The 56,538-nt window shown below is 73.6% G+C and carries 51 protein-coding genes and 3 pseudogenes (2 of these 54 running past the window's edge); 25 read left to right on the top strand and 29 right to left on the bottom strand.

Annotated features, from left to right (window positions below; genetic code table 11):
* The 5 genes from cobN to cobI all read left to right on the top strand — a co-directional run.
* Positions 1–1,122, top strand: partial view of a cobaltochelatase subunit CobN gene (cobN, locus tag ACIRFH_RS16340; RefSeq protein WP_403520982.1) — the final stretch only. 2,529 nt of this gene lie to the left of the window's left edge; only the last 1,122 of its 3,651 coding nucleotides appear in the window; the start codon falls outside the window, past its left edge; it ends in the stop codon at positions 1,120–1,122.
* Positions 1,123–1,291: 169 nt separating this feature from the next.
* Positions 1,292–3,301 (top strand): putative cobaltochelatase, encoded by a 2,010-nt coding sequence (locus ACIRFH_RS16335; protein ID WP_403520980.1) that lies wholly within the window; start codon positions 1,292–1,294, stop codon positions 3,299–3,301.
* Positions 3,301–3,900, top strand: a complete 600-nt coding sequence (gene cobO / locus ACIRFH_RS16330) for a cob(I)yrinic acid a,c-diamide adenosyltransferase (protein WP_403520978.1) — start codon at positions 3,301–3,303, stop codon at positions 3,898–3,900. Before ACIRFH_RS16335 ends, cobO begins: the two co-directional genes overlap by 1 nt.
* Entirely contained in the window at positions 3,897–5,357 is a 1,461-nt protein-coding gene (locus tag ACIRFH_RS16325) for a cobyrinate a,c-diamide synthase (RefSeq protein WP_403520976.1), read from the top strand. Before cobO ends, ACIRFH_RS16325 begins: the two co-directional genes overlap by 4 nt.
* On the top strand, positions 5,354–6,085 hold the full coding sequence (gene cobI / locus ACIRFH_RS16320) for a precorrin-2 C(20)-methyltransferase (RefSeq protein WP_403520974.1): 732 nt from the start codon (positions 5,354–5,356) through the stop codon (positions 6,083–6,085). The genes ACIRFH_RS16325 and cobI overlap by 4 nt, the downstream gene beginning before the upstream one ends.
* Positions 6,086–6,105: 20 nt before the next feature.
* Here cobI and ACIRFH_RS16315 read toward each other — a convergent pair whose 3' ends face one another.
* Complete coding sequence (locus tag ACIRFH_RS16315; RefSeq protein ID WP_403520972.1) at positions 6,106–6,834, bottom strand: ZIP family metal transporter; 729 nt, start codon at positions 6,832–6,834, stop codon at positions 6,106–6,108.
* An 86-nt stretch (positions 6,835–6,920) separates the two neighbouring features.
* On the opposite strand from ACIRFH_RS16315, the gene cobM reads away from it, so the two are divergent.
* Genes cobM through cobC form a run of 6 tightly spaced genes read left to right on the top strand, consistent with a single transcriptional unit; the run spans position 6,921 to position 13,259 of the window.
* Positions 6,921–7,763 carry a precorrin-4 C(11)-methyltransferase gene (cobM, locus tag ACIRFH_RS16310; RefSeq protein WP_403520970.1) on the top strand — a complete coding sequence of 281 codons (843 nt, stop codon included), beginning with the start codon at positions 6,921–6,923 and terminating at the stop codon, positions 7,761–7,763.
* A complete protein-coding gene (gene cbiE, locus ACIRFH_RS16305; RefSeq protein WP_403520967.1) occupies positions 7,760–9,004 on the top strand; it encodes a precorrin-6y C5,15-methyltransferase (decarboxylating) subunit CbiE in 1,245 nt (414 codons plus the stop codon). The genes cobM and cbiE overlap by 4 nt, the downstream gene beginning before the upstream one ends.
* A complete protein-coding gene (gene cobJ / locus ACIRFH_RS16300; protein WP_403520965.1) occupies positions 9,001–10,692 on the top strand; it encodes a precorrin-3B C(17)-methyltransferase in 1,692 nt (563 codons plus the stop codon). The genes cbiE and cobJ overlap by 4 nt, the downstream gene beginning before the upstream one ends.
* Complete coding sequence (locus ACIRFH_RS16295) at positions 10,689–11,276, top strand: precorrin-8X methylmutase (RefSeq protein WP_403520964.1); 588 nt, start codon at positions 10,689–10,691, stop codon at positions 11,274–11,276. Before cobJ ends, ACIRFH_RS16295 begins: the two co-directional genes overlap by 4 nt.
* The gene (locus tag ACIRFH_RS16290) at positions 11,273–12,190 is read left to right on the top strand and encodes a sirohydrochlorin chelatase (RefSeq protein ID WP_403520962.1); all 918 of its coding nucleotides are present in this window, start codon (positions 11,273–11,275) and stop codon (positions 12,188–12,190) included. The genes ACIRFH_RS16295 and ACIRFH_RS16290 overlap by 4 nt, the downstream gene beginning before the upstream one ends.
* Entirely contained in the window at positions 12,180–13,259 is a 1,080-nt protein-coding gene (cobC, locus tag ACIRFH_RS16285; RefSeq protein WP_403520960.1) for an Rv2231c family pyridoxal phosphate-dependent protein CobC, read from the top strand. Before ACIRFH_RS16290 ends, cobC begins: the two co-directional genes overlap by 11 nt.
* A gap of 324 nt (positions 13,260–13,583) precedes the next feature.
* Here the strand turns inward: cobC and ACIRFH_RS16280 are convergent, their stop codons facing one another.
* From ACIRFH_RS16280 to ACIRFH_RS16270, 3 genes are all read right to left on the bottom strand, one after another.
* Positions 13,584–14,501, bottom strand: coding sequence for an SCO1860 family LAETG-anchored protein (locus ACIRFH_RS16280; RefSeq protein ID WP_403520958.1), 918 nt, complete (start codon positions 14,499–14,501; stop codon positions 13,584–13,586).
* A gap of 186 nt (positions 14,502–14,687) precedes the next feature.
* A complete protein-coding gene (locus tag ACIRFH_RS16275; RefSeq protein WP_403520956.1) occupies positions 14,688–15,785 on the bottom strand; it encodes an amidohydrolase family protein in 1,098 nt (365 codons plus the stop codon).
* Between the two features lie 46 nt (positions 15,786–15,831).
* On the bottom strand, positions 15,832–16,341 hold the full coding sequence (locus ACIRFH_RS16270; protein WP_403520955.1) for a hypothetical protein: 510 nt from the start codon (positions 16,339–16,341) through the stop codon (positions 15,832–15,834).
* A gap of 169 nt (positions 16,342–16,510) precedes the next feature.
* Between ACIRFH_RS16270 and ACIRFH_RS16265 the strand changes: the two genes are divergently transcribed.
* From ACIRFH_RS16265 to thpD, 5 genes are all read left to right on the top strand, one after another.
* Positions 16,511–17,641 carry a pyridoxal-phosphate-dependent aminotransferase family protein gene (locus tag ACIRFH_RS16265; protein WP_403521114.1) on the top strand — a complete coding sequence of 377 codons (1,131 nt, stop codon included), beginning with the start codon at positions 16,511–16,513 and terminating at the stop codon, positions 17,639–17,641.
* Positions 17,642–17,967: 326 nt separating this feature from the next.
* Positions 17,968–18,486: a diaminobutyrate acetyltransferase gene (gene ectA / locus ACIRFH_RS16260; protein ID WP_403520953.1), complete on the top strand. Its 519-nt coding sequence runs from the start codon at positions 17,968–17,970 to the stop codon at positions 18,484–18,486.
* A 111-nt stretch (positions 18,487–18,597) separates the two neighbouring features.
* Complete coding sequence (ectB, locus tag ACIRFH_RS16255) at positions 18,598–19,869, top strand: diaminobutyrate--2-oxoglutarate transaminase (RefSeq protein ID WP_403520951.1); 1,272 nt, start codon at positions 18,598–18,600, stop codon at positions 19,867–19,869.
* A gap of 89 nt (positions 19,870–19,958) precedes the next feature.
* Positions 19,959–20,357, top strand: a complete 399-nt coding sequence (locus ACIRFH_RS16250) for an ectoine synthase (protein ID WP_398929417.1) — start codon at positions 19,959–19,961, stop codon at positions 20,355–20,357.
* 7 nt (positions 20,358–20,364) lie between these two features.
* On the top strand, positions 20,365–21,264 hold the full coding sequence (gene thpD, locus ACIRFH_RS16245; protein ID WP_403520949.1) for an ectoine hydroxylase: 900 nt from the start codon (positions 20,365–20,367) through the stop codon (positions 21,262–21,264).
* Between the two features lie 249 nt (positions 21,265–21,513).
* Here the strand turns inward: thpD and ACIRFH_RS16240 are convergent, their stop codons facing one another.
* The 5 genes and pseudogenes from ACIRFH_RS16240 to ACIRFH_RS16220 form a co-directional block, all read right to left on the bottom strand.
* Positions 21,514–22,599, bottom strand: coding sequence for an aminotransferase class V-fold PLP-dependent enzyme (locus ACIRFH_RS16240; protein WP_403520947.1), 1,086 nt, complete (start codon positions 22,597–22,599; stop codon positions 21,514–21,516).
* 60 nt (positions 22,600–22,659) lie between these two features.
* On the bottom strand, positions 22,660–23,379 hold the full coding sequence (locus tag ACIRFH_RS16235; protein WP_403520945.1) for a DsbA family oxidoreductase: 720 nt from the start codon (positions 23,377–23,379) through the stop codon (positions 22,660–22,662).
* Between the two features lie 78 nt (positions 23,380–23,457).
* Positions 23,458–23,962: pseudogene (locus tag ACIRFH_RS16230) on the bottom strand (GNAT family N-acetyltransferase).
* Between the two features lie 37 nt (positions 23,963–23,999).
* Positions 24,000–24,608, bottom strand: coding sequence for a DUF1349 domain-containing protein (locus tag ACIRFH_RS16225; RefSeq protein ID WP_403520943.1), 609 nt, complete (start codon positions 24,606–24,608; stop codon positions 24,000–24,002).
* Between the two features lie 68 nt (positions 24,609–24,676).
* The gene (locus ACIRFH_RS16220) at positions 24,677–25,213 is read right to left on the bottom strand and encodes a hypothetical protein (RefSeq protein ID WP_403521112.1); all 537 of its coding nucleotides are present in this window, start codon (positions 25,211–25,213) and stop codon (positions 24,677–24,679) included.
* 423 nt (positions 25,214–25,636) lie between these two features.
* On the opposite strand from ACIRFH_RS16220, the gene ACIRFH_RS16215 reads away from it, so the two are divergent.
* Both ACIRFH_RS16215 and ACIRFH_RS16210 read left to right on the top strand, forming a co-directional pair.
* Positions 25,637–27,361, top strand: a complete 1,725-nt coding sequence (locus tag ACIRFH_RS16215; protein ID WP_403520941.1) for a sensor histidine kinase — start codon at positions 25,637–25,639, stop codon at positions 27,359–27,361.
* Between the two features lie 92 nt (positions 27,362–27,453).
* Positions 27,454–28,113 (top strand): response regulator, encoded by a 660-nt coding sequence (locus tag ACIRFH_RS16210; RefSeq protein ID WP_403520939.1) that lies wholly within the window; start codon positions 27,454–27,456, stop codon positions 28,111–28,113.
* A gap of 3 nt (positions 28,114–28,116) precedes the next feature.
* Here the strand turns inward: ACIRFH_RS16210 and ACIRFH_RS16205 are convergent, their stop codons facing one another.
* Entirely contained in the window at positions 28,117–29,646 is a 1,530-nt protein-coding gene (locus ACIRFH_RS16205; RefSeq protein WP_403520937.1) for an aldehyde dehydrogenase (NADP(+)), read from the bottom strand.
* Positions 29,647–29,765: 119 nt separating this feature from the next.
* Between ACIRFH_RS16205 and ACIRFH_RS16200 the strand changes: the two genes are divergently transcribed.
* From ACIRFH_RS16200 to ACIRFH_RS16170, 7 genes and pseudogenes are all read left to right on the top strand, one after another.
* Positions 29,766–30,539 (top strand): IclR family transcriptional regulator, encoded by a 774-nt coding sequence (locus ACIRFH_RS16200; protein WP_033283195.1) that lies wholly within the window; start codon positions 29,766–29,768, stop codon positions 30,537–30,539.
* A 26-nt stretch (positions 30,540–30,565) separates the two neighbouring features.
* Complete coding sequence (locus ACIRFH_RS16195) at positions 30,566–31,036, top strand: GNAT family N-acetyltransferase (protein ID WP_403520934.1); 471 nt, start codon at positions 30,566–30,568, stop codon at positions 31,034–31,036.
* A 118-nt stretch (positions 31,037–31,154) separates the two neighbouring features.
* Positions 31,155–31,491 (top strand): annotated as a pseudogene (locus tag ACIRFH_RS16190) (response regulator transcription factor); the annotation flags it as partial.
* Between the two features lie 65 nt (positions 31,492–31,556).
* Positions 31,557–33,014, top strand: a complete 1,458-nt coding sequence (locus tag ACIRFH_RS16185) for a peptidoglycan D,D-transpeptidase FtsI family protein (protein ID WP_403520932.1) — start codon at positions 31,557–31,559, stop codon at positions 33,012–33,014.
* A 376-nt stretch (positions 33,015–33,390) separates the two neighbouring features.
* Positions 33,391–33,957 carry a SigE family RNA polymerase sigma factor gene (locus tag ACIRFH_RS16180; RefSeq protein ID WP_403520930.1) on the top strand — a complete coding sequence of 189 codons (567 nt, stop codon included), beginning with the start codon at positions 33,391–33,393 and terminating at the stop codon, positions 33,955–33,957.
* Positions 33,954–34,841 carry a hypothetical protein gene (locus ACIRFH_RS16175; RefSeq protein ID WP_403520928.1) on the top strand — a complete coding sequence of 296 codons (888 nt, stop codon included), beginning with the start codon at positions 33,954–33,956 and terminating at the stop codon, positions 34,839–34,841. The genes ACIRFH_RS16180 and ACIRFH_RS16175 overlap by 4 nt, the downstream gene beginning before the upstream one ends.
* An 85-nt stretch (positions 34,842–34,926) precedes the next feature.
* Positions 34,927–35,760, top strand: coding sequence for a pectate lyase (locus ACIRFH_RS16170; protein WP_403520925.1), 834 nt, complete (start codon positions 34,927–34,929; stop codon positions 35,758–35,760).
* 127 nt (positions 35,761–35,887) lie between these two features.
* Here the strand turns inward: ACIRFH_RS16170 and ACIRFH_RS16165 are convergent, their stop codons facing one another.
* From ACIRFH_RS16165 to ACIRFH_RS16075, 19 genes and pseudogenes are all read right to left on the bottom strand, one after another.
* Positions 35,888–36,958, bottom strand: a complete 1,071-nt coding sequence (locus ACIRFH_RS16165; protein ID WP_403520923.1) for a dienelactone hydrolase family protein — start codon at positions 36,956–36,958, stop codon at positions 35,888–35,890.
* Positions 36,942–38,069, bottom strand: a complete 1,128-nt coding sequence (locus ACIRFH_RS16160; RefSeq protein WP_403520920.1) for a pectinesterase family protein — start codon at positions 38,067–38,069, stop codon at positions 36,942–36,944. Before ACIRFH_RS16160 ends, ACIRFH_RS16165 begins: the two co-directional genes overlap by 17 nt.
* A 76-nt stretch (positions 38,070–38,145) precedes the next feature.
* Complete coding sequence (locus ACIRFH_RS16155; RefSeq protein WP_403520918.1) at positions 38,146–39,474, bottom strand: polysaccharide lyase family 1 protein; 1,329 nt, start codon at positions 39,472–39,474, stop codon at positions 38,146–38,148.
* Positions 39,475–39,506: 32 nt separating this feature from the next.
* Positions 39,507–40,304: a rhamnogalacturonan acetylesterase gene (locus ACIRFH_RS16150; RefSeq protein WP_403520917.1), complete on the bottom strand. Its 798-nt coding sequence runs from the start codon at positions 40,302–40,304 to the stop codon at positions 39,507–39,509.
* A gap of 151 nt (positions 40,305–40,455) precedes the next feature.
* Positions 40,456–41,820, bottom strand: coding sequence for an ABC transporter substrate-binding protein (locus ACIRFH_RS16145; protein WP_403520915.1), 1,365 nt, complete (start codon positions 41,818–41,820; stop codon positions 40,456–40,458).
* An 86-nt stretch (positions 41,821–41,906) separates the two neighbouring features.
* Positions 41,907–42,959: pseudogene (locus ACIRFH_RS16140) on the bottom strand (polysaccharide lyase family 1 protein); the annotation flags it as partial.
* 33 nt (positions 42,960–42,992) lie between these two features.
* Positions 42,993–44,510 (bottom strand): family 43 glycosylhydrolase, encoded by a 1,518-nt coding sequence (locus tag ACIRFH_RS16135; protein ID WP_403520913.1) that lies wholly within the window; start codon positions 44,508–44,510, stop codon positions 42,993–42,995.
* On the bottom strand, positions 44,507–45,352 hold the full coding sequence (locus ACIRFH_RS16130) for a PmoA family protein (RefSeq protein WP_403520911.1): 846 nt from the start codon (positions 45,350–45,352) through the stop codon (positions 44,507–44,509). The genes ACIRFH_RS16135 and ACIRFH_RS16130 overlap by 4 nt, the downstream gene beginning before the upstream one ends.
* A complete protein-coding gene (locus ACIRFH_RS16125; protein WP_403520909.1) occupies positions 45,349–46,509 on the bottom strand; it encodes a Gfo/Idh/MocA family protein in 1,161 nt (386 codons plus the stop codon). The genes ACIRFH_RS16130 and ACIRFH_RS16125 overlap by 4 nt, the downstream gene beginning before the upstream one ends.
* Positions 46,506–47,801, bottom strand: coding sequence for a polysaccharide lyase family 1 protein (locus ACIRFH_RS16120; protein ID WP_403520907.1), 1,296 nt, complete (start codon positions 47,799–47,801; stop codon positions 46,506–46,508). Before ACIRFH_RS16120 ends, ACIRFH_RS16125 begins: the two co-directional genes overlap by 4 nt.
* On the bottom strand, positions 47,798–48,694 hold the full coding sequence (locus tag ACIRFH_RS16115; protein ID WP_403520905.1) for a carbohydrate ABC transporter permease: 897 nt from the start codon (positions 48,692–48,694) through the stop codon (positions 47,798–47,800). Before ACIRFH_RS16115 ends, ACIRFH_RS16120 begins: the two co-directional genes overlap by 4 nt.
* Positions 48,691–49,626 (bottom strand): carbohydrate ABC transporter permease, encoded by a 936-nt coding sequence (locus ACIRFH_RS16110; protein WP_403520903.1) that lies wholly within the window; start codon positions 49,624–49,626, stop codon positions 48,691–48,693. The genes ACIRFH_RS16115 and ACIRFH_RS16110 overlap by 4 nt, the downstream gene beginning before the upstream one ends.
* A gap of 121 nt (positions 49,627–49,747) precedes the next feature.
* Positions 49,748–51,481: an L-arabinonate dehydratase gene (gene araD, locus ACIRFH_RS16105; protein WP_403520901.1), complete on the bottom strand. Its 1,734-nt coding sequence runs from the start codon at positions 51,479–51,481 to the stop codon at positions 49,748–49,750.
* Positions 51,478–52,386, bottom strand: coding sequence for a dihydrodipicolinate synthase family protein (locus ACIRFH_RS16100; protein WP_403520899.1), 909 nt, complete (start codon positions 52,384–52,386; stop codon positions 51,478–51,480). The genes araD and ACIRFH_RS16100 overlap by 4 nt, the downstream gene beginning before the upstream one ends.
* Entirely contained in the window at positions 52,383–53,051 is a 669-nt protein-coding gene (locus tag ACIRFH_RS16095; RefSeq protein ID WP_403520897.1) for a GntR family transcriptional regulator, read from the bottom strand. The genes ACIRFH_RS16100 and ACIRFH_RS16095 overlap by 4 nt, the downstream gene beginning before the upstream one ends.
* 120 nt (positions 53,052–53,171) lie before the next feature.
* Positions 53,172–53,924, bottom strand: a complete 753-nt coding sequence (locus ACIRFH_RS16090) for an MBL fold metallo-hydrolase (protein WP_403520895.1) — start codon at positions 53,922–53,924, stop codon at positions 53,172–53,174.
* Between the two features lie 405 nt (positions 53,925–54,329).
* The gene (locus ACIRFH_RS16085) at positions 54,330–54,965 is read right to left on the bottom strand and encodes a TIGR03086 family metal-binding protein (RefSeq protein ID WP_403521110.1); all 636 of its coding nucleotides are present in this window, start codon (positions 54,963–54,965) and stop codon (positions 54,330–54,332) included.
* 270 nt (positions 54,966–55,235) lie between these two features.
* The gene (locus tag ACIRFH_RS16080) at positions 55,236–56,405 is read right to left on the bottom strand and encodes a hypothetical protein (RefSeq protein ID WP_403520893.1); all 1,170 of its coding nucleotides are present in this window, start codon (positions 56,403–56,405) and stop codon (positions 55,236–55,238) included.
* Positions 56,402–56,538, bottom strand: the 3' end of a protein-coding gene (locus ACIRFH_RS16075; protein ID WP_403520891.1) for a 5-dehydro-4-deoxyglucarate dehydratase. It continues 841 nt past the right edge of the window; 137 of the gene's 978 nt are visible here — the last part of the coding sequence; its start codon lies off the right edge, out of view — the gene reads right to left on this strand; it ends in the stop codon at positions 56,402–56,404. Before ACIRFH_RS16075 ends, ACIRFH_RS16080 begins: the two co-directional genes overlap by 4 nt.

Below are 56,538 nucleotides of genomic sequence, written 5' to 3'. Positions count from 1 at the left end.
CAGTCGCTGGCGGACTCGCTGGTGCAGCGGTATCTGCAGGACACGGGCGAGTACCCGAAGTCCGTCGGCCTGACGGTGTGGGGCACCTCCGCGATGCGCACCCAGGGCGACGACATCGCCGAGATCCTGGCGCTGCTGGGCTGCCGTCCGGTGTGGGACGACGCGTCGCGGCGGGTGACAGGCTTCGAGGTGGTGCCGCTGGAGGAGCTGGGACGGCCGCGCGTCGATGTGACGGTGCGGATCTCCGGGTTCTTCCGGGACGCGTTCCCGCACGTCGTCGGGCTGATCGACGACGCGGTGCGGGCGGTGGCGGAGCTGGACGAGCCGGCCTCGCAGAACTTCGTGAAGGCGCATGCCGACGAGGACACCGCCGAGCACGGCGACCGGCGGCGGGCCACCGCACGCATCTTCGGTTCCAAGCCGGGCGCGTACGGGGCGGGTCTGCTGCCGCTGATCGACGCGCGGAACTGGCGCAGCGACGCGGACCTCGCCGAGGTGTACGCGGTGTGGGGCGGCTACGCCTACGGGCGCGGGCTCGACGGGCGTGCGGCGCGCGGCGACATGGAGACGGCGTTCCGGCGGATCGCGGTGGCGGCGAAGAACGTCGACACGCGTGAGCACGACCTCGTCGACGCCGACGACTACTTCCAGTACCACGGCGGGATGGTCGCCATGGTGCGGCACCTGACGGGGGCGAGTCCGGAGGCGTACGTCGGGGACTCGGCCGTGCCGGACCAGGTGAGAACAAGGACCCTGGGTGAGGAAACCCACCGCGTTTTCCGCGCCCGGGTGGTCAATCCGCGCTGGATGAGCGCCATGAGAAGGCACGGCTACAAGGGTGCTTTTGAGATGGCGGCAACCGTCGACTACCTCTTCGGCTACGACGCCACGGCCGGGGTCGTGGACGACTGGATGTACGAGAAATTGTCGGCGGAGTACGTGTTCTCACCTGAGAACCATGAGTTCATGCGGCAGTCCAACCCGTGGGCGTTGCGTGGCATTACGGAACGCCTGCTGGAAGCGGCAGACCGTGGCCTGTGGGCGGAGCCGGACCAGGAGACCCTGGACCGGCTCCGGCAGACCTACCTCGACCTTGAGGGAGACCTGGAGGGAGACGAGTGATCTCCCTGGACACCCCCGCGTCGGCGGGGAGCAGGCCGCGATGCGGCGTCACGGCTACAACGGCGCCGGACCACCCCCGCGTCGGCGGGGAGCACGTACCCACGATGGCAGCGCGCCCCACGACGTTCGTGCCGTTGCGTCTCAACTCATCCGAAGGAGTGATCGCCGCGTGAGCACCACCTATCCGTTCAGTGCCGTCGTCGGTCAGGACTCCCTGCGACTCGCGCTGCTGCTGAACGCCGTGTCCCCGGCGGTCGGCGGCGTGCTGGTACGCGGGGAGAAGGGCACCGCCAAGTCCACCGCCGTGCGTGCGCTGTCGGCACTGATGCCGGAGGTGGACGTCGTCTCCGGGTGCCGTTTCTCCTGCGACCCGGGCTCCCCCGACCCGGCCTGCCCGGACGGGCCGCACGAGCCAGGCGGCGGCACGACGCGGGCGGCGCGGATGGTCGAACTGCCCGTCGGGGCCTCCGAGGACCGACTCGTCGGCGCCCTCGACATCGAGCGGGCGCTCTCCGAGGGCGTGAAGGCCTTCGAGCCCGGCCTGCTGGCCGACGCGCACCGCGGGATTCTCTACGTCGACGAGGTCAACCTGCTCCACGACCACCTCGTGGACCTGCTGCTGGACGCCGCCGCGATGGGCGCGTCCTATGTCGAGCGTGAGGGCGTGTCCGTGCGGCACGCCTCGAAGTTCCTGCTCGTCGGCACCATGAATCCCGAAGAGGGCGAGCTGCGTCCGCAGTTGCTCGACCGCTTCGGTCTCACCGTCGAGGTCGCCGCCTCGCGCGAGCCCGACCAGCGGGTGGAGGTCGTGCGGCGACGGCTCGCCTACGACGACGACCCGGCCGATTTCGCCGCGCGCTGGGCCGACGAGGAGGCCGCCGTACGAGCGCGGATCGTGGCGGCGCGGAAGCTGCTGCCGTCGGTGCGCCTCGGTGACGGGGCGCTGCGGCAGATCGCGGCGACCTGTGCCGCTTTCGAGGTGGACGGCATGCGTGCCGACATCGTGATGGCGCGGACGGCCACCGCGCTGGCGGCCTGGGCCGGGCGGACCGACGTGCTGGCGGAGGACGTGCGGCAGGCCGCGCTGCTGGCCCTCCCCCACCGGCGGCGGCGCAACCCCTTCGACGCGCCCGGTCTGGACGAGGACAAGCTCGACGAGACGCTGGAGGAGTTCGGCGGGCAGGACGGGGACGGGGGCGACGACGATCCGGACCCGGGTCCCGGCGGCGGTCCCGGTGGACAGCCCGAGCCCGACGACGCCCCGCAGGGCGACGGTGACACCGCCGCGCGGCCCGAGGCCGGGGAGGGCGGGGAGCCGCAGCCGTCCGGGGCCGGCGCCGGCGAGCAGCAGCCCGTGCGGGCCGCCGAGCCGTTCCGTACGAAGGTGCTGAGCGTACCCGGGCTGGGCGAGGGCGCCGCCGGGCGGCGTTCGCGGGCGCGGGCCGAGCACGGTCGGACCATCGGGGCCCGACGGCCCCAGGGGGCGCTGACCAAGCTGCACCTCGCCGCGACCGTGCAGGCCGCCGCCCCGCACCAGCGGGCGCGGGGGCGCAGCGGGCCGGGGCTGGTGGTGCGCCGGGACGATCTGCGGCAGGCGACGCGCGAGGGGCGGGAGGGCAATCTCGTCCTGTTCGTCGTGGACGCCTCCGGGTCGATGGCCGCGCGGCAGCGGATGAGCGCCGTGAAGGGCGCCGTGCTGTCGCTGCTGCTGGACGCCTACCAGCGGCGGGACAAGGTGGGTCTGGTGACCTTCCGGGGGTCGGCGGCCGAGGTGGCGCTGCCGCCGACGTCGTCGGTGGACGCGGCGGCGGTCCGGCTGGAGTCGCTGCCGACGGGTGGCCGTACGCCGCTCGCGGCCGGCCTGCTGAAGGCGCACGAAGTACTGCGGGTGGAGCGGCTGCGGGATCCGGCGCGGCGGCCGCTGGTCGTGGTGGTGACGGACGGGCGGGCCACCGGTGGTCCCGAGCCGGTCGCGCTGGCGGGGCGTGCCGCGCGGCTGTTCGCGGCCGAGGGGACCGCTTCCGTGGTCGTGGACTGCGAGACGGGGCCGGTGCGTCTCGGGCTCGCGGGGCGGCTCGCGGGTGAGCTGGGCGGTACGGCGGTGACGCTGGACGAGCTGCGGGCGGACTCCATCGCCGGGCTGGTGAAGGACGTACAGGCGAGCAGGAGGGCCGCGTAATGCCGAAGGGGCAGCCGAGTGTCGTGCCGGACGACGGGCTGACGACCCGTCAGCGGCGTAATCGTCCGCTCGTGGTCGTGCACACGGGGATCGGGAAGGGCAAGTCCACCGCCGCCTTCGGGCTGGCGCTCAGGGCCTGGAACCAGGGGTGGCCGATCGGGGTGTTCCAGTTCGTCAAGTCGGCGAAGTGGAAGGTCGGCGAGGAGAACGCGCTGCGGGTGCTGGGCGCCTCCGGCGAGGGCGGGTCCGTCGACTGGCACAAGATGGGCGAGGGCTGGTCCTGGGTCCAGCGGGACGCCCAGATGGACAACGAGGAGAAGGCCCGCGAGGGCTGGGAGCAGGTCAAGCGGGACCTCGCCGCCGAGACGTACAGGCTGTACGTGCTGGACGAGTTCGCCTACCCGATGCACTGGGGGTGGGTCGACACCGACGAGGTCGTGTCCGTGCTGCGTGACCGGCCCGGCACCCAGCATGTCGTGATCACCGGGCGGAACGCGCCGGAGAAGCTCGTGGAGTTCGCCGATCTCGTCACCGACATGTCCAAGGTGAAGCACCCGATGGACGCCGGGCAGAAGGGGCAGAGGGGCATCGAGTGGTGACCTCGTCCGTTCCCCGGCTGGTCGTCGCCGCGCCCTCCTCGGGCAGCGGCAAGACCACCGTCGCCACGGGGCTGATGGCCGCGTTCGCCGCGCGGGGGCTCGCCGTGTCCCCGCACAAGGTCGGGCCCGACTACATCGACCCCGGGTACCACGCGCTCGCCACCGGGCGGACGGGGCGCAACCTCGACGCGTACCTGTGCGGGCCCGAGCTGGTCGGGCCGCTGTTCCTGCACGGGGCGCGGGGGTGCGACATCGCCGTGGTCGAGGGCGTGATGGGGCTGTACGACGGGGCGGCGGGCGAGGGTGAGCTGGCGTCCACCGCGCAGGTCGCCAAGCTGTTGCGGGCGCCGGTGGTGCTGGTCGTGGACGCGTCGTCGCAGTCGCGGTCGGTGGCGGCGCTGGTGCACGGGTTCGTGTCCTTCGATCCGGAGGTGCGGATCGGGGGCGTGATCCTGAACAAGGTCGGCTCGGACCGGCACGAGGCGCTGCTGCGGGAGGCGGTGGACTCCGTCGGGGTGCCGGTGCTGGGGGTGTTGCGGCGGGCGCCGCAGGTGGACGTGCCGTCGCGGCATCTGGGGTTGGTGCCGGTCGCCGAGCGGGGTCCGCAGGCGGTGGAGGCCGTTGCGGCGATGGCGGCGCAGGTGGCCGGCGGGTGTGATCTGGAGGCGTTGGCCGGGCTCGCGCGGGGTGCCGGGGGGTTGTCCTGTGCGGCTTGGGATGCGGGTGAGGCTCTGGTTTCCCCGCCCCCGCCGCCCCTTCCCGTCCCGTCCCCGGGGGCTGCCGCCCCCGGACCCCCGCTTCGGCCTGGACGGTCTCGTCCTCAAGCGCCGGACGGGCTGGAAGCAGCCGGCCAGGGGGTAAGAGTTGCCGTCGCCGGTGGGGCCGCCTTCACCTTTTCCTACGCCGAGCACGCCGAGTTGCTCGCCGCCGCCGGGGCCGAGGTCGTCGTGTTCGATCCGTTGCGGGACGAGGAGCTGCCCGAGGGGACCGGTGGGGTGGTGATCGGGGGCGGGTTCCCGGAGGTGTACGCCTCCGAGCTGTCCGCCAACGAAGGGCTGCGGAAGTCCGTCGCCGAACTCGCCCTGAGCGGTGCTCCCGTGGCCGCCGAGTGCGCGGGGCTGCTGTACCTGTGCCGGGAGCTGGACGGGCTGCCGATGTGCGGGGTGCTCGACGCCTCCGCGCGGATGTCCGAGCGGCTCACCCTGGGCTACCGGGACGCCGTGGCCGTGAGCGACAGTGCGCTGGCCGCCGCGGGGACGCGGATGCGGGGGCACGAGTTCCACCGGACGGTCGTGGAGCCGGGGGCCGGGGCGGCGCCGGCGTGGGGGATGCGGGCGCCCGAGCGGCGCGTCGAGGGATTCGTGGAACGCGGTGTGCACGCGAGCTATCTGCACACGCACTGGGCGTCCGAGCCCGGTGTCGCCCGTCGGTTCGTGGAGAGGTGCCGGACGTCATGAGCAGCAGGCTGATCGGGGTGGGGGTCGGACCCGGGGACCCGGAGCTGGTGACCGTCAAGGGCGTGAACGCGCTGCGGGCCGCCGAGGTCGTCGTCGTGCCCGTGATGGACACCGGGGAGCGGGGCCGCGCCGAGGCGACCGTGCTGCACTACGTGGGCGCCGAGAAGGTCGTCCGGGTCGTGTTCGCGCTGAACGAGCGCACCGACCGGGCGCGGCGGGAGGCGGCGTGGGACGCGGCCGGCGAGCGGGTCGCCGCGCTGCTGCGGGAGCACGGGTCCGTCGCCTTCGCGACCATCGGTGATCCCAACGTGTACTCCACGTTCACGTATCTCGCGCAGACCGTCGGCGAGCTGGTGCCGGGCACCGTGGTGGAGACCGTGCCGGGCATCACCGCCATGCAGGACCTCGCGGCCCGGTCGGGTGCCGTGCTGACCGAGGGCACCGAGCCGCTGACGCTGGTGCCGGTGACCGCCGGGTCGGGTGTGCTCAAGGAGGCGCTGAACGGGCCGGGGACGGTCGTCGCCTACAAGTTCGGGCGGCAGGCGGCCGAGGTCGCCGAGGTGCTGCGGGAGACCGGGCGGCTGGGTGACGCGGTGTGGGGTTCGGCGCTGGGGCTGCCGGAGGAGTCCGTACGGCCGGCCGCCGAGCTGGACGGGGAGCCGCTGCCCTATCTGTCGACGCTCATCGCGCCGGCGCGGCGCGAGGGCGGGCGGGGCGGCAAGCTGTGAGCCGCCGAGGGCCCGGGGCGTCACTCGGCGATGCCGACCACCAGCCAGATGAAGGCGGCGCCCGCGATCGTGCACAGCAGGGTCGAGCGGGCGGGGTGCTCGTGGTGGGCTTCGGGCAGGATCTCGGCGGCGGCGAGGTAGAGCAGGACGCCGCCGAAGAGTCCGAGGTACCCGCCGAGCAGGCCCTCGGGGATCGTGAAGAAGAGCGTGGACGCCGCGCCGACGACGGGGGCCAGGGCGTCGGCGACGAGCATGGCGACGGCCCGGCGGCGGGCGTTCCCGTACAGGCTGGTGAGCGTGTAGGTGTTGAAGCCGTCCGCGAAGTCGTGGGCGATCACGGCCATCGCGACGGCCGCGCCCATGCCGCCGCCGACCTGGAACGCCGCGCCGATCGCCACGCCGTCCATCGCGCTGTGCCCGACCATCGCGGCGGCGGCCGTCAGGCCCACCTCGGGCGCGCGGTGACCGTGCTCGTCGGCGCCGTGCGCTGCGCGGCGGGCGGCCAGCAGGCGTTCCACCAGGTGCGCGAGGAGGAAGCCGGCGACGAACAGCAGCAGTGCCGCGGGGACGCCGAACACCTCCCGGCCCGCCGCCTCCAGCGCCTCCGGCAGCAGGTCGAGGCCGACCACGCCCAGCATCAGGCCGCCGGCCAGGCCCAGGACCAGGTGGCGCCGGTCGGTCACGCGCTGTGCCGTCCAGCCGCCGGCCAGCGTCATCAGGAACGCGCCGAGCGCGACGAAGACCGCCATGGGCCCTTGGTATCCGATCAGTCCGCGTTCACGCGCGTCCGACAGCAGCAACCGCAGTAAATATGCGTAGGAGAGGACCGAATTCCATGGATCCGCTGGTTCCCGTGGCTCCCACCGCCGGCGCCGCCGGCAAGGTGACCTTCGTCGGTGCCGGTCCCGGCGCCGCCGATCTGCTGACGTTCCGCGCCGCCCGGGCCATCGCCGAGGCCGACGTCGTGATCTGGGCGGCGAGCCTGGTGCAGGCGGAGGTCCTCCAGCACGCGCGCGAGGGCGCGGAGGTCCTGGACTCGGCGACGATGTCGCTGGAGGACGTCGTGGCCGTCTACCGGCGGGCCCGCGCGGAGGGGCTGCGGGTGGCCCGCATCCACTCCGGTGACCCGGCGCTGTGGGGCGGTACGCAGGAGCAGCTGGACCGGTGCGCGGAGATCGGCATCGCGACCGAGGTCGTGCCCGGCGTCTCCGCCTTCTCGGCGGTCGCCGCGCTCGCGCAGCGGGAGCTGACCATCCCCGAGGTCGCGCAGTCCGTGGTCCTGACCCGGCTCGGCGGCGGCAAGACGCCGATGCCGCCCGGGGAGGAGGTCCGCGAGTTCGCGAAGCACGGCACGACGATGGCGGTCTTCCTGTCGGCGGCGCGCAGCGGGCAGCTGGTGCGGGAGCTGCTGGAGGGCGGTTATCCGACCGAGACGCCGGTCGTCGTCGCCTATCAGGCGACCTGGCCGGAGGAGCTGGTCGTCAAGTGCACGATCGGCACCCTGGAGGAGACCGTCAAGGAGCACAAGCTCTGGAAGCACACCCTGTTCCTGGTCGGCCCGGCGCTCGACGCGCACGGCACCCGCTCGCACCTGTACCACCCGGGGCACTTCCACGGCTACCGCAGGGCCGACCCCGAGGCCCGCAGGGAGCTGCGCGCGCGGGGTGCGAGCACGTGATCACGGTGGTCGGGGCGGGGACCGGTTCCCCGCTGCCCGAGGACGTGGCCGACGGCGCGGCCCTGGTCGTCGGCGGGCGGCGGCACCTGGACGCCGTACGACTGCCCGAGGGTGCCGAGCGGGTCGTGCTCGGGGCGCTGGCGCCCGCCCTGGACACGGTCGCGGAGTACGCCGCGAAGGAGCGGCCGGTGCTCGTGCTGGCCTCCGGCGACCCGGGGTTCTTCGGGATCGTGCGGGCGCTGGCCGAGCGGTTCGGGCCGGGGCTGCTGGACGTGCGGCCCGGTGTGTCGTCGGTCGCCGCCGCGTTCGCGCGGGTGGGGCTGCCGTGGGACGACGCCGCGGTGGCCAGCGCGCACGGGCGGGACCTGCGGACGGCGGTGAACCTGTGCCGCGCGCACCCGAAGGTGGCCGTGCTGACCGGGCCGGGGGCGGGTCCGGCGGAGCTGGGGGCCGCGCTCGTGGGCGACGGGCGCGTGCTGGTCGTGGCCTCCGCGCTCGGTTCCGGCGAGGAGCGGGTGGAGCGGGTGACGCCCGCCGAGGCCGCCGCCCGGGACTGGGGTCCGGCGGTGAGCGTGGTGCTGTGCCTGGACGAGGCGCGGGCCCTGGGCCCGGTGCGCTCGGTGGCCGGGCCGCGGCCGGGGCCCGCCGGGTGGGCGCTGGACGAGGCCGCGTTCGCCCACCGCGACTCGATGATCACCAAGTTCGAGGTGCGGGCGCTGGCGCTGGCCCGTCTCGGTCCGCGCCCCGGCGACCTGGTGTGGGACGTCGGCGCGGGCTCCGGGTCCGTGGCCGTGGAGTGCGCGCGGCTCGGCGCCGCCGTCACCGCGGTGGAGAAGACGCCGGACGGTGTCGAGCGCGTCCGCGCCAACGCCGCCGCGCACGGTGTCGACGTGCGGGTGGTGCACGGCGCGGCGCCCACGGTGCTGTCGGGTCTGGACGATCCGGACGCCGTGTTCGTCGGCGGCGGCGGGCGCGAACTGCCGGCGATCGTCTCGGCGTGCGCGCGGCGCGCCCGGCGGTCCGTGGTCGTCGCGATGGCCGCGCTGGACCGGGTGCCGGCGGCGCGTGAGGCGCTGCTCGGTGCCGGGCTGGAGTGCGACGGGGTGCTGCTGCAGTCGTCCCGGCTCGCGCCGCTGCCGGGGGACGTGACGCGGCTGGCGGCGACCAATCCCGTTTTCCTGCTGTGGGGCGTGAGGCCCGGCAGCCGTACCGATGGAACCGAAGAAGGAGGGGCCCTGTGATCGGCCTCATTTCCGCCACCGCGGCGGGGACCGCGGCGCGGGACCGGCTGGCCGCGGCGTGGCCGGACCGCACGCGCGTGTACGGGGGTCCCGTCGCGGACGCCGTGCGGACCGCGTTCGCCGAGTGCGAGCAGCTCGTGTGCTTCCTGGCCACGGGTGCCGTGGTCCGGCTCGTGGCCCCGCTGCTGGACGACAAGCGGACCGACCCGGGTGTGGTGTGCGTCGACGAGGGCGGGCGGTTCGCCGTGTCGCTGGTCGGCGGGCACGGCGGCGGCGCCAACGACCTCGCCCGCGCGGTGGGCGGGGTGCTGGGCGCCGAGCCGGTGGTGACGACGGCGACCGACGCCGTGGGCCTGCCGGGCCTGGACACGCTGGGGCTGCCCGTCGAGGGCGACGTCGCCGGGGTCTCTCGGGCCCTGCTGGACGGGGAGCCGGTGGCGCTGCGGGCCGAGGTGGCCTGGCCGCTGCCGCCGCTGCCGCTCGCCGCGGAGGGGGCGTACACGGTCCGGGTGACGGACCGTCTGGTGGAGCCGGCCGAGCGTGAGGCCGTGCTGCGTCCGCCGTCCCTGGTCGTCGGCGTCGGCGCCTCGAAGGGGGCGCCGGTGGACGAGGTGCTGGGGCTGGTGGAGGCGGCGCTGCGGGACGCCGGGCTGTCGGCGGCGTCGGTCGCCGGGCTGGCCACCGTGGACGCCAAGGCCGATGAACCGGGCATCGTCGGTGCGGCCGAGCGCCTGGGCGTGCCGCTGGTGACGTACGCCGCCGAGAAGCTCGCGGGCGTCGAGGTGCCCAACCCCTCCGGCGCGCCGCTCGCGGCCGTCGGCACCCCCTCGGTCGCGGAGGCGGCGGCGCTGGCGGACGGGGGCGAACTCCTCGTCCCGAAGCGGAAGTCGGAGCGCCCGGACGGCTCCCCCGCCATGGCGACCTGTGCCGTCGTACGGCGGCCGGGGCGCGGGCGGCTCGCGGTGGTCGGGCTCGGTCCGGGCGCCCGCGACCTGCTGACGCCGCGCGCGCTGGCGGAGCTGCGGCGGGCGTCCGTGCTGGTCGGTCTCGACCAGTACGTCGACCAGATCCGCGACCTGCTGCGGCCCGGCACCCGGATCCTGGAGTCGGGGCTCGGCGCGGAGGAGGAGCGGGCGCGGACCGCCGTGGCCGAGGCCCGGCGCGGGCAGGCGGTGGCGCTGATCGGCAGCGGCGACGCGGGCGTGTACGCCATGGCGTCGCCGGCGCTGGCCGAGGCGTCCGACGACATCGACGTGGTCGGGGTGCCGGGCGTGACGGCGGCGCTGGCGGCCGGGGCGATCCTGGGCGCGCCGCTGGGCCACGACCACGTGTCGATCAGCCTGTCCGACCTGCACACGCCGTGGGAGGTCATCGAGCGGCGGGTGCGGGCGGCGGCCGAGTCGGACCTCGTCGTGACGTTCTACAACCCGCGCTCCCGGGGCCGGGACTGGCAGCTGCCGAAGGCGCTGGCGATCCTCGCGGAGCACCGGGAGCCGACGACGCCGGTCGGTGTCGTCCGCAACGCCTCCCGCGCCGACGAGTCCAGCCGCCTGACCACGCTGGCGGCGCTGGACCCGGCGAGCGTCGACATGATGACCGTCGTGACGGTGGGCAACACGGCGACCCGCGAGATCGCGGGGCGCATGGTCACCCCGCGCGGCTACCGCTGGCAGGAGGCCGCCCGGTGAACCGCGTCGTCCACCCCATCGAGGAGGAGTCCTACCGGCGGCTGCGCGCCCGCCTGGACACCTCGCACCTCCCGCCGCTGACCCGCGCGGTGGTGGAGCGGGTCGTCCACTCCGCCGCCGACCTGGAGTACGCCACCGACCTCGTCATGGACGAGGGCGAGCTGGCGAAGGCCCACGCGGCGCTGCACGCCGGGGCGCCCGTCGTCGTGGACGTCGAGATGGTCGGCGCGGGCATCACCCGGCGGGAGACCGTCTGCCGGCTGCGGGACGCCGTCGCCGGGCCGGGACTGACCCGCTCGGCGCACGGCATCCGGCTCGCCTACGAGCAGGTCGGGCCGGGCGCCCTCTGGGTGATCGGCAACGCGCCGACCGCGCTGGAGGAGCTGCTGACCCTGGACGCCTCCCCCGCGCTCGTCATCGGGCTGCCCGTCGGCTTCGTCGGCGCGGTCGAGTCCAAGGCGGCGCTGCGCGAGAGCGGGCTGCCCGCCGTGAGCAACGTGTCCGAGAAGGGCGGGTCGGCGGTCGCGTCCGCCGCGCTCAACGCCCTGCTGTACCACCCGACTTCCGCCGAGGAGACCCTGTGACCACCCCGCCCGCCCTGCTCATCGCCGGCCACGGCACCCGGGACGACGCCGGAGCCGAGGCGTTCCGCGACTTCGTGCGCGAGCTGGGCCGCCGCCACCCCGAACTGCCCGTCGCGGGCGGCTTCATCGAGCTGTCCCCGCCCCCGCTGGGCGAGGCGGTCGCCGAGCTGGTGGAACGGGGCGTACGCCGGTTCGCCGCGGTGCCGCTGATGCTGGTGTCCGCCGGGCACGCCAAGGGCGACATCCCGGCGGCCCTGTCCCGCGAGAAGGAACGCCACCCCGGCATCTCCTACACGTACGGGCGTCCGCTGGGCCCGCACCCGTCGCTGCTGCGGGTGCTGGAGCGGCGGCTGCAGGAGGCCGTCGACCCCTCCTGGGACCTTTCCGAGGTGACCGTGCTGCTGGTGGGGCGCGGTTCGACGGACCCGGACGCCAACGCCGAGGTGTTCAAGGCGGCGCGGCTGCTGTGGGAGGGCCGCGGGTACGCCGGTGTGGAGACGGCGTTCGTGTCGCTGGCGCAGCCCGACGTGCCGGGCGGCCTGGACCGCTGCGCGCGGCTGGGCGCCGGGCGGATCGTGGTCCTGCCGTACTTCCTGTTCACCGGCATCCTCCCGGACCGGGTCCGGCAGCAGACCGAGGAGTGGGCCGCCGCGCACCCGGGGACCGAGGTGCGCTCGGCGGACGTCATCGGGCCCGAGCCGGAGCTGCTGGACCTGGTGTGGGAGCGGTACGAGGAGGCGGTGAAGGGCGATCTGCGCATGAACTGCGACAGCTGCGTGTACCGGATCGCGCTGCCCGGCTTCGAGGACAAGGTGGGGCTGCCGCAGCAGCCGCACTTCCACCCCGACGACGACGGCCATCACCACCACGGGCACTCCCACGGGCACGGACACGCGCACTCCCATGCGCACTGAGGCCGGGGCCCTGTGCGGGGGCCACGACCTGCGGCACCACGGGGACGCCGAGGTCCGGGACGACGGGTCGGCGCTGGTGGACCTGGCGGTGAACGTCCGCGCGGACACGCCCCCGGCGTGGCTGCGCGAGCACCTCGCCGCGTCGCTGGGCTCCCTCGCGGCCTACCCGGACGGGCGGGCCGCACGGGCGGCGGTGGCGGCGCGGCACGGGCTGCCGGTGGAGCGGGTGCTGCTGACGGCGGGCGCGGCGGAGGCGTTCGTGCTGCTGGCGCGGGCGCTGACGGTGCGCCGGCCGGTGGTGGTGCACCCGCAGTTCACGGAGCCGGAGGCGGCGCTGCGGGACGCGGGGCACACGGTCGGCCGGGTGCTGCTGCGGGAGGCGGACGGTTTCCGGCTGGACCCGGCGGCCGTTCCCGAGGACGCCGACCTGGTGGTGATCGGCAACCCGACGAACCCGACGTCGGTGCTGCACCCGGCGGAGACGATCGCCCGGCTCGCCCGCCCCGGGCGGACGCTGGTCGTCGACGAGGCGTTCATGGACGCGGTACCGGGTGAGCGGGAGGCGCTGGCCGGACGGACGGACGTTCCCGGGCTGGTCGTCCTGCGCAGCCTCACCAAGACGTGGGGGCTGGCGGGCCTGCGCGTCGGATACGTGCTGGCGGCCCCGGAGACGGTCGCCGGACTGGAGCGCGCCCAGCCGCTGTGGCCCGTGTCGACGCCCGCCCTGGCGGCGGCCGAGGCGTGTGTGGCGCCGCGCGCGCTGGCGGAGGCGGCGCACGCCGCCCACCGCATCGCCGCGGACCGGGACCGTCTCGTCGCCGGGCTGCGGCGGTTCGCCCCCGCCGGGCTCCGGGTCGCCGGGCCCGCCGAGGGCCCCTTCGTCCTCGTCCGGCTGCCGGACGCCGCGACCGTACGGCACCGGCTGCGCGACCTCGGGTACGCGGTCCGGCGCGGGGACACGTTCCCGGGGCTGGGCGAGGAGTGGCTGCGCCTGGCGGTACGGGACCGGGCCACGACGGACGGCTTCCTGACGGCGCTGGACCGGGCGGTGCGGGCGCGGTCCGCCTGAGGCGCGGGGCCCGTCCGGACCCCGCCGTGCCCGTCCGGGGCCCGGCGGGCCGGTCCGGGCGCGGCCGGATCACCCCGTCCGGAGCCGGACCGGCCCGCGGTGCTCCCCTCGTCCCGGCCGGAACCCCGCCCCCGCCTGGAACAGCCCGGTGCCGGGCCGGGCCGCGGCGCGTCTCTACGCCGGGGCCGCAACCGTGGGCGGGCCCGGCGTAGAGAGGTCGGGCCCACGCTCCGGGCAGCCGGCCCTCCTCCAGGCCCCCGCCCACCGGACTTCTCCCCGCCTGTCCGCGTGCCGCCCGGCGCCCCGTCGCCGTCCGTCCCCCGGTCAGCCGCGCCTGCGGCGGGCCACGGCCAGGGCTGTGCCGCCCGCCAGGACCAGGACACCGGCTCCGGCCGCGAGGTACGGGGTGGTCGAGCTGCCGCCGGTCTCGGCCAGGTCGGCCTCGGCGGGGGCGCCCTGGGGTTTCACGTCCGCGGCCGGTTCGGCGGGCGGCTTCCCGGCCTTCGCCGGGGGCTGCGCGGCCGCCGGGGCCTCGCAGGTGGCGCTCGCCAGGGTCAGGGTGCCGTCGACCTCGGCCACGCCCAGGTCCAGCGGGTCCACGTGCACCGTGAGTTCGAGGGCGGTGGCGGCGGCCGTGCGCGAGGTGGTCTGCGTCTTCGACAGGTCGAGCCGCACCTCGCCGACGCCGGGCACCTTCACGTCCGTCGGCCCGCCGGTGGTCAGCGTGACCTTCTTGCCGAGGACCGTGACCGCGCCCAGCAGGTTCGAGGAGGCGACCGGCTTCTTCCCCGCCTCGCAGGTCGCCGTGGAGGTGACCTGCTCGACCTCGACGACCGACAGCAGCGGCAGTCCGGGGACGTGGACCCTGGCCCGGGCCAGTTCGGTGCGGCCCTCCGCCTTGTCCGCGGCCGTCGTCGCCTTCGCGTCGGCCACGTCGGCGCGCAGGACGCTGAAGGGCCTGCCGCCGTCGACGCCGTCCAGCCGGGCGGTCAGCGCGGTCTTCCGGGCGCTCTCGGGTGCCTGCACCTCGTCGAGGGTGACCGCGAGCGGGACGTCCACGGTCTTGTGGAGCAGGGACACGTCGAGCCCGGTGCGCAGGACGGTGGCGCTCGCGCGGCCGTGGTCGCCGGTCGCGTGGACGGTTCCCGCACCGGCCAGGACCGCGGGACCGGCGGCCAGGGCCGTGGCCGCCGTGACGGTGACGAGGCGGCGTGCGGGCATGCGGAAGGTGTTGCCGTTCAAGGTGGTGGGACCCCCAGAAAGACATGCGTGCGGAACACACATGAGCGACGTGCTCGGGACCCGGAAAGGATGTCCCCGCCCGGGCCCGACCGTCAGCGATCCAGGGTCACTTCACCCCTTCGTGAGGTTTCCGCGAGCCTTTTCGAATCCTTCGGCACACGCGTTCCCCGGCGTCCCCCGTGTCGGCTATCCGACGACCCGCCCGTTCAGCACCACCCGGCGCGGAGCGGCGAGCACGCGCACGTCCGCGCGCGGGTCCTGCTCGTACACCACCAGGTCCGCCGGCGCGCCCTCGTCCAGACCGGGCCGGCCGAGCCAGCGCCGGGCGGCCCAGGTCGCCGCGGAGAGGGCCTCGACGGGCGGGATGCCGGCGGTGACCAGCTCGGCGACCTCCGCCCCCGCCAGGCCGTGGGCCAGGGCGCCGCCCGCGTCGGTGCCGACGAAGACCGGGATCCCGGCGTCGTAGGCGCTCCGGACGGTGTCGTAGCGGCGGGCGTGCAGCCGGCGCATGTGGTCCGACCAGCGCGGGAACCGCTTCTCGCCGCCCTGGGCGAGCGCGGGGAAGGTGGCGATGTTGACCAGGGTGGGCACGATGGCGACGCCCCGTTCGGCGAACAGGGGGATGGTGTCGTCCGTCAGACCGGTCGCGTGCTCGACGCAGTCGATGCCGGCCTCGACCAGGTCGCGCAGCGAGTCCTCGGCGAAGCAGTGCGCGGTGACGCGGGCGCCCAGGCGATGGGCCTCGGCGATGGCTGCCTCGACGGCGCCTCGCGGCCAGCAGGCGGACAGGTCGCCGAGGTCGCGGTCGATCCAGTCGCCGACCAGCTTCACCCAGCCGTCGCCGCGCCGGGCCTCCCGGGCGACGTACGCGACGAGGTCCTCGGGCTCGACCTCCCAGGCGTAGTTGCGGATGTAGCGGCGGGTGCGGGCGATGTGCCGGCCCGCGCGGATGATCTTCGGGAGGTCCTCGCGGTCGTCGATCCAGCGGGTGTCGGAGGGCGAGCCCGCGTCGCGGATGAGGAGGGTGCCGGCGTCGCGGTCGGTCAGCGCCTGCTTCTCGGCGACGTCCTCGGGTACGGCGCCGTGCTGGTCGAGGCCGACGTGGCAGTGCGCGTCGACCAGGCCGGGCAGCGCCCAGCCCTCGACGGTGCGGACGTCACCGGCCCCGGCGGGACGGTCGTACGAGATCCGGCCGTCGATGACCCACAACTCGTCGCGGACGTCCTCGTCCCGCGGTCCGACGAGCACCCGACCCTTCACGTGCAGCACCGTGCGATCGCTCATGCCCCGCACCTTAGACGGGCGCCGGGGGGGCTGTTCGAAGGCCCGGTCACCGGCCGCCGTTGCGCGCGGCGGCGCGGGCGCGCAGCCCGGTCGCGCAGCCGGCCGCGACGGCGCTCGCGACGGCGGCCGACGCGAGCACGGCGACACCGGGGTTGACGTAACCGGGGACGTCGGCGGAGGCGTACCAGTCGCCGTCGGTGGTCTCGCAGCGGAACCGCAGGGGCAGGTAGGAGACCGAGTAGTCGACGACCCGCCCGGACAGCTCCGGGGGCACGCCGGTACGGCAGGGTCTCATCGGCGAGGAACCCGCGCCGCCGTCCTCCGCCCCCATGACCGCGAACCCCACGCCCAGCGCACCCCAGACGTACAGCAGGGCGGCGGCCCCGCCGGCGACCGCGGCGAGGACGCGGAAGGACGCGCCCGCCCCGGGCGGCGCGGGGACGGCGGCCGGCACGCCCGCCTCCCCGCCGGGGCGGCGGGCGTACGTGCCCGCGCCCCGGCCGAGGAGGACGGCCGTCACCACCGCGACGAGGACGAGCAGCAGGAGAGCGAGCACGGGCCCGAGTCCATCAGTCCGGCGAGCACCACGGCTGTGGCGGAAGCCACAATTCCGGGCGTGACGGTGTCGCAACGGACGCCCTCCCCCGCGAGTGGCGGCGAAGGCCACGGTTACTCTCGACTCCGTACGCGTCATACACCTGACCGTGAGTGAAGAGAGCACCGCCGTGACCCACCCCTTCCTGGACCTCGCCCCGCTGAGCGCCGCCCGTTTCGCCGCGATCGAGGACCGGGTGGCGCGCCTGCTCGGCACGCGGCAGGACGTCCTGATCACGCAGGGCGAGGCGCTGCTGCCGCTGGAGGGCGCGATCCGGGGGTGCGCCGGGCCGGACACCGTCGCGCTGAACATCGTCACCGGGCCGTACGGGCAGACGTTCGGGAACTGGCTGCGGGACTGCGGCGCCACGGTGCACGACCTCGCCGTGCCGTTCCACACCGCCGTGACGGCCGACCTGGTCCGCCGGGCCTTCGCCGAGCACCCGGAGATCGACTTCGTGTCCCTGGTGCACGCGGAGGCGGCGACCGGCAACACCAACCCGGTCGCGGAGATCGGCGAGGCGGTGCGGGAGCAGGGCGCGCTGTTCTACCTGGACGCGGTGGCGTCGGTCGGCGCGGAGCCGGTGCTGCCGGACGCGTGGGGCGTGGACCTGTGCGTGATCGGGGCGCAGAAGGCGATGGGCGGTCCGGCCGGGGTGTCGGCGGTGTCGGTGAGCGAGCGGGCGTGGGCGCGGATGGCGGCGAACCCCGGTGCGCCGCGCCGGTCGTACCTCTCCCTGCTGGACTGGAAGGAGCGCTGGATCGACGGCGGGCGCAAGGCTCTGCTGCACGCGCCGGCGCAGCTGGAGATGCTGGCGCTGGAGGCGTGCGTCGAGCGCATCGAGGCGGAGGGCCTGGAGACGGTGATGGCGCGGCACGCGTCGGCGGCGGCGGCCACCCGGGCCGGGGCGCTCGCGCTGGGCGGCGGCCTGGAGCCGTACGTGCACGAGGCCCGCGAGGCGGCGCCGGTGGCGACGACGCTGCGGGTCCCCTCGGACCTGGACGCCTCGGAACTGGTGACCCGGGCGCTGGAGTCCGACCCGGCGCTGCCGCTGGCCGCGGGCGGCGGCGCGCTGGCCGAGGAGATGATCCGCGTCAACCACTACGGGCCGGACGCGACGCGTGAGGCCGTGCGGGGCTGCCTGACGGCACTGGGTGCCGCGCTGGCCGGGAAGGGCCTCACGACCGACCCGGAGGCGGCCCGTCGCGCCGCCGAGGACGCCTGGGACCGGACGCCCTCCGCCGGCTTTGCGGGAGCGTGAATTCGAGTAATTGCCGAAGTGCACGGAAAGCGAATTCGGCAATTACGATCGATAATCTTCCACTATTCTCCTGCCCGGTTTCCGCGACCCTAAACCCACTGATTTCCTGAAGCCCGGGCAGCGAACCCCGGTCACGCCCCAACGGGTCACATGATTGTGATCCGTTGCACACGCCGCCCGTTTTGCGCGTTATATACCGGTCATTTACCACCAAATCGCCTCCTCCTTGCGCGAGAGCACGCGCACGCGCGATAACACACGAGGCGTCCATACGTAACCTCGTCCGGCGATGCATTTTTTAATTCCGCTGGGTAAATTCGATTTGCATGACCGCCGTTCAAGCAGACCTGCGAATCGATCGCCCGGAAGTGGCCGACGGAGCCGCCCTGTGGCGGATAGCGAGGGATTCCAAGGTCCTCGATCTGAACTCGTCCTACAGCTATCTGCTCTGGTGTCGTGACTTCGCGGCCACATCCGCCGTCGCCCGCGACGGGCACGGCGTGCCGGTCGGCTTCGTCACCGGCTACCTGCGGCCGGACCGGCCCGACACGCTGCTCGTGTGGCAGGTCGCGGTGGACGAGGCCTACCGTGGTCGAAGGCTCGCGGCTGCACTGCTCGACGAGCTGGCCGCCCGGACCGCCGCGGAGTACGGGACGGTGACCGTGGAGACCACCATCTCCCCCGACAACACCGCGTCCCAGCGGCTGTTCACCTCGTTCGCCGAACGGCACGGAGCCCGGCTGGAGCGCGAGACGCTGTTCGAGACGGACCTCTTCCCCGACGGACCGCACGAGCCCGAGGTGCTGTACCGCATCGGCCCCCTCCCCGCCGCGGCCCGCGGCTGACCGGCCGGCCCCGGACGTCCCGGCCCCCTCACACTCCCCGGCAGACCGCTCCGGTCCCGGATCCGTACGACCTTCCTCTCCCACCCTCACCCCCACGAGGAGCGATTCGTCGTGACCATCACCCAGCCCGACCTCAGCGTCTTCGAGACCCTCGAATCCGAGGTGCGCAGCTACTGCCGCGGCTGGCCCACCGTCTTCGACCGTGCGCACGGCAGCCGCATGTACGACGAGGACGGCCACGAGTACCTCGACTTCTTCGCCGGAGCGGGCTCGCTCAACTACGGGCACAACAACCCCGTCCTGAAACGGGCGCTGATCGACTATCTGGAACGGGACGGCGTCACGCACGGCCTCGACATGTCGACCACCGCCAAGCGCCGCTTCCTGGAGACGTTCCAGAACACCGTCCTGCGGCCGCGCGACCTGCCGTACAAGGTCATGTTCCCGGGTCCGACGGGCACCAACGCCGTGGAGTCCGCGCTCAAGCTGGCGCGGAAGGTGAAGGGCCGCGAGTCGATCGTGTCGTTCACCAACGCCTTCCACGGCATGTCGCTGGGTTCGCTCGCGGTGACCGGCAACGCCTTCAAGCGGGCCGGCGCGGGCATCCCGCTGGTGCACGGCACGCCGATGCCGTTCGACAACTACTTCGACGGCACGGTCGAGGACTTCCTCTGGTTCGAGCGGCTCCTGGAGGACCAGGGCTCCGGCCTCAACCAGCCGGCCGCGGTGATCGTCGAGACCGTGCAGGGCGAGGGCGGCATCAACGTCGCCCGGCCCGAGTGGCTGCGTGCCCTGGCCGAGCTGTGCGAGCGGCGGGACATGCTGCTGATCGTCGACGACATCCAGATGGGCTGCGGCCGCACCGGCGCCTTCTTCTCCTTCGAGGAGGCGGGCATCACGCCGGACATCGTCACCGTCTCCAAGTCGATCAGCGGCTACGGCCTGCCGATGTCGCTGACCCTGTTCAAGCCCGAACTGGACGTCTGGGAGCCGGGCGAGCACAACGGCACCTTCCGCGGCAACAACCCCGCCTTCGTCACGGCGACCGCCGCGCTGGAGGCGTACTGGACCGACGGGGCGGCGATGGAGAAGCAGACCCGCACCCGCGGCGAGCAGGTCGAGCAGCACCTGATCGCCATCACCGAGGAGAACCTCGCCGACGTCAAGGAGTACCGGGGCCGCGGCCTGGTCTGGGGCCTGGAGTTCCACGACAAGGACCGCGCGGGCCGCATCGCCCGGCGCGCCTTCGACCTCGGGCTGCTCATCGAGACGTCCGGCCCCGAGAGCGAGGTCGTCAAGCTGCTGCCGGCGCTCACCGTCACACCGGACGAGGTGGACGAGGGCATGAAGACCCTCGCCCGGGCCGTGCGCGAGACCGCCTGACACCACCAGCGCTTCCGGCGCCTTCGGCCCGCGCGGACGAGGGCGCCGGGGACCCCTGCACACCCTCACCTAGGAGGCATCGCACCACCGTGATCGTCCGTTCGTTCAAGGAGCTCGAAGGCACCGACCGGCACGTGAAGTCCGCGTCCGGCACCTGGGAGAGCAAGCGCATCGTCCTCGCCAAGGAGAAGGTCGGCTTCTCCCTGCACGAGACGATCCTGTACGCGGGTACGGAGACGTCCATGTGGTACGCGAACCACATCGAGGCCGTCGTCTGCACCAAGGGCGACGCCGAGCTCACCGACCGCGAGACGGGGAAGACGTACCACATCACACCGGGCACGATGTACCTCCTGAACGGCCATGAGCGGCACACGCTCAAGGTCAAGGAGGACTTCCACTGCATCTGTGTCTTCAACCCGCCCGTGACCGGACGGGAGGACCACGACGAGAACGGCGTCTACCCGCTGCTCACCGAGGAGGTGTGAGTCCACCGTGACCACCACGACCACGAACGTCACCGACCTCTATCCCACCCGCGGCGCCACCGAGGTGGCGACCCCTCGGCAGGACCCGGTCGTCTGGGGTTCCCCGGACACGCCCGGCCCCGTTCCGGCCGGTGACCTGGAGGCCCTGGACCGCGACGGCTTCCTCGCCGTCGACCAGCTCATCGGGCCGGACGAGGTCGAGGTCTACCGCCGTGAACTGGAGCGGCTCACCACCGACCCGGCCGTCCGCGCGGACGAGCGCTCGATCGTCGAGCCGCGGTCCCAGGAGATCCGGTCGGTCTTCGAAGTGCACCGGATCAGCGAGGTGTTCGCGAACCTGGTGCGCGACGAGCGGGTCGTCGGGCGGGCCCGGCAGATCCTCGGCTCGGACGTCTACGTCCACCAGTCGCGGATCAACGTCAAGCCGGGCTTCGGGGCCAGCGGCTTCTACTGGCACTCCGACTTCGAGACCTGGCACGCCGAGGACGGCCTGCCGAACATGCGCACGATCTCGGTCTCGATCGCACTCACCGAGAACTACGACACCAACGGCGGTCTCATGATCATGCCGGGGTCGCACAAGACGTTCCTCGGGTGCGCGGGAGCCACGCCGAAGGACAACTACAAGAAGTCCCTGCAGATGCAGGACGCGGGGACGCCGTCCGACGAGGCGCTGACGAAGATGGCCTCGGAGTACGGCATCAAGCTGTTCACCGGCAAGGCCGGCTCGGCGACCTGGTTCGACTGCAACTGCATGCACGGCTCGGGCGACAACATCACGCCGTTCCCGCGCAGCAACGTGTTCATCGTGTTCAACAGCGTGGAGAACACGCCGGTCGAGCCCTTCGCGGCACCGGTCCGGCGGCCGGAGTTCATCGGGGCGCGGGACTTCACGCCGGTGCGGTGAACCGATCCGGCCGGGGGCCCGGGGGTCGCCCCCCGGAGAACACAGCATCGGGGCGCGGGACTTCACGCCGGTGCGGTGAACCGGCCCGGCCGGGGGCCCGGGGGTCGCCCCCCGGAGAACACAGCATCGGGACGCGGGACTTCACGCCGGTGCGGTGAGCCGATCCGGTGAGCCGTGTCAGGACTCGGGCAGGGGTCTCCTCGTGTGGGACGGGAGGCCCCTGCCCGTATGCTGCGCGGCCCGGCCGGCTCAGCCCGCCAGCACGTCCAGCAGCCGGTCGACGTCCGCCGCCGTGTTGTACAGGTGGAACGCGGCCCGCAGATTGCCCGCCCGGTCCGAGACCTGGACGCCGGCCCGGCTCACGTCACCCTGCCGGTGGCCGAGTCCGGGCACCGACACGATCGCCGAGCCCGGCGCGGGGACGACCTCGTGGCCCAGGGAACCCACGCCCTCGCGGAACCGGTCGGCGAGGGCCGTGTCGTGGGCGTGCACGGCGTCCACGCCGAGTTCCTCGATCAGCGCGAGGGAGTGCCGGGCGCCCGTGTAGGAGAAGAGGGCGGGGCTCTCGTCGAAGCGCCGCGCGGAGTGGGCGAGTTCCTCGACGGGGCCGTAGCAGCTGTCCCAGGGGTGCTCGCCCGACGCCCACCCGGCGAACAGCGGCGTCAGTCCGCCCAGGTCCTCCGGGACGACGAGGAAGGCGACACCGCGCGGGCACAGTGTCCACTTGTAGGCGACGGCGGCCACGTAGTCGAAGTCGTCCGCGGCCAGCGGCAGCCACCCGTTGGACTGGGAGGCGTCGACCAGCGTCCGCGCGCCGTGCGCCCGGGCGGCGTCCCGCAGCGCCGCGAGGTCGGCGATCCGCCCGTCGGCGGACTGCACGGAACTGACGGCGACGAGCGCGGTGTCCGGACCCACCGACTCGGCGATCCGCTCCAGCGGCACACTGCGCACCTTGAGGTCGCCCCGCGTGTACAGCGGGTTCACCAGGGAGCTGAAGTCGCCCTCCGCGGTGAGGACTTCGGCGCCCGCGGGCAGTGAGGCCGCGACGAGCCCGCTGAAGGTGGCGACCGACGCCCCGGCCGCCACCCGGGACGCGGGCACGCCGAGGAGGCGGGCGAAGGCGGACCGGCTCGCCTCGACGTCGGCGAACATGTCGAGGGGCTGCCCGGCCGCCGCGGACTCGGCCGCGTCCCGCATCGCGACGAGGGTCCGGGCGGGCAGCAGACCGGTGCTGGCGGTGTTCAGGTACGTCGTCCTCGGAGCGAACTCGGCACGGACGAGGGTCTCGAAGCTCTCCATGGCACCACTGTGCGGCCCCGGGACCTCCCCGTCCATTGCGTATTTCTGCGCGATATCTCCAAGGACTGCTTATGCGATCGCTCCGACCTGGGCGTTTCAGCCCCGGGGCACCGCGCAGCCGTCCGGACCGCACGCGTCCGCGGTCCCGTCCCCGCCGTCGACGAGCTGGAGCGGCGCGCGTTCGCCCCACGCCTGCGTCAGCGCCCGGGCGAAGACCTCGACGGGCTGGGCGCCGGAGACTCCGTAGGCCCGGTCGAGCACGAAGAACGGCACCCCGGTGGCCCCGAGCTGCGCGGCCTCGCGTTCGTCGGCGCGCACCTCGTCGGCGTAGGCGGTGGGGTCGGCGAGGACCGCGCGGACGGTGTCCGCCTCCAGACCGGCGCCGACGGCAAGCTCCACGAGTCGTTCGTCGTCGTCGAAGACGGAACGCTCCTCGGCGAAGTTGCCCCGGTAGAACGCGTCCAGCAGCGCGTCCTGGCGGCCCTTGTCCTTGGCCAGGTGCAGCAGCCGGTGCATGTCGAAGGTGCTGCCGTGGTCGCGGTCGCGGGTGCGGTAGTCCAGGCCCTCGGCGGCGGCCTGCGCGCCGAGGTTGTCCTCACCGGCCTGCGCCTGGGCCTCGCTCATGCCGTACTTGGCGGTGAGCATCGTCAGCACGGGCTGGACGTCGCCCTTGGCGCGCCCGGGGTCCAGCTCGAAGGACCGGTGCACCACCTCGACGCCGTCCCGGTGGGGGAAGGCCGCCAGCGCCTTCTCGAATCGGGCCTTTCCGACATAACACCAGGGGCAGGCGATGTCGCTCCAGATCTCGACGCGCATGTGTCGGCTCTTCTCCAGGTCGTACGGGTACGGAGGCCTCTCCTCCGCACCCGTACGTGAACGTTCAAGCGTCCTGTCTCATTCCCCGGACACGTCGAAGCGCAGGCACAGGTGGTGGTCGCCCTCGGCGGGCGGGTGGTCCGGGTCGGGGAACCAGCCCCGGCGGGCGTAGAAGGCCCGGGCGCGCCGGTTGTCGGCGTGGACGTCGAGGAACGGCCGTACGCCTGCCGTCGGCCCGCCACTGCTCGACGCAGGCGGCGTGCAGCTCGGTGCCGATGCCGGAGCGCCAGTGATCGGGGTCGACGTGGAACTGGTACAGCTCGACCGTGCCGTCCGGGGCGTCCTCCGGGGCCCGGAAGGACGCGATGGCGACGATGCTCCCCCGCTCCACGGCGCACAGCACGTGTCCGTCGGTCCGCTCGACGGCGGTGCGCCAGGCGGCGGCCCAGTCGTAGCCGTCGTCGGGGAGCCCGCCCGGGTAGTACGTGGCCCGGGCGCGGACGTGCAGGGCGGCCACCGCCTCCGTCTCGGCGGGCAGGACGGTGCGGATCACCCGGTTTCCGGTCCCACGTTCGTCGATCACGCATCGCAGGACGCGGAGGCCGGGCGGTCCGGTTGCGTCAGCTGCCGTCGCGCAGGTCGGCGGGCGGGGCCGGCCGGTACTCCAGGCGGTCGTACGTCACCGCGCAGCCCTCTCCCGTGGGCGACTGGGCGAGGAAGCCGGCCAGCGCGGCCGCGGTCTCCTTCTCGTCGCCCAGGGTGAACAGCCGGACGAAGGTCCAGCGTTCGCCGTCGCGGGAGGCGTGGAAGGCGAAGGCCCGTCCGGTGCGGCTGACCCTCAGCCACACCGTGTTCCCCTCCACGGTGAAGGAGTTGCAGTCGTCGGAGTGTCCCCGGGTGACCACCGTGCAGACGGTGGCCACGTCCGGGGAGTACTCCAGGCACAGCTTGGCCCAGGCCCGCTCGCCGACGTGGACGTAGAGGACCCCGGCGTCGAAGGCGGACGCGAAGCCGACCGTGACGCGGGCGATCAGCTGGAAGTCGCCCTCGGGCGCCCCGAGCAGCCGGGGCGCGTCGGAGGCGGGCTCCAGCTCCTCACCGGTCGGCGGCACGAACCGGTCCTGCCGGGGACCGGCCCGTCCGGTGAGGACGCCTCCCGCGTAGGACCAGGCGCCGTCGGGGCCGTAAGCGCGTAGTGGGAAGGGGAGTTCGGGGAGTTCTATGTCCATGACGGGATTGTCCCAGGCGTTCCGGGGCCACTGCCCCGGCCCGGCGGTCCCGGGTCAGGGGCCCCGGGTCAGCGGTCCTGGAACGTGTCCAGGGCGACGGCCTGGGCGATGGCGAGGCGCAGGTCGAGATCGGGGGCGGCCATGTCGACCGTGTAGTGGTCGAGCAGCCCGAACTTCCTGTCGACCTTCATCACCGTCTTGCCTCCCGTCTCGAAGTCGAAGTGGTACGGCCAGAGGAACGGAACGGAGTCCAGCGGCAGCCAGTCCCAGGCACGGCGGAGCACGGCGACGAACCGGTTGCGCTCCCGTCCGACGGCCGCCGGCGAGCCGGGCTGGTTCAGCACCCAGGTCGAGCGCAGCAGGGAGGCGAGGAACTTCTCCTCGAAGGAGCCGAGGAAGCCGCCCGTCTCGTCCAGCACGTGGTAGCCGTCGCCGATGTCGAGGAGCTTGCGCTCCCTGATGGTGAACAGGACCTGTTGCCGGGACTCGTCGGTGTAGAAGGTCATCTCCTCCTTGAGCGAGAACCGCTTGCTCTCGGCGAAGGCGAGGACCCGGCCGTCGGAGCCGTCCGGCAGCGTCTCCGTCACGACGTACCGGTTGGTCATGAGGGCGGCCTTCTGCCGGATGCTGAAACGCCCGGTCGCCGGCCGTCCCGCGCCCCAGACCGCCCGCTGCCCCGCGCTCTCGACCGCCCGCTGCCCCGTGTCCCCGGCCGCTCGCCGCTCCGTGTCCTCGGCCGTCCGCTGTCCCGTGTCCCCGGCCGCTCGCCGCTCCGTGTCCTCGGCCGTCCGCTGTCCCCTGGTGTCCACTGTCCCGCTCCCGAAGCCGTCGGTCCTGGCGCCGTCGCATGCGTCCGCGACCGGCGGAGCCATCCTCACCGGGTGCCCCGGCCCGGGGCAGTCTCCGTAAGTCGACACCCGCGGCGACCGAAGAGGACGGACCCCGTCGCCCGGGAGCCCGCTTTCGTCGACGGCGACCGCGCCGAAGGGCTGTCGTCGCCCCTCGGGATGTTTGTTTATGGTCTGCGCGTGGACGCAGCAGAGATATCCCGTACCGGCCGGCCGTTACTGTCCCGGCTCACCGCCGATTCCCCCTGGACCCGCGGACGGATCGCCGGGGAGACCGCGCTCGCCCTCGCACTCTCCGGGACCGCGGGGATTCTCCACGGGACGGAGCCGGGCTCCCCGGCGTGGGCCGGGCCCATGGCCCTGCTCATCGCCCTGCTGACGCCGGCCCGCCGCGCGCTGCCGGCGACGGTGCTGGTGGTCTCGTCGGCCCTGGCCGGGGTGGCCGTCGGCGCGATCCCGCTGCTGGTCTGCGCGAGCTGGTCGGCGGGTCACCGCATCACGCGCCCGGGACGCGCCCTGGCGGCGTACGGCGTCGGGCTCGTGCTGCACATCGGCGTCGAGGCCGGCGACCAGGACGGCGGGACCGGTCTGTCGCTGCCGCTGACGATCGCACTGAGCGGGATGCCCTTCCTGGTCCTCTCGGTCGTCCCCGGCCTCGTCTCCCGCTACCGCGCCCAGCGCCGTGCCCTGATCGACGCCCTCCACCGGCACAACGCCCAACTGGTGCGCGAGCAGGAGATGGTGGCGCGGCAGGCCCGGCTGCTGGAACGGCAGCGCATCGCCCAGGACATGCACGACAGCCTCGGCCACCAGCTCGCCCTGATCGCCGTGCAGGCCGGGGCGCTGGAGGTGGACCCGGAACTGACCGGCCGCCGGAGGGAGGGGGTGGGCGTCCTCCGGGAGGCCGCCCGGTCGGCGATGCAGGAGCTGCGCGAGACCGTGGGCATCCTCCGGGACGACGGGGAGGAACCCGCCGGGCGATGGGGGGACGCGGAGGACGCCGGGCCCTCGGCGGCCCGCACGGCGGCCGCCGTCGACACGCTGGTCGAGTCGTCGCGGGCCGCGGGCGCGGCGGTGGAGCTGCGCCGCTCCGGCACCGAACGGCCGCTGGCGCCGGCCGCCGACCAGACGGCGTACCGGATCGTCCAGGAGGGCCTGACCAACGCGCTGAAGCACGCGCCGGGCGCCCCGATCACCGTGGCGCTGCGCTACGAACCGGACAGTCTGGTGGTGGAGGTGGCCAACGGGCCGGTGCCGGCGGACGCACCGGCGGGTCCGCCCGCGGTCAGCGGCGGACAGGGGCTGACGGGCCTGGCGGAGAGGGCCCGGCTGGTCGGCGGCATGGTGCACCGGGGGCCCACCGGGGACGGCGGTTTCCGCCTCGCCGGTGTGCTGCCCTACAGCGACGGCGAGGCCCGCTCCCGCCCGGACGGCGCGACTTCCGTCGCCGCGGGCAGCGACTTCGGAGGGCAGCCCGCGCGGGGCGCCGCGGGAGACGGTGGACCGGTCATCGACCACCGCGGACCGCACAAGGAGTACGCCGCCATCATGAGCAGCAAGAAGAACGTCGCCCTCGGATGCGCCCTCACCGCCGTCGTCCTCGTCGTGGGCGCCGGCGCCCTCGTGTTCTGGGTGGTGGGGAAGCTGATGGACGAGGTGGAGCGGGGCGTCATCCCGGCGAGCGTGTACGAGTCGGCCAGGGTGGGCGACCCCGAGGCGGATCTGCGGAAGAAGTTCCCGCAGGGCGACTCGCTGCTCACCGAGGGCGTGGAGAAGGACGGCCCGCCGCTGCCCGAGGACGCCGCCTGCGAGCACTTCGTGGACGAGGACGAGGACATCGTCTACCGGTTCTGCTTCCGCGACGGCAAGCTGTCCTCCAAGGTGTCCTACGCGCACCGGACATGACCCGGGGCACGGGGCCGCGCCGGCGACCGGATCGGGCATGATGGGCGGGTCCCACCGTCCGCTCGTCCTACCGACACCGCGCAGGAGGCCGCGTGATCCGGGTCCTCGTCGCCGACGACGAACCGCTCATCAGGGCCGGCATCAGGATGATCCTCACCTCGGCCGAGGACATCGACGTGGTCGCCGAGGCGCGGGACGGCCGGGAGGCGGTGGAGACCGCCCGGAGCACCGCGGTCGACGTGGCCCTGCTGGACATCCAGATGCCGCTGATGGACGGGCTGACCGCGCTGGCCGAGATCGGCCGCGTCGCACCGCGCGTACGGGTGCTGATCCTGACGACGTTCGGGGAACGCGACAACGTGCTGCGCGCGCTCGGCCACGGCGGCGCGGGCTTCCTGCTGAAGGACTCCGCGCCGCAGGAGCTGATCCACGCGGTCCGCGCGGCGGCGGCCGGGAACGCCTATCTGTCGCCGGCCGCCACCCGGCACGTGGTGGACTCCCTCGCCTCCCCCGCCGCCGGGCGCGCCGAGGAGGCCCGCCGCCGCCTGGCGGGCCTCACCGAACGGGAACGCGACGTGCTGGCCCTGCTCGGCGAGGGCCTGTCCAACGCGGACGCCGGTGCCCGTCTGCACATGAGCGAGGCCACGGTGAAGACGTACGTCAGCCGCATCCTGGCGAAGCTCGACTGCGACAACCGGGTCCAGGCGGCGCTCCTGGCCCGGGACGCGGGCCTGGAGCCGAGCGCGGGATGAGCCTCAGCGCTCCAGCCGGCCGTTGAACCGCCGGGGCAGCCCCAGCGGGTTGTCGTCCCGCAGCTCCGGCGGCAGCAGCGCTTCCGGCGTCCCCTGGTACGCGACCGGCCGCAGCCACCGCTCGATGGCCGTCCCGCCCACCGACGTGGACGTCGACGTCGTCGCCGGGTACGGCCCTCCGTGGTGCTGGGCCGCGGCCACCGCGACCCCCGTGGGCCAGCCGTTGACCAGCACCCGCCCGGCGAGCGGCGTCAGTTCCGCGAGGATCTCCGCCCCGCGCCCCTGGCCGGCCGCCTCCTCGGCGGAGAGCTGCACGGTCGCCGTGAGGTTGCCCGGCAGCCGGGACAGCACGCCCCGGACCTCGGCCTCGTCGTCGTAGCGGGCCACCACGGTGACCGGCCCGAAGCACTCCTCCAGGAGCAGGTCGTGCTCGCCCTCGGTGGTCAGCCGCCCGGCCGGCACGGTCAGGAAGCCGGGGCTGACGGCGTGCTCGCCGCCCGAGCCCGGCGTCACCGGGGACTCCACGTCGGGCAGCGCCGCGCGTTCGGCGACCCCGGCGACGAAGTTGTCCCGCATGCGGTGGTCGAGCAGCACCCCGGCGTCGGTGTCGCTGACGGCGTCCGTGAGGGTCTTGACCACGCCGTCGCCGGCGGCGCCGGACGGCACCAGGACCAGGCCCGGCTTCACGCAGAACTGGCCGACGCCCAGGGTCATCGACCCGGCGAGACCGGCGCCGATGGCCTCCGCGCGCTCGGCCGCGGCGGCCTCGGTGACGACGACCGGGTTCAGCGAGCCCAGTTCCCCGTGGAAGGGGATCGGGACCGGCCGGGCCGCCGCCGCGTCGAACAGGGCGCGGCCACCGCGGACCGAGCCCGTGAAGCCGGCCGCGGCGACCAGCGGGTGCTTGATCAGCTCGATGCCGGCGTCGAAGCCGTGCACCAGGCCGAGGACGCCCTCGGGGATGTCGTGCCGGGCGGCGGCGCGGCGCAGGACGCTCGCGACCAGCTCGGACAGGGCCGGATGGTCGGGGTGGGCCTTGACGACGACCGGGCAGCCGGCCGCGAGGGCACTCGCGGTGTCGCCGCCGGGGACGGAGAAGGCGAAGGGGAAGTTGGAGGCCGAGTAGACGGCGACGACGCCGAGCGGCACCTTGTAGCGGCGCAGGTCGGGAATGGGCGGGGTGGCCGTGTCGTCGGGGTGGTTGATGACGACGCCGAGGAACTCGCCCTCGTCGACGATGTCGGCGAAGGCCCGCAGCTGGTAGCAGGTGCGGGCGAGTTCACCGGTGAGCCGGACCGGGCCGAGCGCGGTCTCGGCGTCGGCCACCTCGACGAGGGTGCTCTCGGACGCCTTCAGCTCGTCGGCGGCGGTGCGCAGGAAGGCCGCGCGGACGGCGCGGTCGGCGAGGGCCTCGCGCGCCGCGTGGGCGGCACGGACGGCGGCGTCCACCTCCTGGGCCGTGGCCTCCACCGCGACCTGTTCACGCTGCTTCCCGGTACGGGGGTCGACACTCCAGACTGGTGCTGCTGCCACCGCGGGTCCCTCCACGTGCTCTGCGTTCTCTGCATCGGACTTGTTCGATATACTGAACGCTGTTCCTGATGATGAATATGGTGGACATTATTTCCCGTCGAACGAAGGGGTCAAGGGCGATGTCGGCTGGCGAGACGGGGGGCGGAGCGCAGGTCAAGTCCGCCGTGCGGACGGTGGAACTGCTCGAGTACTTCGCCGGACGCCCCGGCATGCACTCCCTCGCGTCGGTCCAGGAGGCCGTCGGTTATCCCAAGTCGAGCCTGTACATGCTGCTGCGCACCCTGGTCGAGCTGGGCTGGGTGGAGACGGACGCGACGGGCACGCGGTACGGCATCGGGGTGCGGGCGCTGCTGGTCGGCACGTCGTACATCGACGGCGACGAGGTGGTCGCGGCGGCCCGGCCGACGCTGGACCGGCTCTCCGACGACACCACGGAGACCATCCACCTCGCCCGGTTGGACGGCACGAACGTCGTCTACCTGGCCACCCGCCAGTCCCAGCACTACCTGCGCCCCTTCACCCGGGTCGGCCGCCGGCTGCCCGCGCACTCGACCTCGCTGGGCAAGGCGCTGCTGAGCACCTACAGCGACGAGCAGGTGCGCAAGATGCTGCCGGAGACCCTGCCGGCGCTGACCGAGCACACCATCACCGACCGGGAGAAGCTCATCGAGGAGCTGCACCAGGTGCGGGAGCAGGGCTTCGCCGTGGACCGCGAGGAGAACACGCTGGGGCTGCGCTGCTTCGGCGTGGCGATCCCCTACCGCACCCCCGCGCGGGACGCGATCAGCTGCTCGGTGCCGGTGGCGCGGCTGACGCCCGCGCACGAACAGATGGTCAAGGACGCGCTGTTCGACGCGCGCGACCGGCTGACCCTGGCGACGCGCAGGCTCTGACCCGCACGGCGCGTAGGCTCTGCCGCATGCACATCGCACTGCGCGAGGTCCACGACAGCGATCTGCCCGTCTTCTTCCGGCAGATGAACGATCCCGAGGCGCTGCGCATGGCGGCCTTCACCCCGCCGGATCCCGCCGACTGGGACGCCTTCACGGCGCACTGGAACACGATCCGCGCCTCGCGCGACGTCGTGCGGACCATCCTGGGCGACGGTGACGTCGTGGGCAGCGCCGCGGTGTACGGGGAGCCGGGCGAGCGCGAGGTGACGTACTGGGTGGACCGCGCGTACTGGGGCCGTGGCGTGGCCACGGCCGCCCTGCGGGCCCTGCTCGCCGAGGTCGGGGACCGTCCGCTGTACGCGCGGGCGGCGGCGGACAACGCCGGGTCGCGGCGCGTGCTGGAGAAGTGCGGATTCGTGACGAGCGCCCGTGCCCGGGGCTTCGCCCCGGCGCGGGGCGAGGTGATCGACGAGGTCGTCCTCCACCTCGCGCACTGACCCTCCCTCCGCCGCGCGGCGGAGGCGGATCGTCGCTGCGCAGGAGGCGCCCGGGGGCACCCGGGCGGGAGCGTGGGGCCATGCCCCGGACGCCCGCGCTCACCCCGACCGCCGCTGCCGCCGGCCCGACGCCGACACGCTCGTCCAGGCCGTGCGGCTGGTGGCGCGCAGCGACACGCCGCTGTTCCCGCCGGCGGTACGCGCTCTGGCGGCCGAGCACGCGCGCGAAGCCCACCCCGTCGGCCTGGGCGGTCCGGCTCACCGAACGCGAGGGCGAGGTGCCGCGGCTGATGACGGCCGGGCCGACGAACGCCGAGATCGCCGGGCGGACGGGGGTGGGGCCGGCCACGGTGAGGACGCACGTGGCGTCGGTGCTCGCCAAGACCGGTACGCGCGACCGCGCCCAGGCGGCCGTCCGGGCCTACGAGGCCGGCTTCGTGGGACCGGTTCCATGAACGGATGATGAGAAAACGGGGCGCATGGGAACGATCCGCTCCCGCCCGTTCGTCCTGTGGTCGGGATGAACAAGACGATCAGGCGCGCATCGGTCTTCACGCTGCTCCTGGTGCTCGCCCTGCTGGTGCGGGCGACCTGGGTGCAGTTCTACGAGGGCCGGGCGCTCGCGGACGACAAGGACAACCGGCGCAACGCGATCGAGACGTACGCGGAGCCGCTCGGGAACATCGTCGTGGCCGGACGGTCGGTCACCGGCTCGGCGCGGACGGAGGGCGGCGACCTCGCGTACAAACGCACGTACACGGACGGAGGGCTGTACGCGGCGGTGACGGGGTACGCCTCGCAGGCGTACGCGCCGACCCAGCTGGAGGGCATCTACCATGACCTGCTCAACGGCACCGATCCCCGGCTGAGGACGGTGATGGACACGGTCACCGGGAGGCGGTCCGACCCGGGCAACGTGATCACGACGGTCGACCCGGCCGTGCAGAAGGCCGGGTACGAGGCCCTGGGCGGCAAGAAGGGCGCCGCCGTCGCGATCGACCCGAGGACGGGCCGGATCCTCGCGGTCGTGTCCACCCCGTCGTACGACCCGTCGTCGCTGACCGACGCCAACACCGCCGGCGGGGCGTGGAAGAAGCTCACGAACGACCCGGACAAGCCGCTGACCAACCGCGCGCTGCGCCAGCCGCTGCCACCGGGCTCGACGTTCAAGCTCGTGGTCGCGGCGGCCGCACTGGAGGACGGGCTGTACGGGTCGGTGGACGAGCCGACCGACAGCCCGGACCCGTACCGGCTGCCGGACACCCTGAAGGACCTGACGAACGAGAACCCGAACGCCCCCTGCGAGAACGCCACGATCCGCACCGCGCTGCGGTACTCGTGCAACAACGTCTTCGCGAAGATGGCCGTGTCCCTGGGCCAGGACAAGCTGCGGGCGACGGCGGAGAAGTTCGGGTTCAACGACGAGACGCAGGACGTGCCGGTGCGGGCCTACCCGAGCGTGTACCCGAAGGACATGAACCGGCCGTCGACCGCCCTGACGGGTATCGGCCAGTTCGATGTGACGGCGACCCCTCTCCAGATGGCCATGGTGTCCGCGGCCATCGCCAACGGCGGCAAGCTGGTTTCGCCGCACATGGTGTCGCAGATCACCGGTGGCGACGGCGACGTGCTGGAGGACTACGACGACGCGGCGGAGACGCGGCAGATCGTCAGCTCCGCCACCGCCGAGCAGCTGCGGTCGGCCATGCGGACGGTCGTCGAGGAGGGCACGGGGACGAACGCGCGGATCCCCGGCGCGACCGTGGGCGGCAAGACCGGCACGGCCCAGCACGGCGAGAACAACAGCAAGACCCCGTACGCCTGGTTCACGTCCTATGCCACGTCCGACTCGTCGGACCGGGAGGTCGCCGTGGCCGTTCTCGTCGAGCAGTCCGACGCGGCCCGCTCCGAGGTCAGCGGCAACGGGCTGGCCGCCCCGGTGGCCAAGGCGATGATGGAGGCGGCGCTCAAGGGCTAGGTGTGCTGTCCGGACAGCACACCTAGGGCCTGCCGTTCGGATCAGGACGGCTGAGGGAAACGGCGCCTTTCGACCGGCCCGAGCGGGGCGTGGTGCGTGCGGCTGCAAGGCGGAGGAGGGCGTCGACGCGGAGCGTCGGCAACCGACGACAACGCCGCAGACGTGCGTGCCACGCCCCGCGGCGTCGGCATGATCCGAACGACAGGCCCTGGATCACCCTGCGCGGCGGAAACTCCCCCTCCCCTTCCGGTTCGGTACGCCATACGGTGTTCGACTCACCGTACGGACGGTACGGCCGACGCTGCTACAGTGCCGGATTCCGGACCGGCGCACGGCTGTTCGACGCCGGGAAAGCCGCTGCGAGGAGAGTCCGCCCGTGGGCACAGTCGTCGACGACGCCGCCTCCGTGGAGTTCCACGCCTTCTTCGAGCGCCACTACGCCGAACTGTCCCGGCTCGCCCACCTGCTGACGGGCGAGCCGGACGCCGCCGACGACCTGGCGGCGGACGCCCTGCTCGCGCTGTGGCACCGCTGGGACCGGGTGCGCGCGGCCGACCATCCGGTGGCGTACGCGCGCGGTGTCGTCGCCAACCTCGCCCGCAGCCGGATCCGCAGCGCGGTGCGCGAGCGCCGGCGCGTCGCCCTGTTCTGGTCGCAGCGCGAGGAGAGGGCGGAGAACCCGGACGTCGCGGGCGTGGTGGACGTGCAGGAGGCGCTGCGCGCCCTGCCGTTCCGCAAGCGGGCGTGCGTGGTGCTGCGGCACGCGTTCGACCTCTCCGAGAAGGACACCGCGCTCGCCCTGGGCGTCTCGGTGGGTACGGTGAAGAGCCAGACGTCGAAGGGGATGGCCGAACTGCAGCGGGTGCTCGGCACACGGGCGGCGCCGCAGCGGGTGCACGCGGCGATCGCGCGCACCGGTGAGGCCGCGGGAAGGAAGCGATGACCGGGCGGCGGGACGTGGACGAGGAGCTGCGTGCCCGGCTGCACGAGGCGGCCGGGGCGCACGAGCCCGACCGTGCGCGCGTCCTGGCCCGGGTCGAGCGCGGCATGGCGGGCGGCCGGGACCACCCCGGGCACCGGGCGGCCCGCCCGCCGGCGCTGGGCTGGGTCCGGGTGGCCGGCGCGACGGCCGCGGTGGCGGGCGTCCTCGCGGTCGGCGGGTACGCGGTCGCGTCCGCGGTGCGGGACGACGCTCCCGCCGAACGCTCGGTCGCCACGTCGGCGACGTCCACCCCGTCGGCGGCGTCACCGCCCGCGGCGACTCCGTCGGCGTCCGGACCCACGGGCCGCGCGACCGAGCCGCCGCCCGTCGCACCGGCACCGGGCACCTCGCCCGGGACACGGGAGCCGGAGCGGCCGTCGCCCTCCCGGACACCGGCCGGCACCGCGACCGCCACCGCCCGTCCCCCGGCCGCCGGGACCGAGGAGGACGGCCCGCTGTGGTCGGACGGCTCGGTCGACCCGCACAGCAACGACTACTGGGCGCAGAGCAACGTCACCCTGAAGACGCGCACCCCGCTGACCGCGCTCACCGTCGAGCTGAGGGTGGCGCAGACCGGCCGGGTCGCCTCCACCGGCGCCTGGCGGTCGCTGCCCGAGGACGACTTCACGTTCACGGTCGAGGAGCGGGACGGTTTCCTCGTCCACCGGTGGACGCTCAAGCAGGGCCGTACGGTCCCGGCGGGCGAGTGGGTGTTCGCGGGGCAGTACAACCATGAGCGCGGCGGCCGGAACGCGTACGGCGACCGCTACTCCGCGACGGCCACCGCGGAGACCGGACAGCTGTCGGTGCGGGGCGACTTCGCGCCCCACGACGGCGGTTCGTGAAAAATTCCGGGAGACGCGGCAACCCTCTCCCCGTCCGCGGCGACCAGGGAGCGCAAGGTCCCCCTCCCCACGCAAGGACATGGGCATGACTGCACGAGCAGAACAGCGCGTCCGCCACCGCCGCCGTCTCACCAGGCGCCGGGCGGTGCTCGCCTCGGCCGCCGCCTTCGGCCTCACGGGCGCCGCGATCGTCACCACGACGATGCTGTCCCCCGCCGGCGCCGCGTCGTCCTGGCCCGCGGACACCGGCAGCAAGCCCGTCTCGTCGACGATCCCGGTCTCCGGCACCTACGACGGCAGGATGAAGAAGTTCTACGGCACCGGAGACCTCGGCACCTCCGGCCAGGACGAGGACCAGGGGCCGATCTTCGAACTGGCCGACGGCGCCGTGCTGAAGAACGTGATCATCGGCACCCCGGCCGCGGACGGCGTCCACTGCAAGGGCTCCTGCACGCTGCAGAACGTGTGGTGGCTGGACGTCGGCGAGGACGCCGCCAGCTTCAAGGGCACCTCGTCGTCCGCGGTGTACACGGTGCGCGGCGGCGGCGCGAAGAACGCCGACGACAAGGTGCTCCAGTTCAACGGCGCGGGCAAGCTCGTGGTCAGCGACTTCCAGGTCGAGAACTTCGGCAAGCTGGTCCGCTCCTGCGGCAACTGCAAGAAGCAGTACAAGCGCACGATCGTCATCGACGGCGTGGACATCACCGCGCCCGGCAAGTCGATCGTCGGCGTCAACGAGAACTACGGCGACACGGCGACGCTGCGCAACGTCCGCATCCACGGCGACAGCAAGAAGAAGATCAAGACCTGCGTCCGCTTCCAGGGCAACGACACCGGCAAGGAGCCCAAGGAGCTCACGCCGGCCGGCCCCTACGGCAGGACGTGCGACTTCACGGCCGCGGACATCAGTCACGAGTGACCGTCCGGCCTCCTGGACCACCGGCCCGCCCCCCGGGCCGGTGTACGCCGTCCGAGCCCCCACTCGGCCGGCACAGCGGACGCCCCCGCCGGTGACGACCGGCGGGGGCGTTCCCCTGTCGGGGGGCTCACCCGGCGAGGTGCGCGTCGAGCCAGCCGAAGGCGTCGTCCTGCAGGGGGCCGGTGAAGGCGTGTCCGACGCCGGGCACCACCTCGGCGCGCAGCCGGTCGCCGGCGCCCTGCGACTCCCAGACCGCGCGGAGCCGGGCGTGGGCGGCCCGGACCCCCTCGGGCATGAAGAGCGGGTCGTGTTCGCCGCTCAGGAACAGCATCGGCTTGGGGGCCGCGAGGCTCGCCACGTCGGGAAGGTCGAGGTGCCGGGCGAGCCCGGGGTGCAGCATGTGGAACGCCGACTGCCCGCGCAGGGTGTTGTTGCCGGGGACCATCATCTCCCTCAGCCCGGTCATCCAGCACACGCTCACGGCGGCGGCGACGTCGTCGCTGAGCGCGGCCGTCTGCCAGGCGCGGTAGCCGCCCAGGGAGAAGCCGAGGGCCGCCACCCGCCGGGCGTCCACGCGGTCCAGTCCGGCCAGGAAGCCGGCGGCGCGCTCGTCCTCGCGGGCCATCAGACCGGCGAGGGAACTGCCGAGGTGGAAGAGGTTGCTCGCGAGGGCCTGCTGGCGTTCGTAGGAGAGCGGGTCGCGGTCGCCCCAGCCGAGGGCGTCCAGGCACAGCACCACGTAGCCGCGGCGGGCCAGTTCGTCGCCGGGGAACCGCCCGTCGAAGTGCCGGTCCGCCCAGTCCTCGGCGGCGGCCAGACGCGTGGCGTCGTACCAGGGCCGGACCAGTTTCTCCTTGCCGATGTCGAAGCGGGAGCCGTGGTCGTGCAGGAGGAGGACGGCCGGGAAGGGCCCGGCGCCCCGCGGGGTGAGCAGGGCGCCGCGGACCCGGGTCCACCGGGTGAGGGAGAGGGTGACCGTCTCCCGCGTGTACCCGTCGCCGTCCTCGCGGTCGGCGAACTCGGGGGCGTACGGCGTGCCGTCCTGCCGGTCGACGAGGAGGTGCGCCTCGACCGTGGCGCGGGCCGTGCGCCGCCACGTCGCGAAGTCGCGGATCGGCGAGGTGCCCCAGGCGAGCGGGAAGGTCAGCTCGTCCCTGAGCGCCCGGTGGAAGCCGGGCAGGTCACCGGTGGCGGGCATACGGCCGCCAGTCGCCGAGGTACGCCTCCCTGGTGTGCGCCGCGGCCTCGGCGCGGGTCAGCTGCGGGCGGTTCTCCGGGACGGTGACCGCCGCGCCGGGGCCGGTGTTGCGGTACTCGCGGAACCGCTGCTCCTGCCACGGGTGGGCGTCGCGCATGTTCGCGTAGGGCGCGGCCGCGTCGACGCCCGCGCCGAGGTGGCTCTCGCGCACGGTGAGCATCGGGCGGGCGGTGGGGTCGGAGCTGGGCACCCAGGGGCGGGCCAGCTTGTAGTAGCCGTCGGGGGCCTCGCTGCTGACGCGGCTGCGGGACACCAGGTAGCCGCGCGGGTTGGCGCCCGCCGTGGACGGCGCGAACACGAAGCCGTAGGGCGCGGCGGCCAGGTCGGTGCGGATCAGGGTGCGGAAGTGGCAGTGCTCGTACACGGCCGTGGCCCGGCCGAAGACGAAGTCGACGTCGCCCTCGACGTAGCAGTGGGCGTAGTACTGGCGGGCGTAGTGGCCGAGGGCGCGGGTGTCGGCGAGCAGGGTGTCCTGGTGGCCGAGGAAGCGGCAGTGGTGGAACGCCGAGCGGTCGCCCTGGACCTTGATCGCGACGGCCTGGGTGCCGGTCCAGCCGGGGTGGTCGGCGCGCAGCCAGTCGTTGGCGAAGGTGATCCGGTGGGCGGTGAAGCCGTCGGCCTGCACGGTGACGGTGGCCGATCCGCTGGTGCCGTAGGTGCCGGAGCCGTCCGGTTTGGGGGTGCCGGCCGCGTTGTCGTACACGACGACGGTCTCGCGCGGGTCCTCGGCGGCGCCGATCCAGGTGGCCTCGGTGCGGGTGGCGTCGAGGGTGACGGTCTCGCGGTAGGTGCCGGGGGCGAGGACCAGCGTCCAGCCGCTGCCGGTGGCGGCGGCCACGGCGGCCCGGACGGAGGTGAAGTCGCCGCGGCCGTGCGGGTCGACGTACAGGGTCTTCGGGGTGAGGCGGGCGGACGGTGAGCCGTGGCGTCCGAACGGGCGGGGGCGGGGGCGGCCGTCGGCGAGGGCCGGGCCGGCGGCGAGACCGACGGCGGCGCCCGCGCCGGCGGTGGCGAGCAGGAAGCCTCTGCGGGACGGGGCGGGACGGGGCATGCGCGTGCTCCTTCGAGGGTGACGTGCCGGGGTGGGCCGGGGCGGTGCGGACGCCCCGGCCCGGTTCGGGTGCGCGTCAGCGCAGGCGGCCGGCGCCCGCGCCGTGGTCGACGATGTGGGGGACGGCCGCGGCCGGGAGGACCTTGGTGCGCAGGGTGGGCGTCCAGCCCGCGCCGGTCCGCAGGGTCTCGGCCGGGATCTCCGCGTTGTGCACGGCGATCAGGTCGACGGTGCGGCCGTTGACCCGGTTGTGCGCGGCGGTGACCGGTGCGTCGCTCCACCGCTTGAGGACCTTGGCGGGGCTGACGCCCTTCGGGAGCGTGAAGGCGTTGTGCTCGGCGACGATGGCGGACTCCTTGCCGACGCCGAAGCTGTAGGCGTAGTCGTCCGAGGCCACGAAGTGGTTGTTGTAGACGTCGACCTGGCCGAAGCGGACGCGGGGCGCGCGCTCGACGAGGTTCTTGAAGAGGTTGTGGTGGAAGGTCACCTTGAGGTGGCCCCGGTCGCCGGCGGCGGTGGACTCGCTGTCGCTGTTGCCGATGAGGATCGTCTTGTCGTGCTCGGTGAAGACGTTCCAGGAGGCGGTGACGTGGTCGGCGCCCTTGACGACGTCCAGCTGGCCGTCGTGCTGCTGGTAGAGCATGCCGAAGTGGGTCGGGGCCGCGCTGTCGGGGTGCTCGCCGTCGGTGAAGGTGTTGTGGTCCAGCCAGACGTGCGTGGAGCCGTACACGACGGCGCTGTCGTACTCGGAGTTCCAGTTGCCCTTGGCGCCGTCCGTGGGGTCCCACTGCGGGAAGCAGTCCACGGGGCTCTCGAAGGTGAGGTTGCGGACGATGACGTTGTCGACGCCCTTGATCTGCAGGCTGGCGCCCTTGAGGCCGGCGTTCCTGCCGATGCCGATGATCGTGGTGTCGCCGGGGACGTTCGCCTTGACGGCCTGGTCCTGCCGGGCGGCGGAGGCGCGGCGCAGGCCCTCGGGGCTGTCGTCGGGCTCGTCGCTCAGGTCGGTGTCCAGGCCCCACTTCTCGGGCGCGTACTTCTCCAGGTAGGCGTCGAAGTCGTAGCCCGGGACGGCGAAGGCGTCGCAGCCCTCGGCGACGGCGTCGATGGTGCCCTTCACCTTGATGATCCTCGGCGCGTCGCCGCCGGCGGCGAGGGCGGCCTTGAACTCGGCCCAGGTGGTGACCGTGTACACGTGCTCGGCGTCGGCGGCGGCGCCGCCGGTGGTGCCGGTGCCCTGGGAGGCCCAGCCGTCCTTGGCCGGCAGCGTCTGCCGGGCGAGGTCGTGGGGGTGGTGGCCGGGGCGGGCCTGGGCGGTGGCGGCGGTCAGGCCCAGTACGAGGGCGGTGCAGCCGGCCAGCGCGGCTTTCCTTGTGGCATGCCCATGCCATCCTTGTGTGCTCATGGTGCGGCTCTCCGTTTCCGGTCCAGGGGTGGTCACACGGTGCCCGGCTGCGGCCAGGTGATCCAGGACGCCGGGACGTCCTCGTCCGTCCGGCGCACGTCCCGGTGCGCCAGCACCCGGGTGCGCAGCAGCTCCCGCGCGACCAGCCGGGCCACCTCGATCGCGCCGGGCGGGTTGAAGTGGGTGTTGTCCTGCTCGGTGGCGGTCCAGTTGAAGTACGTCTTGGTCTCCTCGACGCCGAGCCGCTGCCACAGCGCGAGCGACAGCGCCTGCACGTCGAGCAGGGCCACGCCCTCCTCGGCGGCCAGCGCCCGCATCGCCGCCGGGTACTCGCCGTGGCTGGGCACCGCGCCGCCCGCCGCGTCGAAGCGGCGCCGCTCGACGGGGGTCGCCAGCACGGGCCGCGCCCCGCGGGCCCGGGCGCCGTCGACGTACAGGCGCAGGTGGTCCCGGTACGTCGTCCAGGGCTCGGTGTGGCGGGTGGGGTCCTCGCGCTTCTCGTCGTTGTGCGCGAACTGGACGAGGAGCAGATCGCCGGGCCGGATGACGCCGAGGATCGCGTCCAGCCTGCCCTCGTCGACGAAGCTCTTGGAACTGCGCCCGTTCACGGCGTGGTTGGCGACGGGGAGGTCCTTGCGGAGGAAGAACGGCAGCGCCATGCCCCACCCGGTCTCGGGCGCGGCGTCGGCGTACTTCTGCGCGGCGGTGGAGTCGCCGGCGATGTGGAGGGTGCGGGCACGACGCCCGCCGGCCTGTGCGGTACCGGCCGCGGCGAACGCCAGGGGGACGGCGGCGACGGCGGAAGCGACCTGCCTTCGGCTGAGAGACACGCTGGTGCACCTTTCGGAGAAGGGGGAGGGTGCTCACCTCGGGGGCGCGGAGCTGTGTCGATGTGCGACTGTGCCGCGTGCGCGCGACGAGCCGGGGACGGCCCGCGGCCTGCGATCCACAGGCCGTCCCACGGCGAGAGCCGGAACCGCCCTAGTTCTTCTGCTCGTTCCACTCGGCCTGCGCCTCGTTCAGCTGCTCCGCCATCCCGTCGAGGAACGACTTCGCACTCATCTTCCCGAGCAGCACCTTCTGGAAGTTCGGCTCGTTGTCGGCCTTGGAGATGGTGTTCCAGTCCGGCAGGTAGTACGGCAGCTGGACGATGGTCGTCGACCCGTCGTTCAGCGCCTGGGTGGCCAGCTTCGTCGGCTCGGCCTTGTCGATCCACGCGTCCTTCGCGGCCTCGGTGTTCGCCGGCACCTGCCCGGCCGACTCGTTGAACTTCGAGTTCTCCTGGTGCGAGGCGGCGAACTCGATGAACTTCCAGGCGGCCTCCTTGTTCTTGGAGCTCTTGAACAGGCCGAGCCCGTCGACCGGGTTGGACACCTGGACGCGCTTGCCGGAGGCGCCGACCGGCTGCGGGATGCCGCGGAACTTGTCGACGCCGAGCGCCTTCACGTGGTCCTGGTAGGAGCCCAGGTTGTGGTGGAGCATGCCGATCGTGCCGGAGTCCCACTGGGCGACCATCTTGGCGAAGTCGTTGTTGACGTCGGCGGACGGCGTGACCTTCTTGTAGAGGCCCGCGTACTTCTCCAGCGCCTCGACGTTCTTCGGGTCGTTGACGGTGGTCTTCTTCTTCTCGGCGTCCCAGAACGAGGTGATGCCGGACTGCCCGTACATCGCGTCGAGGGCCTGGGCGATGGAGCCCGCACCGCCGCGGATGGTGTAGCCGAACTCGTTCTTGCCCGCGTCGGTGAGCTTCTCGGCGGCCTTGTAGAAGTCGTCCCAGCTCGCCGGCTCCTTGAGGCCCGCCTTGCCGAACAGGTCGGTGCGGTAGTAGAGGACGCCGTTGTTGGCCGAGGTCGGGACCGAGTACAGCCGTCCGTCGCCGCCGCCGGCGGCCCGCAGGGACTCGATCATGTCCTTGTTGATCTTGCTGTTCAGGGACGACCCGGTGAGCCGGTTGTCCAGCGGCTCCAGGGCGTTCTGGGCGGAGAACCCGGCGAGCATCGCCGCGCCGACGCCGCCGACGTCGGGCAGGCCGCCGCCCCGGATGGCGGTGTCGACCTTGGACTGGTACTCCTTGGCCGCGATGCCGACGTACTCGACGTCGATGTCCGGGTTGGCCTTCTCGAAGTCGGCGATGATCTCCTTCCACACGTCCGTGCGGATACCGCCGTTGTTGTCCCAGAAGACGATCTTCCCCTTGCCGCTGCCCTCGGCGCCCTTGTCGCCGCCCGCCCCGCTGCCGTCGTCACCGCAGGCGGTGGCGGTCAGCGCGAGCACGGCCCCCAGGGCGACGACGGCGGTCGTCCGGCGCCCGCCGGTGCTTCTGCTGCTGCGCATGCTGATCTTCATTGGTCGGCTCTCTTCTTCTTCTGGATCCAACGGTGCGGTGCTGAACAACGTGGGGGGCGATCAGTGGTGCCACGGGCGGCTCAGTGGGTGCCGATCTGCTTCTGCGGTCCCGAGAAGCGCTTCAGCAGCGCGGGCACGGCCGCCGCCGGGTCGAGCCGGTAGGCGTAGAAGTCACGCGGTTCGAAGGCGGTGCCCCACTCGTCGTGGCGGCCCGTCGTGTTGCGCAGGATCGATCCGCGCTGCACCAGCTCCGCGGTGGCGTCGGCCTGGTAGGGGTGCTGGACGTCCTGGTAGTAGCTGTTCTCGATGACCATCTTCGTGGCGCCGCGCGACCAGTTCCCGTACGTCCACACGGGGTCGCCCGGATCGGCCTGCGCCGTCAGGTAGTTGTTGTAGAGGTGCGCGTAGGCGGCGTTGTCCACGGAGGGGTTGCGCTGCTTGGTGTTCGAGAACCAGTTGTGGTCGATGGTGATCTGCGTCCTGACGTTCTTCGTCCAGCCCAGTCCAAACGTCTTGTTGTTGTTCTCGAACCGGTTGTACGACACGGTCACGTACTCGCTGTCCTTGCGGACGTCCAGCTGACCGTCGCAGATGTTCGAGAAGCGGTTGTGGTCGACCCACACGTGGTGGACGGTGTCCATCTGGACGCCGTCGAAGTCGGTGTCCTTGCAGTCCCAGTTGCCGGGGACCGCCGAGTCGCGGATCGTCAGGTTGCGGATGATCACGTTGTGGGTGCCGGGGTTCAGGTGCAGCTCGCCGTGGACGATCTCGCCGGTGTCGCCGACGCCGACGATCGTCTTGTCCGAGCCGACGACGATGGCCTCGCCGAACGGCTCGACGGCGATGGTGCCCGCCACCCGGATGACGTACGGCTCCTCCGCCGCCGCGTACCGGGCCAGCCCGGCCTGGTCGGTGACGGTGACGACCCGGCCGCCCGCGCCGCCGGTGGTGCCGCCGGCGAGGGAGGCGAAGCCGTGGGGCCGGTCGCTCAGGTGCGGGTTGCCCGCCGCCCGCTCCTGGGGCGGGGCGGCGGCCTGCGTCTGTCCGGCCGTCCCGAGGGTGAGGGCGGTGGCCAGGCCCAGGACGGCGGCGAGGGTTCTGCCGACTCCCGGCAAGCGCTTGCTCGAGGGGTGCGTCATTGCGGCTCCCAACAGGCGTACGAATGAGGTCTGTTACTGGGGGGTGATCCGGAAGCGCGTGAACTCGGCGGCGCCGGCGGCTCCCTGGCCGGCGGGCGCGAGCGCGAACAGGCCGAGCAGGGCTCCGACCCAGCGCCAGGGGGTGGCGGCGAAGACCTGGCCGGTGGGCCGGGGACCGTCGCCGAGGTCGTAGGAGAAGCGGCAGCGTGCCCCGGGCGCCGTCTCGATCCGCAGCCGTACCCGTCCCTCGGGTGCGACGCGGGGATGGTCGGCGTCCCGCTCGGCCTGCGCCACCGACTCGGCGAACCGGTGCACCAGGTGCACCGCCCCGTCCACGCCCCGCTGGAGCCCGATCCAGCGGTAGGCGTCGCCGAGCACCGCGAGCCCGGCCCGGGCGCCCGGCGCCGTGCTGTCCAGGCGCAGCTCCACCTCGACCACCGACGGCAGGCCGGGCAGCCGCTGTGTGAGGACGTTCGGCAGCTTGCGCAGGTCGTCCGCGTCGGCCGTGCGGACGCAGGCGAGCCGGAGTCCGTCCCCGGAGTGCCGGGTGGCCCAGCCCTCGTCCGGGTTGGCCGTCCACGACCACTGGCGTCCGTACCGTCCGCCGGGGAAGTCGTCGTCGGTCGCGGGCGCGGCGGGCGGCTGCGGCGGCAGCGCGGGGCGGCGGTGGACGGTCACCGGGGCGCCGTCGTCGCCGAGCACGGGCCAGCCGTCCGTGCCCCAGGTCATCGGCTGGAGGTGGACCACCCTGCCGTAGGCGCCGCGCTGCTGGAAGTGCAGGAACCAGTCCTCGCCGGCCGCGGTGCGCACCCAGCCGCCCTGGTGGGGGCCGTTGACGTCGGTGTCCTTCTGCTCCAGGACGACCCTCTCCTCGTACGGTCCGAAGAAGTCGCGGGAGCGGAAGGCGCCCTGCCAGCCGGTCTCCACTCCCCCGGCGGGCGCCAGGATCCAGAACCAGCCGTCGTGCCGGTAGAGCTTGGGGCCCTCCAGGGTGAACCAGCCGGGGATGTGGTCGCCGTCGACGATCACCTTGCCCTCGTCGAGGAGCCCGGTGCCGTCCGGGCGCATGCGGTGGCCGGTGAGGCGGTTCTTGATGCCGGAGCGGGAGCGGGCCCAGGCGTGCACCAGGTAGGCCTCGCCGGTCTCCTCGTCCCACAGGGGGCAGGCGTCGATCAGGCCCTTGCCGGGCTTCACCAGGTGCGGCTCGGTCCACGGGCCCCGGATCTCGGGGGCGTTGACCTGGAAGACGCCCTGGTCGGGGTCGCCCCAGAAGATCCAGAAGCGGTCGGCGTGGTGGCGCAGGGAGGGGGCCCAGACGCCGCAGTCGTGCCGGGGCTCGGCGAAGGCGTCCGCCGGTTCCAGTCGCTCCAGGGCGTGTCCGATCAGGGTCCAGTTGACCAGGTCCCGGGAGTGCAGCAGCGGCAGGCCGGGGGCGCGGCCGAAGCTGGAGGCGGTCAGGTAGAAGTCGTCGCCGACGCGGACGACGTCCGGGTCGGACCAGTCGGCGTTCAGGACCGGGTTGGTGTAGGTGTCCGCGGTCTCGGGGATCACGGGCTCACCGCCTTCCGTACGAGGGTCGCGGCGTCGTCGGCGTCGAGACGGCCGTCGGCGACCACGGTGACGATCCGGCGGACGAGGGTGTCGCCGGGAGCGAGCGCGAGGCGCTCGTCGTGGGCGAGGGAGGAGCCGACGCCCGGGTACTCCCCGGTGCGCACGAACCACGGGTCGCGCCGGGTCTCCTCGGTGGCCCCGGCGAACACCAGCGACCAGGTGTCGCCGGTGAGGGCGAGCCAGTCGGCGGTGGTGCCGTGGACGTCCTTCTCGCCCTCGCGGCCTGCGGTGAAGACGTGCGGGGCCCCGCTCTCCTTGCGGGCCCGCCAGAAGAAGCCGCCGTAGGCCGCGCCGGGGCGCCCGTTGGTGGCGGGGCTGCCGATGGTGACGGGGCCCGGGGTGACGTTGGTGAGGGAGAAGGTGAAGTCCAGCGCCCAGGCGGTGTCCGTGAGTCCGGTGGCCGCGACGGTGCGGCGCTCGCGCAGCAGCTCGGTGCCGGCGGCGACCCAGCGCAGCTCCTCGACGAAGCCGTCGGGGTCGCGGAGCTGGAAGGCGGTGTGCCGCTGGGCGCCGTGGTTGTCGAGCTCGGTCGGCCCCCGGTCGCGGACGTAGGTGCGCCCGCCCCAGAAGTTGTGGCCCTCGACGTCGGGAACGGCGACACCGACGCCGAGGTGATGGAGGTGGTCGGCGGGGCTGAACTCGGTGACGACGGTGCCGGCCAGGGTGGTGACGGGGTGCAGGTAGGGGCGCGGGGAGAGGCGGGCGGGCAGTTCGGGCCGGACGACGTACCGGCCGACGGGGCGGCCCGCCACGCGCAGTACCGGGGAGTCGGTGCCGGTCATCGGGTGCTCACCTCTTTCAGCGGCTGCTCCGTGCGGGGCGCCCAGGGGGCGCCGAGCTCGGAGTACAGGGAGAGGGTGTCGGCGGCGGCGGCCACGAGTCCGTCGATGCCGGGGACCACGCGGCGGCTCTCGCCGGGGACGCTGTGCCAGGCGGCGTCGGGCAGCGGCTCCGGGTCGGGGGCCCGGCGGATCGCCTCGACGACCTTCATGAACGCGCCGGTCCCGTCCGGCGGGACCAGGAGGGCGGCGCCGGTGGTGAGGTGGGCGACCAGGTTCTCCAGCAGGTCGGTGCGGCCGTGGTCGTACTCCTCGGGGCCGTGGCCGGCGCGCTGGAGCAGGACGCGGTCCTGCTTGTACCAGAAGGTGATCCGGCCGCTGCTGCCGTGCACGAGGACGTACGGCTCGCCGGCCCGCTCCGCGCACAGGGTCGCGGCGACGGTGACGCGGTGGCCGCGTGCGGTGGTGATCCGCACGCAGGAGGTGTCGTCGGCCTCGATGTCGTTGGCGTGGCTCAGCTCGGTCTCGATGCCGGCGACGTCCTCGGCGCGGACGGCGCCGTCCAGCGCGAGGGCGGTGGCGACGGCGTGCGCGAGGGGGTTGGTCAGCGCGCCGTCGATCACGTCGGCGCCGTCCAGGCGCCGCCGGCCCGCCCAGGGCGCCCGGCGGAAGTAGGCCTCGTCGCGCACCCAGGCCCCGGCCCCGCCGACGCCCGTCACCTCGCCGATCGCGCCCTCGGCGATCAGCGCGCGGATGGCGGGCACGGCGTGCGAGCCCAGCGACTGGAACCCGATCTGGCAGGCGACGCCGGCCTCGGCGATCCCGTCGGCCATGCGCCGGAACTCGGCGTACGACGGCGCCGGGGGCTTCTCCAGCAGCAGGTGCACACCCCGGCGGGCGGCGGTCAGCGCGAGGTCGGTGTGGGTGGGGATGGGCGTGCAGATCACGGCGATCCGGGCGCCGGTGGAGTCCAGCAGGGCGCCGAAGTCGGCGGACTGTTCCGGGAGTTCCCCGCCGGCCTCCTCCTCGGTCAGCGGGGACAGCTCGCAGATGCCGGCCAGGCGGACCAGACCCGCCCGCTCCAGGCGGCGGATGTTGGCGACGTGCCAGCGGCCGTGACCGCGGGCGCCGGCGAGGACGACGGGCAGCGGCGCGTTCATCGCAGCCTCCCCGCACCCGCGCCCCGCGCCACCGCCCGGTCGGCCGCGGCGGCGCTGTCGACCGGTCCGTGCAGGACGGGCGTCCAGCCGACGTCGGCGGTCAGGTCGCGTTCGCTGCCCGAGTTGTAGGCGTTGTGGATGGCGAGCAGGTCCACCGGGTAGCCGTTGAAGAGGTTGCCGCTGGTGTGCAGGGCGCTGCCGTTCCAGCTCTTGACCAGGTCGGCGGCCTCGACGTGGCCGGGCGTGGTGAAGGCGTTGTTCTCCGCGTAGATGCGGGACTCGGTGGAGACGCCGACGGAGTAGCGGTAGTCGGCGTCCCTCTCGTCGACGACGTACCGGTTGTTGTAGAGGTGCACCTGGCCGAAGCGGACGCGCGGGGCGCGCTGGGCGACGGACTCGAACTCGTTGTGGTGCAGGGTGACCCGGAGCCTGCCGCGGTCGCCGGCGACGGTGTCGCCGTTGCCGATGAGCATCGCCTTGTCGTGGTCGGCGAACCGGCTCCAGGAGACGGTGACCAGGTCGGAGCCGTTCGTGATGTCCAGCAGGCCGTCGTGGCGCAGGTAGTTGCGGCCGAAGTAGGTGGGCTCCTTCTCGTCCGGGTGGCCCTTGTCGCTGATGGTGACGTGGTCGACCCAGACGTGGGTGGCGCCGTTCAGCCAGAGGTTGTCGTACGCCGTCTTCCAGTCGCCGAGGCCGCCGGTGTTGGGCTGCCAGACGGGGAAGCAGTCGTAGGCGTCGCGCAGTTCGAGGTTGCGGACGATGACGTTGTCCGCGTCCTTGACCTGGAGGCTCGCGCCCTTGAGGACGGCGTCGTCGCCGAGGCCGACGAGGGTGGTGTTCGAGCCGACGGGCAGCACGACGCGTTCGGCCTGCCGGGCGGCGGAGGCCTTGCGGGCCTCCTCCTGCGGTCCGCTGGGCCTGGCCGCTCCCCAGGTGCGGGGGTCGTAGGCCGCCAGGTACTTCTTCAGGTTGTAGCCGTCGGTCGCGTAGTCGGCGCAGTCCAGGCGGCGGCCGTCGTCGTCGGTGTTGGCGTCGATGGTCCCGGCGATCCGGATGATCTTCGGGGTGTCGCTGCCGCCGTCGAGGGCGCGGACGAGTCCGGCCCGGTCGGTGACGGTGAAGACGTGGGCGCCGTCGGCGGCGGCGCCTCCGGTGGTGCCGCCCTCCGCCGCCGCCCAGCCGTCGTCCGGGGCGAGGGTGTCGCGGCTGACGTCCCGGGCGCCGTCGGCGTGGGCGGGGACGCAGAGCAGGGTCAGGAGTCCGGCGGCTACGGCCGCGTGTCGCAGTCTCATCCCTTCACCGCCCCCGCGCTGAAGCCGGTGATCAGCCACTTCTGGATGAAGGCGAAGACGAGCACGACCGGGACGGCCGCGATGATGCCGCCGGCGGCGAGCGCGCCGAGGTCGACGCTGTCCGCGCTCATCAGGGTGTTGAGGCCGACCGGGATGGTCTGCTTGCCCTGGTCGTTGAGGAACATCAGGGCGAACAGGAAGTGGTTCCAGGAGTGCACGAAGGCGAAGGAGCCGACGGCGATCAGGCCGGGGCGCAGCAGCGGCAGCACGACGATCCGGAAGGCCCGGAACCGTCCGCAGCCGTCGACCCAGGCGGCCTCCTCCAGGGAGTACGGCACGTTCTTGATGAAGTTGCTGATGAGGATCATCGACAGCGGCAGCTGGAAGACCGTCTCGGCGATGATGACGCTGCCGAGCGAGTTGATCATCTGCAGTTCGGCGAAGATCTCGAACAGCGGGACCAGCAGCAGTGCGCCGGGCACGAACTGGGAGCAGAGCAGGGCGAGCATGAAGCCCCGCTTGACCTTGAAGTCGAACCGGGCGAGGGCGTAGCCGCCGGCCAGGGCGACGAGCGTCGTCATGACCAGGGTGGCGAGGCCGACCAGCACGCTGTTCTGGAAGAAGGTGCCGAAGGCGCGGTCGGTCCACACCTTCTCGAAGTGCTCGAAGGTGACGGGCCAGGGCACGAGCGAGGTCGAGCCGGCCGGGCGGAGCGCGAAGAGCAGGATCCAGTAGAACGGGACCAGGGTGAAGATCAGGTAGATGCCGAGCGGCAGGTAGATCTGCCAGCGGGGGACCTCGTCCCAGGCGGGGCGCTGCTTCGCCGGCCGCGCCGGTTCGTGGCCGGAGCGCACGGGCGCGGGGGCGGGCGCGGGGGCCTCCTTGGTGATCACTTGTTCTCGCCTCCGAACTTGCTCAGCCGCAGGTAGACGATCGAGCAGAAGAGCAGGATCACGAACGCGACCGTGGTGAGGGCCGACGCGTAGCCGAAGTTGTGCGCGTCGACGCTGGTGTGGGCGATGTACAGGGGCAGGGTCGTGGTCTCGCCCGCGGGTCCGCCGCCGGTCAGGGTGTAGAGCAGGTCGACGTTGTTGAACTCCCACACCGCGCGCAGCAGGGTGGACAGGATGATGGCGTCCTTCAGGTGGGGCAGCGTGATGTGCCAGAACTGCTTGAACCGACTGGCCCCGTCGACCTCGGCGGCCTCGTACAGGTCCTTGGAGACGGACTGGAGGTCGGCGAGGATGAGGATCGCGAAGAAGGGGACGCCGCGCCACAGGTCGGCGACCACCGCCGCGGAGAACACGGTCGAGGTGTCCGACAGCCAGCTGGTGCCGTACGAGCCGATGCCCATGTCGGCGAGGTAACGGGTGATGCCGGTCTGGGAGTTGTAGAGCAGCACCCAGATCGCGGACGTCAGCACGCCCGAGACGGCCCACGGGGAGAAGACCAGGGCGCGCCCGATCCCCCGGCCCACGAAGGTCTGGTTGACGATGAGCGCCAGCGCCAGGCCGAAGAGCAGCTGCAGTCCGACCTCGACGAAGACCCACTGGGCGCTGAAGACGAGGGTGTCCCAGAACTGCGGGTCGTCGGTGAAGATCTTGGTGAAGTTGTCGAGGCCCGCGAAGCCGTTGCGCCACGGCTTGGTGGGGTTGTAGTTCTGCAGGCTGTAGTAGAAGACGCTGATGACCGGGTAGGCGATGAAGCCCAGCATCAGCAGGGCGGCCGGACCGATCAGCAGGTACGGGAGCCTGCGCGGCGTGGCGGAGGCACGGCGCCGCCTCGGTGGCGCGGGCGGTTTCGCCACGGCTGCGGCTTGGGCCATGACAGTTCTCCGTTCTGGTACGTCGTGCGTGGGTGGTGCGGGTGCGGGTGCGGTGCGCGCGTGCGGCGCGGGAAGCGCTTTCTCCGGGTGCGTGGGTGTGCGGTGTCCCGCTGCCGCGGGCTCAGCCGGCGTAGGGGTCCCGCACCGTGCCCGGGCGGGCCAGGAACTCGAAGTCGCAGCCGGTGTCGGCCTGGGTGATCTGTTCGTTGTAGAGCGCGCCGTAGCCGCGTTCGTAGCGGGCGGGCGGTGGCGTCCACGCGGCCCTGCGGCGTTCCAGTTCCTCGTCGTCCACGCCCAGGTGGAGGGTGCGCGCCTCGACGTCGAGGGTGATCGGGTCGCCGGTGCGCACCAGGGCGAGCGGTCCGCCGACGTACGACTCGGGTGCCACGTGCAGCACGCACGCGCCGTAACTCGTGCCGCTCATCCGGGCGTCGGAGATCCGCACCATGTCGCGCACGCCCTGCTTGAGCAGGTGGTCGGGGATGGGCAGCATGCCGTACTCGGGCATGCCCGGCCCGCCCTTGGGTCCGGCGTTGCGCAGGACCAGCACGCTGTCGGCGGTGATGCCCAGGGAGGGGTCGTTGATGGTGCGCTGCATGGTCCGGTAGTCGTCGAAGACGACCGCGGGACCGGTGTGCTTGAGCAGATGCGGTTCGGCGGCGATGTGCTTGATGACGGCGCCGTCCGGGCAGAGGTTGCCGCGCAGGACGGCGACCCCGCCCTCGCTCGCGACCGGGTTGTGCCGGGGCCGGATGACGTCGTCGTCGTGCACCTGCGCACCGGCGATCTGTTCGCGCAGGGTGTCGTACGAGACGGTGGGCCGGTCCAGGTGGAGCAGGTCGGGGATGCGGGAGAGGAACCCGGGCAGGCCGCCCGCGAAGTGGAAGTCCTCCATCAGGTACTTCTGTCCGCCGGGGCGGACGTTGGCCAGTACGGGGACCGTGCGGGCGATGCGGTCGAAGTCGTCCAGGGTGAGGGTGACCCCGGCACGGCCCGCCATGGCGATCAGGTGGATCACCGCGTTGGTGGAGCCGCCGAGGCCGAGGACCGTGGTGACGGCGTCCTGGAAGGCGTCGGCGGTGAGGATGTCGCTCAGCTTCCGGTCCCGGTGGACCAGTTCGACGATGCGCAGTCCGGCCGCGGCGGCCATCCGGTCGTGCCCGGAGTCGACGGCCGGGATGCTGGAGGCGCCCGGGACGGTGACGCCGAGGGCCTCGGCGGCGGCGGTCAGCGTGGAGGCGGTGCCCATGGTCATGCAGTGGCCGGGCGAGCGGGCCAGGCCGCTCTCCAGTTCCTGCATCTCGCAGTCGCCGATGAGGCCGGCCCGCTTGTCGTCCCAGTACTTCCACATGTCGGTGCCGGAGCCGAGGGTCTCGCCGCGCCAGTGCCCGGGGAGCATGGGACCGGCGGGCACGAAGACCGCCGGCAGGTCGACGCTGGCGGCGCCCATGAGCAGGGCGGGCGTGGACTTGTCGCAGCCGCCCATCAGGACGGCGCCGTCGACCGGGTAGGAGCGCAGCAGCTCCTCGGTCTCCATCGCGAGCAGGTTGCGGTAGAGCATCGGGGTCGGCTTCTGGAAGGTCTCGCTGAGCGTGGAGACCGGGAACTCCAGCGGGAAGCCGCCCGCCTGCCACACGCCCCGCTTCACGGCCTGGGCGCGGTCGCGGAGGTGGACGTGGCAGGGGTTGATGTCGGACCAGGTGTTGAGGATCGCGATGACCGGCTTGCCGAGGTGCTCCTCGGGCAGGTAGCCGAGCTGGCGGGTGCGGGCGCGGTGGCTGAAGGAGCGCAGGCCGTCGGTGCCGTACCACTGGTGGCTGCGGAGCTCCTCCGGGCGCTTGCGGGGGGCGTTCATATCGCCCACCCCGCGGCGATGGCGGCGACCTCGGCGCGCTCGTCCTCCGGCAGCGGCTTGCTGGGCGGGCGGACCTCGCGGCGGCACAGTCCGAGGGAGGCGAGGGCCTCCTTGACGACGGTGACGTTGTTGGCGGAGCCGTTGGCGGCGCGCAGTTCCTCGAAGCGGCGGATCTGCTCCCAGACCTTCATGGCGGCCGGGTAGTCGCCGGACCGAAGCGCTTCGATCATGTTCAGCGAGACGGCCGGGGCGACGTTCACCAGGCCCGAGGTGAAGCCGGTGGCGCCCGCGGAGAAGTAGGAGGGGGCGTACGGCTCGGCGAGCCCCGCCACCCACACGAAGCGCTCCAGGCCGGCGTCGCGGGCGAAGGCGGCGAACCGGGCCGCGTCCGGCACGGCGTACTTGACGCCGATGACGTTGGGGCAGTGGTCGGCGAGTTCGGCGAGGCGGGAGCCGGGGAGCTGGGGGTTGCGCAGGTAGGGCACGACGCCCAGCTCGGGCACGGCCTCGGCGATCGCGCGGTGGTAGTCGACCCAGCCGGCCTGGGAGACGTAGGGGTGGACGGGCTGGTGGACCATCACCATCTGGGCGCCCAGCTCACGGGCGTGCCGCGCGGAGGCCACCGCGGTCGGCACGTCGTGGCCGACGCCGACCAGGATGGCCGCCCGGTCGCCGGCCTCCTCGGCCGTCAGCTCGGTGACGAGGCGGCGCTCGGCCGGGGAGAGGGCGTAGAACTCGCCGGTGTTGCCGTTGGGGGTGAGGGTCGTGATGCCGGCGTCGAGGAGACGACGCAGCAGGGCCCGGTAGGTGGCCCGGTCGACGGAGCCGTCCTCGGCGAACGGGGTCACCGGGATCGCCACCACGTCGGCCAGGGCCGCCCGCTGGGTCTCGAACGTCGTTGTCATGCCTGACCGACCTCTTCCTGGGCCTCGGGACCCGCGTGCGGGAAGGCCCGTTCGACGAACGACGCGATATGGGCGTGGAGGGCGCTCGCCGCGCCGTCCGCGTCGCCCGCGAGGGCGAGGCGCAGGATCTCCTGGTGCTCGCCCGCCTCCCGGTCCCAGGAGGGATCGGCGGCCCAGGCGACGGCCGAGACGAGGGCCGCCTGGTCGCGGACCTCGTCGAGCATCCGGCCGAGCAGCGGGTTGCCGCACGGCACGTACAGGGCGCGGTGGAACTCGCGGTTGGCGAGCGACCGTTCGGCCGTGTCCGTGGCCTGGTCGGCGCGGGTCAGCGCGTCGCGGGCGTCCGCCAGGGAGGCGCCCCTGCGGACCGCGCGTCTGAGGGCCTCGGGCTCCAGGAGCAGCCGCACGTCGTAGACCTCGCGCGCCATGTCCGCGTCCACCATGCGCACGGTGGCGCCCTTGTACTGGCTCATCACGACCAGTCCGGTGCCGGCCAGGGTCTTGAGCGCCTCGCGCACCGGTGTCTTGGACACCCCGAACTGCGCGGCGAGGTCGGTCTCGACCAGGGCCTGACCGGGCGTCAGGCGTCCGGTCAGGATGCGGCGTTTGATCTCCTCCAGCACGTACTGCGTGCGGGAGGGGATCGGCGTGGGCACAGAGGTCATGCGCGCCTCTCGGATCTCACATATCGCGTCTCATATATGACGTACGGAGTACGACGCGTTGAAGGTAGGAGGGGTGCCGGGTCGCGTCAATGCTTCTGACGAAGAAAGTTCAGGTGCCGCTCATACGAGCGTGCTGAGCCCTTCGCGCGCGGTGGCGGTCGGCCCGCCGAAGACCGCGGCGGCCCGTGCGGTCGCCGTGCCGGGGGTGAGCGTGGGCCCGACGTGGGTGACGAGCAGGCGCCGGGCGCCGGCCTCGCGGGCGGTGTTCCCGGCGTCCTCGGGCGTCAGGTGCACCTGTTCGCCTTCGCGATGCGCGTCGATGTCGGCCTCGCACAGGAAGAGGTCGGCGTCGCGGGCGAGGCCGGTGAGCGCGGCGCACGGTCCACTGTCCCCCGAGTAGGCGAGGACCCGGCCGGCGCACTCGGCCCGCAGCCCGTACGCCTCGACGTCGTGCCGGACGGCGCGGGCGGTGAGGCGCAGGCCGCCGTGGACGGCGGTGTGACCGTCATGCAGGGGCCTGAAGTCGAGGACGGTGTCGAGGAAGGCGGTGTCCGGGCGCCCGAGGAAGCCGGCCAGGCGCTCGGCACAGCCCTGCGGGGCGTGGACGGGCACGGGGGCGGGCGGCGTCATGCCCCCGAAGGCGAAGGCGTACAGCGCGGACAGCAGGTCGGCGGTGTGGTCCGCGTGGAGGTGGGAGATCCAGATCGCGCTCAGCCGCGCCGGATCGGTGTGCCGCTGCAACTCCGCGAACGTACCGGGCCCGGCGTCCACCCACACCTCGGCGCCCTCGCCGCGCAGCAGATGACCGGAGCAGGGGCGGCCTGGGCCGGGGTGCGGGGAGGCGGTACCGAGGACGGTGAGGGAGAACGTCATGCGCGGAGCGTAAGGGGCTCCGCCGTGCCCGCGGACGCCGGCCGGTGTGCGGCCGCGCGGGGGCGGGCCGCGCGGGGGGGGGTGCGGCGCGGGGGCGGGCCGCGCGGGGGCGGACCGCGCGGGGGGTGCGGCGGACGGCGGGGGACGGCGGCGCGGCTCGGCCCCTGCGGTACGGGCCCGGAGGGCCGCGGCACGGCACTGCGCGGCCGCCCCTACGCCGTGTCCCCGAGAGTGCGCCCGCCCCGGCACGCGCGGCCCGCGCCGTACGCCCCGGCCGGCGCGGACCGCACCGCGCGCGTCCCTGCCTCACACGGCCCGGTCTCGCACGGCCCGGTCTTGCACGGCTCTGCCTCACACGGCCCTGCCTCACACGGCCCGGTCTCGCACGGCCCACCCCTCCGCGGCCTACCGTGCGGGTCGCGCTGCCGCCGGGCGGGTCCAGCCCGGGTCGCGGCCGCTGAGGCCCACCGTCCGGTCCAGCAGCGGGGCGTCGGCCGGGACGGGGACGACGGGGCCGAAGATGCCGCCGTTCCCGCCGGACTCCTCGGCACAGGCGGCGAGGAAGCCGTGCGAGACCTGGAGCGCGGCCGGGTCGGGCGTGTACTCCTGGCCGGTGGCACGGGCCAGGTCCCAGGCGTGGATCACCAGCTCGTCGGCCGCCACCGCACCGGCGACCGCGCCGGGCAGGTCGACGCCGCCGGCCCGGGTCGTGCCGGTCCAGGCCTCGGGGGCCCGCCAGGCGTCGGCGAGTTCGTCGAGCGCCTTGGGCAGCTCCTCGCGCCAGCCGGGGCCGATGTCCGGCACGCTCGCGTCGGGGCTGGTGTCGGTGGTGGGGCCCAGGTCCTTGCGCGCGGCGTCCCGGAAGGCGACGGCGAGGCCGGCCAGATGGCCGAGCAGGTTGCGGACGGCCAGGTCCGGGCACGGCGTCGCGTCCGCGAGGTGCGCGTCGCTCACACCCTCCGCGAGGCGCGCCACGATCCGCGCCTGCGGTCCGAGGTCGAGCGTGGGAGTGGGGGCGGTGGCGGGAGTGTCCTGGGTCATCAGCTGCTCCTCGGTGACGCGTGGCCGGTCCGTCTTCCAGGACAGACCGGGCACGGCCGCGGAACTCATCGGCCGCGGACCCCGTTCCCGGGGCACCTGCCCGATGCCGGCCCCCGTGCCTCGGACCCGCGGTGCCGGGCCTGACGGCACGGGTGCCGTGCCGCCGGCCGTGGCGGTGTCGCTCGCCCGGCGCCCGGCGGACGCCGGAGGCACCGCCTCGCCCGCCCCTGACGCACCGGGTCGGCCGCACGCGTGAGAGGGCGTCCCCGCTCACCTCGCCGCGAGTGCCGAGCGCACCGCGTCCAGGTCACCGTCCGACGCCAGTCCGGCGTGGTACAGCCGCAGTTCCGTCGCGCCCAGCTCCCGCGCGCGTGCCGCGTCGGCGGCGAGGGTGGCGGGGCTGCCGCCCATGCCGGAGACCACGGTGAGGTTGGCGGCGAGGACCGCCCCGGTGCGGCGCTGCTCGGCGAAGGGGGTCAGCAGGCCCGCGCCGCCCGTGCAGGGCACGACGACGCCGTCCGCGACGGACAGGATGTGCGCGGGGTCGACGCCGGCGTTGGCGCCGCAGTGGTACGATACCGGGTCGGCGTGCAGCAGCACCTGGAAGCCGTCGGGCGCGGCGGAGCGGACGGCCGCGACCGCCGCCTCCTGGAGGGTGCGCGCCGTGTCGTCCCGCCACGCGCGCGTGGCGTTCGCCGGCGTCTCGCCGAGCAGCTTCTCCACGCCCGCCCAGCCCCCGTCCGAGGGTGCGGCCCCCCGCCACACCGGCTCCAGCGCGGCCCGTACGGCGGCGGCCAGTCCGTCGGGGTCGAGCCCCCGTGTGCCGTATCCCGCCCGGCAGTCCGGGCAGAAGCACAGCGACATCAGGTACTGGCCGGCGTCGCCCAGCACCACCCCGCCGGTCTTGTCGTGGGCGTGCAGGTGCGCCAGTCCGTACCAGCCGAGGGACTCCAGTTCGGTGCCGCGCGCCCCGGGCCGCACCGCCGCCTCGGCGGCCAGGCCGGTGAGGTACGCGCGTGTGGCGGGCTGCGCGATGCAGGGCGCCCAGGGGTAGCGGTCGCCGTAGGCGTTGACGACCGAGGTGTGCGGCTGCTCGGCGCCGAGGCGGGAGTTGTGGGCGAGGACGACCCAGGTGTGCACCTCCAGGCCCGCGTCCGCGAGGGCGGCGGCGGCCTCGCCCCAGGCGTCGCCGGGCGCCCAGTCGCCGGCCTCGTACGGGCGGAGCTCACGGCCGGCCCAGCGGGCGGCGTCCGGCGGGTAGAGGACGGCGGCGTACTCGGCGGTGACGACGCGGTGGCGCGGGTGGCGGGGGGTGAGGGCGCGGGTGGAGTGGTAGGCGGCGGCGAGCGTCACCTGTTCCACGCCGAGGTCCGCGACGGACCCGGCCGCCCGGGGGTCGCCGTTGACGTCCCACGGGTAGACGAACGCCGACGTCTTCACTTGCCCTCCCCCTCGTTCCCGTCCGCGCCCTCGCCGTCGCCGTCGAGCAGCGCCAGGCCCTGCTCGATCAGCTGGGCGAGCTGCTTCACATGGTCCTCGCTCGGCTCGTGCAGCGGCGCCCGCACCTCCCCCA

Source organism: Streptomyces sp. NPDC093586, from assembly GCF_044764905.1.
In the GTDB taxonomy this organism is placed as follows: Bacteria; Actinomycetota; Actinomycetes; order Streptomycetales; family Streptomycetaceae; genus Streptomyces.
Note: the sequence above shows the minus strand (reverse complement) of the source record. Positions and strands in the feature narration are given on the sequence as shown.

Bases quoted from the DNA above. Each gene is read 5' to 3' on its own strand.
- cobM (WP_403520970.1), top strand. From the start codon at position 6,921: ATGGATCCGCTGGTTCCCGTGGCTCCCACCGCCGGCGCCGCCGGCAAG.
- ACIRFH_RS16095 (WP_403520897.1), bottom strand. From the start codon at position 53,051: ATGACCTCTGTGCCCACGCCGATCCCCTCCCGCACGCAGTACGTGCTG.
- ACIRFH_RS16195 (WP_403520934.1), top strand. From the start codon at position 30,566: ATGCACATCGCACTGCGCGAGGTCCACGACAGCGATCTGCCCGTCTTC.
- ACIRFH_RS16175 (WP_403520928.1), top strand. From the start codon at position 33,954: ATGACCGGGCGGCGGGACGTGGACGAGGAGCTGCGTGCCCGGCTGCAC.
- ACIRFH_RS16125 (WP_403520909.1), bottom strand. From the start codon at position 46,509: ATGAACGCGCCGCTGCCCGTCGTCCTCGCCGGCGCCCGCGGTCACGGC.
- ACIRFH_RS16235 (WP_403520945.1), bottom strand. From the start codon at position 23,379: ATGCGCGTCGAGATCTGGAGCGACATCGCCTGCCCCTGGTGTTATGTC.
- ACIRFH_RS16170 (WP_403520925.1), top strand. From the start codon at position 34,927: ATGACTGCACGAGCAGAACAGCGCGTCCGCCACCGCCGCCGTCTCACC.
- ACIRFH_RS16275 (WP_403520956.1), bottom strand. From the start codon at position 15,785: ATGAGCGATCGCACGGTGCTGCACGTGAAGGGTCGGGTGCTCGTCGGA.
- ACIRFH_RS16160 (WP_403520920.1), bottom strand. From the start codon at position 38,069: ATGCCCCGTCCCGCCCCGTCCCGCAGAGGCTTCCTGCTCGCCACCGCC.
- ACIRFH_RS16315 (WP_403520972.1), bottom strand. From the start codon at position 6,834: ATGGCGGTCTTCGTCGCGCTCGGCGCGTTCCTGATGACGCTGGCCGGC.
- ectA (WP_403520953.1), top strand. From the start codon at position 17,968: ATGACCGCCGTTCAAGCAGACCTGCGAATCGATCGCCCGGAAGTGGCC.
- araD (WP_403520901.1), bottom strand. From the start codon at position 51,481: ATGAACGCCCCCCGCAAGCGCCCGGAGGAGCTCCGCAGCCACCAGTGG.
- ACIRFH_RS16120 (WP_403520907.1), bottom strand. From the start codon at position 47,801: ATGAGACTGCGACACGCGGCCGTAGCCGCCGGACTCCTGACCCTGCTC.
- ACIRFH_RS16165 (WP_403520923.1), bottom strand. From the start codon at position 36,958: ATGCCCGCCACCGGTGACCTGCCCGGCTTCCACCGGGCGCTCAGGGAC.
- cobI (WP_403520974.1), top strand. From the start codon at position 5,354: ATGAGCAGCAGGCTGATCGGGGTGGGGGTCGGACCCGGGGACCCGGAG.
- ACIRFH_RS16220 (WP_403521112.1), bottom strand. From the start codon at position 25,213: ATGACCAACCGGTACGTCGTGACGGAGACGCTGCCGGACGGCTCCGAC.
- ACIRFH_RS16110 (WP_403520903.1), bottom strand. From the start codon at position 49,626: ATGGCCCAAGCCGCAGCCGTGGCGAAACCGCCCGCGCCACCGAGGCGG.
- ACIRFH_RS16155 (WP_403520918.1), bottom strand. From the start codon at position 39,474: ATGAGCACACAAGGATGGCATGGGCATGCCACAAGGAAAGCCGCGCTG.
- ACIRFH_RS16185 (WP_403520932.1), top strand. From the start codon at position 31,557: ATGAACAAGACGATCAGGCGCGCATCGGTCTTCACGCTGCTCCTGGTG.
- ACIRFH_RS16090 (WP_403520895.1), bottom strand. From the start codon at position 53,924: ATGACGTTCTCCCTCACCGTCCTCGGTACCGCCTCCCCGCACCCCGGC.
- ACIRFH_RS16240 (WP_403520947.1), bottom strand. From the start codon at position 22,599: ATGGACGGGGAGGTCCCGGGGCCGCACAGTGGTGCCATGGAGAGCTTC.
- cobO (WP_403520978.1), top strand. From the start codon at position 3,301: ATGCCGAAGGGGCAGCCGAGTGTCGTGCCGGACGACGGGCTGACGACC.
- cobC (WP_403520960.1), top strand. From the start codon at position 12,180: ATGCGCACTGAGGCCGGGGCCCTGTGCGGGGGCCACGACCTGCGGCAC.
- ACIRFH_RS16085 (WP_403521110.1), bottom strand. From the start codon at position 54,965: ATGACCCAGGACACTCCCGCCACCGCCCCCACTCCCACGCTCGACCTC.
- ACIRFH_RS16145 (WP_403520915.1), bottom strand. From the start codon at position 41,820: ATGAAGATCAGCATGCGCAGCAGCAGAAGCACCGGCGGGCGCCGGACG.
- ACIRFH_RS16100 (WP_403520899.1), bottom strand. From the start codon at position 52,386: ATGACAACGACGTTCGAGACCCAGCGGGCGGCCCTGGCCGACGTGGTG.
- ACIRFH_RS16130 (WP_403520911.1), bottom strand. From the start codon at position 45,352: ATGACCGGCACCGACTCCCCGGTACTGCGCGTGGCGGGCCGCCCCGTC.
- ACIRFH_RS16225 (WP_403520943.1), bottom strand. From the start codon at position 24,608: ATGGACATAGAACTCCCCGAACTCCCCTTCCCACTACGCGCTTACGGC.
- ACIRFH_RS16200 (WP_033283195.1), top strand. From the start codon at position 29,766: ATGTCGGCTGGCGAGACGGGGGGCGGAGCGCAGGTCAAGTCCGCCGTG.